The organism is Thermosporothrix hazakensis (genome assembly GCF_003253565.1).
GTDB classification, from domain to species: domain Bacteria; phylum Chloroflexota; class Ktedonobacteria; order Ktedonobacterales; family Ktedonobacteraceae; genus Thermosporothrix; species Thermosporothrix hazakensis.
Genome location: NZ_QKUF01000003.1, coordinates 230,685 through 288,355 on the forward strand (window position 1 = coordinate 230,685; position 57,671 = coordinate 288,355).

Here is a 57,671-nt window from a genome sequence, read left to right on the forward strand (position 1 = left end):
CTCCGCTGGCCCAGGTGCAGCCCTGCTTTACGACTCCCTCACATCATCTGATTGAGCGTTTGAGACATGCGACAACCCTTGCCTATGCACGTGAAACCTGCGTGCTGCCTCTGGCGTTAGAATGTAAGCCGATAGCAACGCTCTGTGCTCTCCATACGCTGCCGCTGGCCTGTACGGCGTTACGCATTGGTGAGGGTGAAGTAAGCAGCGCAGAGATGCAGGCTGCAATGAGGCAACTGGTGTATTTTATGGAGTCTCTTGTATAAAGCGATGAATCAGGTACGAAACCTGTAAGCGAGTACGGGCTGTTGCCTGTGAACGTGCTGGATGGGCCCTGTCTTCTCTTTTCTTGTGATAGTCCGGTAGAGAAGAGAGAATAGCTTCCAGCATTTCAAGAAGAGGTTGTCGCGCGCCGAGAGATTTTTACCGCAACAAAACAGGCTAATCGGGCCATTGATTATACAGTTGGGTGACTTCAGAGTATACTGAACAGTGTAGGAGAGATACTCGGGTCTGCTAATTCGTGCCCGATAACCGTGATATAAAGCGAGGTTGCTCGTATGCAGAGAGCCGCGGTCTGTGCGCATAGCGTTTTCTATCAGACGACAAGACTGGCGGCACTCAGTATGTTGTGTGCAGGGGGAGTGGTGCCCTCTGTGTTTCAGGTGAACATAGTGATGTGGAAGATGATACATACTGACAAGAAATGGAACGAGTTGTGACTTCGCTGAAGATAAAGCCGTTATATTGCCATAGGAGAAACTGTCAGTATGCATGTAGGGATCAACGCTCAGTTGTTATCGTTCGGGGAAGGGTATCGGAATGGGGGCGTGAGCCGCTATATCCGTTTCCTGCTCACTGAGCTTGCGAGGAAGCCAGGAGAACATACATACACAGTCTTTGTGAATGGACAACAGGTAATTGATCATTTAAAGAGTCTGAATATACAACATCCTCAAATAACCTTTGTGAGTGCTCCGTGGCCGGAAGAGAAACCGATACAACGGATTCTATGGGAACAGATGACATTACCCACGCTGGTGAAGCGGTTACAGATAGATGTATTACACTCTCCCGTTAATGTATTACCCGAGCGCTTGCCTCGGACCTGTGCGGGAGTGGTCACACTACATGATCTGGCGTTTCTGCGTTTCCCGGAGGTCCTGACACGGGCCAAGCGGATCTATCATCAAACGTTTACGCTTCGGAGCCTGCGTCGCGCGACCAGACTGATTTGTGTCTCAGAGAGTACAAGGCGTGATGCGCATGAGTTAGCCGGTATTCCGCTTGAGAAGAGTCACACGGTATATCCATGCATTGATGAGCGCTTTACTGCTGAGTATAACGAAGAGAAAATACAGGAATTTCGTCGTGCACATGGCCTGAACGATGGCTATATTTTGTATCTTGGAACACTGGAACCACGCAAGAATATCACCCGGGTGATCGAGGCATATGCACGCTTGCGTGAAACGGAACACAGAAAAGAAAAACTGGTGCTGGCAGGGGGGAAAGGGTGGCTGTATGATGCTATATTTGCAAAAATACGAGAACTAGGTCTGGAGGAGGATGTCCTGTTTCCGGGCTATGTGGCGGATGAGCAACAGGTATACTGGTATCAGGCAGCCTCAGTATTTGTTTTTCCATCTTTATATGAAGGATTTGGTATTCCTGTCGCCGAGGCGCTGGCCTGTGGCACGCCGGTCGTAACATCTAATGTTTCCAGCTTACCCGAGGCCGGGGCTGATCTGGCACTCTGCGTGGACCCGCAGGAGACTGAGGCGCTCTCCCGGGCGATTATGCAGGGATTAACCGATCAGGAGTTGCGCACGAAATGTCGCCAGCAGGCATCACAGATATATCAGCGTTTCTCGGCGCAGGTAATGGTAGAACGGACTCTTGCAGTATATGAAAAAGCAGTGCAACGCTCGCATAGTGTTTCTTTACAATAGAGAAAGAATATGGCACCGACCGTGAAAAGCAGTAAACTCACACCACAGACACCACAAGAGATGGCACATATGAATATTGAAAATGTACCCCCGACGTATGGCGGTTCGGATGGTGGGAGTGTAGGGCCGAGTGGGACAACCGGAGCCATCACAAAAGTCGTCACCAGACGCCGCACACATCGCAGGCAGTGGCGTATTTTTGAATGTATTGCAATGCTGATCCTGGATGGCTGGCTCATCTACACGGCCTTCCAGATGGCCTACATCCTGCGAGATGCTCTTGATTCACAAAATAGTTATCTGAGTGCTCTTCTGAAAAATGTTCGAAATAATCTCCTGGATAATGACCCCGGTTCCTATAGACTGGCACCGGTTGAGTCATTCTTGCTATTGGAGATCTCTATTGTTGTTGGCCTGCTGCTCATTTTTATGTTTAGAGGTCTGTATAGTTTGCGTCTGACAGGCACCTGGTTTCGGCAGGTCAAAATTATTGCCAGTTCAGCCACGATAGGGCTCTGTTTTCTGATCGCGTATTACTTCGCTTTTCAGCCGCTTGGCACATCGCGCTTGCTCTTCCTCTTTGTGTGGATTGTCTCAATTCTGGTACTCAGTCTCGGGCGTCTGCTCGTCTCAGGGGGAATGAGCCTGCTCTATCGTATGGGCCTGGGCGAGACGCGGTTACTGGTGGTTGGCTCGGGACGGCTTGGGAAAATGGTGCTACAGCATATTGCCGCCAATCCCAATCTTGGCTACTCTATTGTTGGTTTCCTGCATGACTTAAGCGATAATGCTACCGGAGATTTTGGCCGTTTCAAAATGCTTGGCACGATCGATGACATGGCAATGGTGATTCGGACGATGCAGATTGACGAGGTCATTATTGCCTTGCCCTCGGATATGCATCAACATGTGATTAAGACGGTCAAGCTGTGTGAACGGCTCGGAACCTCCTTTAAATTAATCCCTGACCTCTATGGAATGAGTCTGTCACGCATTGACATGGAGTCCATTGAGGGCATTCCGCTGATCGGTATTCGACCGCTTTCGCTCAACACCTTCCAGCGGATTGTGACGCGCCTGGTTGATATTATCGGGGCGGCGCTGGCGTTACTGATAGGTTCACCAATCTGGCTAGCGCTGGCGTTGATTATTAAGTGTACCTCTGAGGGACCGGTCATCTATAAGCAGACGCGTGTTGGCCTGAACGGAGAACATTTTCAGATGTACAAATTCCGGTCTATGTATAAGGATGCTGATCAGCGTCTGGCGCAGTTGCTCGCCCGGAACGAGGCTCAGGGACCGCTCTTTAAAATGAAAGATGATCCGCGTGTCACTCCGATTGGCAAGTTACTCCGTCAGACCAGTCTGGACGAGGTGCCACAGTTATTCAATGTATTGAAGGGTGAAATGAGCCTGGTGGGCCCGCGTCCACCGCTTCCACGTGAGGTTGCTCAATATGAGGAATGGCAGAAAGGGCGGCTGGCGATCAAGCCCGGGATGACGGGTCTGTGGCAGGTGCGCGGCAGGAGTAATCTGAGCTTTGATGAGGGAGTGCTGCTGGATCTGTACTACATCGAGAACTGGTCTATGCGGCTCTACTTCCAGATTCTGTTAAGCACTATCCCGGCTGTCTTATTGCGGCGTGGAGCCTACTAGAGAACACTGGTCGCCGTTTGTGGTAGTCCTGCTGCGAACGGCGAAGTTTTGCTATTGCATATATGACGACTAAAAAAGGGTATCTGGTAGCAACAAAATGGTCTGAAAAAGCGATATGTGAAAGGAGGCACGGCAGTTCTTAATTGTAAAGGAGAGCCATGCCGTATAGTATATGAAAGTAGCACTGGTTCACGATTACCTTAATCAGATGGGGGGAGCAGAGCGTGTGGTGCTGGCGTTACATGAGATCTTTCCTGACGCGCCGCTCTATACCTCGATCTATGATCCCGATAGGGTTGATCCTGCTTTCCGCAAGATGGATATTCGTACCTCGTTTATGCAGAAGCTGCCCTGGGTAACGAAACATCATCAGCCCTATTTGCCGCTGTATCCATTCGCAATGGAGAAGCTGGATTTACGCGGCTATGATCTTGTTCTGAGCAGCTCTAGTGCGTTCGGCAAGGGGGTGATTACGCGCCCGGAGACCATGCACATCTGTTATTGTCATACGCCTATGCGCTGGTGCTGGAATTATGATGAATATATCGAGCGCGAGCAGTTGGGAAAGGTGGCGCGTGGTGTGCTGCCCTTCCTGATTACAGGTCTGCGAATGTGGGATCAGACCAGTGCCATGCGCGTTGACCATTTTATTGCGAACTCGCCGACCATCGCGGAGCGTATTCGGAAATACTATCGGCGCGAGTCGGTGGTGATTCCGCCTCCGGTGGAGGCCAGTCGTTTTCCCTTTGATCCACAGACACAACCGGAATCGTATTTTCTTGTAGTCAGCCGCCTGGCTCCCTATAAACGGATCGATCTCGCGATTGAAGCCTGTAACCGCTTGCGCCTTCCCCTGATCATTATTGGTGGTGGACGTGATGAGGAGCGTTTGCGCCGGCTGGCTGGTCCCACCATTCATTTTCTTGGGCGCTTGCCAGATAGCGAGGTGATTCATTACTTCAGGCATTGTCGGGCGCTGCTCTTCCCGGGTGAGGAGGATTTTGGCATTACTCCACTAGAGGCGCAGGCCGCGGGGCGTCCGGTGATCGCGTATGGCGCCGGCGGGGCGCTGGCCTCAATTGTTGAGGGCGTGACAGGTCTCTTCTTCCGTGAGCAGACGGTTGAGAGTCTGGTTGAAGTCCTGGAACAGTTCGATGAGCGGCAATTCCAGCCAGAAGCGATCCGAAACCATGCGCTTGAGTTTGACACGCCTCGCTTTCAACGTCGCGTGCAGCAATTCATTGAAGCAAAAATACAGGCGGCGAAATCAGGGGAGTCATCTCGCTCCAGTAGCGATGTGCTCTAACAGAACAGGTCCAGAAAGGGAGGAGTGACGTGGAGTTACGTGCATATGGAGCCATTCTTATGCGGCGGCTCTGGATTATTCTGCTGGTGGTTGGACTGGCTGCCCTGTACGCTGGCTTTCAGTTCTATCACTTGATACAGACGCCTGGAGCGCTGAAAGCCTATCAATCCCAGATAACGGTTCGCATCGGTATTCAGGCCTCGACACAGCAAAATGGGGCAAGCTATGGCGATCTGATTACGGCGGCTGAAACGTTCGCTGATGAGCTGGCAAAAGGTCCGGTCATGACATCACCGGTTTTTGCCTCGCAGATCAAGCAGCAACTTGAAGCTGACAGACAACAGAAAGCGGTGGGAGGGCCGCCAGATGTGGGCGCGATTGCGCGTTCTATTACTGTCTCAAACTTTCATAGCGTTGTCACGGTCACTGTGAACTGGTCCTCTCCCGCGGGAGCCCAGGCGATTGCGCGTGCGGTCGGAGAAGTGATGCAACACCATATCGGTGATTATCTCGACTATGAAATCAGGGGCAATAATGCAGCTAATGCGAAGAACAAGCATGCACAGCCGTCCGCCCAGATTGTTAATGACGCCACTGAGCCTGTGCAGGTTGAGGGCTTCGCTGGTAATAAACCACTCTTGCTGGTTGCACTTGTGCTGGTCGCTTTGATCATCGGGGTTGCTCTGGCCTTCTTGATGGAGTATCTGGATGATCGCGTACGAAGCAAAGAAGAGGTTGAGCGCCTGCTTCAGCTTCCAGTGATCGCCGAGCTTCCGCGCATACCGGTACCGGGGAAAGAGAAGCGTTAGTCACCCATTTGGGAAAAGGGTAACCGACAGAGGTTTACTTTTGTTGACAGAGCACGTGGCGGCTTTTATAGTACAGAAAGTTTGTGGAACGGCGGAGAAGGATATACTGGCTCTCTCCGCTTCTTTATATCTCCTGAACGATTCGGTACAATGACACTGAGAAATGGTTCAGGATGGTAAGGAGCGAGTACGTGGGAACGTCTGACAAGGAAAAACTGGCGCTGCTTACTGATTTTGATAGCAGTTCAGCGTATAGCCGCGCTTTCCATACATTCTATACCAATCTTCGCTTGAGTTGGGATGTAGAACAGTTCAAACAGTATGTTATTCTCGTAGCTACACCCGTTTCTTCTCAAGGAAGAGTGTATACCTGTGCGAATCTTGCGATTGCGGCGGCACTTCATGGAACCACGACAGTGCTGGTTGATGCAGATGTGCAGGAACCAAAATTGCACACTTATTTCGGGATAAACAGCGTGAATGGTCTCAGCGATCTCCTGGCTGAGGAGGAAGCGATTGAAAACAGGGTGGCAACAATGTGCAATGAGACCTTTGTCTCCGGCCTCTCATTACTCACTGCCGGCATGACGAAGTTAACGGAACTGGATGTGCAGCGCCTTTTGCTCAAGCATAGTGCCTCTCTGGTGGCAGGTTTACGCTCGTACCTCTCATGGAAAACAGCGGAACCGGGGCTTATTATCTTCAACTGTGCTCCGATTCTGATGAATGTCAATGCATCAATTGTGAGCGCTGTTGTCGATCAGACGTTCCTGCTTATTGAGAATGGTCGGACCTCGTATGCTCAGGCAAAACAGGCTCAAGAGCAACTTCTTCGCGCCCACGCAAGGATTGCAGGTGTTATTATGATGGACGGGTAGAAATGTTGAATGGGACAATGAATTGATTCGACACACCACAATTGCACACTGATGAGGAGGGCTTCGTATGCAAGGACGACAAGGACGAGAGGGAGAGTCTCGGGAAACGCCTCTAGGGAGGAAGGCGGCCTCGGTCAATGGGTCAGGACGGCAACCAACTATACCGCAGCGTCCTCCCGGTATGACTCGGGTCTCTAAACCTCCTGCGACTCGGAAGGTGGAACGCCCAAAGCGGGAGAATAATCCCCAGGGGGCACGGAAGAGGGCGCTCATTTTACTCGGGGTTCTGGTCCTGTGCGCTGCTGTCTCGCTGGCCGGCGGGTACGGGTTATTTAATCTGGTAAAAGGTATTCAAGCAAGTGCCGGGCCTTCTCAGACTATCTCTTCATTTCTGGTTGCTCTCGATAAACAGGACTACCAGAACGCGTATACCTATCTGGGTGCAGGCATTACTCTACAGCAGTCTCAGGAGCAGTTTGCCAATCAGGCAAAACAGCTCGATGCCTGTTATGGGAAGGTGATTGACTACTCGCAGCAAGAGGGATCTGCTGTCTATGAGGAGAATGGGAACATCCAGAAATATAGCTATACAATCAAACGGGAACATATGGAGAAACCCTACACGCTTGTGTTAACGGTGCAGCAAGAGCAGGATACCGGGGACTGGAAGATTTCTGATTATGGAACGCTCGGCCCTGATAAGAAGAGCGCTCCAGCCTGCGCGACAAAGTAGCGAAATAAGAACCTCCCGGCAATCGCGGGAGGTTTTCTTTTGTCCGGAAGGTTGTCGAAAAAGGATGATATAGGCTATACTGCAAGAAAAAGCGGTACCATGTTTCATAAGGGAAGGCTATGAAAAAGGCACTTTTTTTCGGGCTGCTTCTGTTGCTGGTTGTCGGGGGCATTCTGGCATATAACGTCAGGCAAGGGAGTGGTCAGGCTGCGCCCGAGGCCTATAGTAGTAAACCTGCTCCCTGGCAACCCGCCCGGTTACAGATCCCTCGTTTACAGATTGATGCACCAGTGCTGGGAGTTGGCGCTACTGCGTCGGGCAAGATGGATGCGCCCACCTCGCAGGCGATAAATTCTCCCTACTGGACCAGCGTCTTCTGGTACACGCTTGGCGTCTCTCCCGGGCAACAGGGAAACGCTGTGATTGCCGGTCATGTGGATAAAACAGGCGGCGATCCGGCAATTTTCTGGAATCTGAAAGTATTACAGCCGGGAGATGAGCTGCAAGTGCAATTAGGAGATGCAAGCATTGTACGCTTTGTGGTAGAGCGGCTGGAAAGCTATCCGGCGGAAACGACTGATGCCGAGGTAATGAAGCAGGTGTTTGGCCCCACTACAGAGCGTCGTTTGAACCTGATTACCTGTAGTGGAGCCTGGACTGAACATGGCTACGATCAACGCCTTGTGGCTTTTACCCGCCTGGCATCAGCGTAGCTCAGGCGAAAGCATCAAGTCCCGTGATGGCCTGCCCGATAATCAGGGTGTGAATATCGTCGGTTCCTTCATACGTGAAGACCGATTCCAGGTTATTCATATGCCGGATAATCGGGTATTCCAGCGTGATGCCGTTCGCTCCCAGAATGGTGCGGGCCTCGCGGGCAATATTGAGGGCCTCGCGGCAATTGTTGCTTTTCGCCACTGAGATCTGAACCGGGTGTAGCAGATCTTCATCTTTCAGGCGACCAAGCTGAAGGGCCAATAACTGGGCTTTGACCAGCTCGGTCGCAATAAGCGCCAGTTTGCGCTGGACAAGCTGGAAACTGGCGATAGGCTTCTTAAACTGGATACGTGTTTTTGCATAGTCCAGTGCTGTCTCGAAACAGGTACGGGCGGCTCCAAGAACCCCCCAGGCGATTCCATATCGCGCTTCATTCAGACAGGAGAGAGGGCCACGCATCCCCTTGACATTGGGAAGCATGTTTTCAACAGGGATGCGGCAATCCTCAAAGTGCAGCTCTGAGGTCACGGAGGCGCGGAGTGAGAGCTTTTGATGGATGTCGCTGGTGGTAAATCCTGGGGTGCCACGTTCAACTAGGAACCCACGAATGCCGTCATCGGTTCTGGCCCAGACAACTGCCAGATCAGCTATGCCGCCGTTGGTAATCCACATCTTGGTTCCATTCAAAATATAGTGGTTTCCATCTCGACGCGCTGTTGTGCGCATACCAGCGGCTTCGCTGCCGAAATCAGGTTCAGTCAGGCCAAAACAGCCGATCACTTCACCCCGGGCCATACGAGGAAGCCAGCGCTGCTTTTGCTCCTCAGAACCAAAGGCATAGATGGGGAACATTGCCAGTGAGCCTTGCACCGAAACAAAGGAACGCAGGCCACTATCGCCGGCCTCAAGTTCCTGGCAGGCAAGTCCGTAACAGACGGCGTTTAGGCCCGCGCAATCGTAGCCATCAAGATGCATGCCAAGCAGCCCCATTTCGGCCACTTCCGGGATCAACTCACGGGGAAAGGTACCCGCTTCAAAGTGCTGATCGATGCCTGGAAGGACGCGCTCGCGCACAAATTTGCGTACGGTATCGCGTACCATACGCTCCTCGTCAGAAAGCATATGGTCAATATTATACAGGTCGGTGGCTGATGGTACTTGCGCCAGGCGTTCAGACGTAATGAGTGTCATAGAAATCTCTATTCCCCTTTTGTAATAAACCTGATCGAAGAGTATGCTCTTCGTTGAGCATATGTAGCCCTTCAGCTATTATATACTCCAATTGGTGGAGAGTGGTAGGGAGGAATTGGCTTCGGGAGAGAAGTATTTAGGAAAAAATAGGGGGAGAAGGGCTATTTCTCCCGAAATCTTAAACTTGCCTCCCTTTCTTTCGTATAATCTGGAGAACAGAGCGATGTGGCGCTATAGATGGTAAGAGGTGTGATACCGTATAAAAAGAATCTGAAATGTGAAGAAGAGCGTTATGCAAGGAATGAATATGCAAACACCAAAGTTCACCGGGGATAAGATCTATCCATTTCCTCCCGGAACTCCTCTCCCTTCACCGCGAAAAAAGTCGAGCGGGAAAACGTGCCTGTTTCTGGCACTCGGTACGCTTGTTGCTGGCTTGTTGCTGTCCTGTATTGGCGGGATAGCCTTTGTATCCTGGGGACTTCCTCTGCTTCATCGTCAGGAGGAGCCAATAGTTCAGGATATGCCATATGTAGAGACTGTTCAGGGGACACCGAAAGACAAGGTCTATGAGGTAATGGGGTCGCCGACTATTTCAGTCGAGATGATCAATAAGGTGTTGGAGCGGAATAACTCGCCTGCGAAAGGGAAGGGGAAAGCGCTCTATGACTATGGCGTGCAGTACGGGGTCGATCCCGCATATGCGCTGGCTTTTTTCTTTCATGAGAGCAATTTTGGCACGCAGGGTATGGCTGTTGAAACGCTATCCCTGGGCAATATTCGTTCTCGCCCAAATGAGCCGGAATATAAGGGGTATCGCAAGTATGCGACCTGGGAAGAAGGCTTTGAGGACTGGTATAAGTTGATTGCGGAAACCTATGTGAAGGACTGGCAACTCCGCACTGTGGATCAGATTATTCCAGTCTATGCCCCAAAGGAAGATAACAACGATGAGGCAGCTTATATCCTGACTGTCAAACTGGCTGTGGATAAATGGCGTGCGGAATCGAAAGCATTACATGTCACTCCCACGCCGAAAACTCGCTGATCGTTTCAGGGGCTGCTGTTGGAAAGGAGCGTGCCGCATAGGTTGGCTGTGCCGTTCTGACTGTAGAGAGGTATCACAATAGACCATTTGCTCGATGGTAGTGCTTCCACTGCCGGGATAATCGTTTGAGCGGTTGCCCTCCCGTATACGTCGGTTCGGAGCGCACGCAGGGGGTAGAGTGGAACTCCATTATCATAACAGTGCCCACGTTCAAGGGCGGCTTGATAGATGGTGTTTGGTTTGAGCCGTTCGACAATGAGTGTCACACTGAGTTGTCTATGTTGCAGGAGCAGCGACGCAGTACCAGAAGGTGCGTTCCTGTTCCTCTGTTCCTGAAGGGGAACTGTGATATCCTGCTGCTCGTTGAAGCTCGACCCCGAGACCTCACTACAGATGAGGTGCTGGCTGATGCCTGTGCGGTAGACCCCGAGGAACCATCCGGCACGCGGTATGCCATTTCGTCCGCCGGGCACATCGATAGAAGTCGAGAGCCTGCCCCGCCTATCACTGAGCAGGCGTCCGATAGAATACAGCCGTTTCCCACCAGATGCACAATGCTGACGATACAGGCTGATGGTGTAGCGGCTGTTTCGCTGGAGACCGCCAATCCAGATGGCGATATGAACAGTGCGAGTGGCGGGTTGCCAGGAGAGACTGGCCAGTCCATTCACTCCTGTTGTCAGTGTCGTGTATGCCTCCACAGGCTCCTCAGGAGAGTCGAGGGTAACGGCCTCTTCAGTCTGGCATGAGGTGGTGATGAGTTGCAGAAGCAGGGCCACATAAACGAATGCAGAAAAACGAAGGCGCGGCAAATGCATACTCCACTCCTTTCCCACTGAGAACACCCAATTCTCGATATGCGTTTCTGCCACAAGAACAGTATAGCCTCTTAAATGCCTGCTTGCAAGCTTCGCTGGTGTTGAAACCTTGCATCGCTGAGTGCGGATAATGAGACATCAATCATGAGTTGACGTTTTTTGTATATTGATGCTACTATACAACTCTAGGTACCGGATTGATGTTTTCAACTCGTAGTTGGAGAAGTGGCTGTGCAAGATGCGCAAAATTGGCGTGAGCTCCTCGGGCGTATTATTAAAGATCCGCAGGAGAAAAGACGCATTGCAAATGCATTGGGTGTGAGTACTGTAACGTTAGGGCGATGGGTAAGTGGTGAGTCGAATCCACGTCGCCAGAACGTACGGCATTTACTGCATGCGATACCTGAGTATCGGAAACAGTTTTTAGATGTCATGCAGAAAACAACCGGTCGTTTTTTTACTGATGTTGTAGATGAGGAGCATGGGGAGGCGGAAATTCCCTCGAATGTGTATGAACATATCCTTAATGTTCACTGCAATATGCCGAAAGCGCTTCATTTCAATACATTATGTGATGTGATCCTTCGTCATGCTGTTGAACAGCTTGATCCTCACCGCCTGGGGATTGAGATAACAATAATGCAATGTATGCGGCCCCCTGAAGGCCAGAAGGAAGTTCGGAGCCTGCGAGAGATCATGGCACGGGGCACTCCTCCCTGGGATCGCGGGCTTGGACGACGGACAGCCTTTCTGGGGTCTGAATCGCTGGCTGGCTATGTGGTTCATACAGGAAGATCGCTGGCAATCCCGAACAGGAATACATCTCATTTCTTCCCGGCTACCTGGGTCGAGGGTGAGGAGAGCGCTATTGCTTATCCCATCATGCAGTCGGCTCGGGTTGCGGGCTGTTTGCTTTGTTCCAGTTCTCAGCCTGACTTCTTTCAGGCGGGCTTTCGACAGGGGATTGTCCAGAGGTATGCGGAACTTCTGTCAATCGCGTTTGCGGAAGATGAGTTCTACGAACTGGATGCGATTGAGTTGGGGAGGATGCCGCTGCCACAGATACAACAGGACTATCTGGTTGATTTTCGGGCCCGAGTCACAAAGGCAATGGTGAAGTATAAAGTCAATGTGACAGAGGCTGAACAGATTGTCTGGCGGGAACTTGAGGCGGAATTGTTGGAAATGCAGTGCGCGCAGAGAGAGAGCCTATAGAGAGAAAGTCTTTGTTATTCCGTTCGCTCTTGACCTGTTTTCGTGCAGTCTCTATACTAAGCTTTGACGTTTCCCTGCTTGTTTAGGGATTACTTTTCAGGCGAAAAGAGAAACAGTAGAGGAAGATCAAGAGAAAAATGACGGCAAAAATAGTGCGTCACTGGCGTGTACTGGTATTTGTGACTCTGGGAATTGTTGCCTTTCTTTTAAGGATCTATGGTCTCAACTGGGATCAAGGCAACGGCTTTCATCCGGATGAGCGACAGATTCTCTTTCGAGTAATGGAGCTTCATTGGCCGTCCAGTTTCGCTGAGTTTCTAGATGTGCAGCGTTCACCGCTCAATCCGCACTTTTTTGCCTATGGCTCTTTCCCGCTCTATGTGCTGGCTTCGGTTGGGTTTGTGCTGGATCATCTGTCTCCTGGAGCGGGTACATTTTCAAATCTGGCGCTGGTGGGCCGGGTGCTTTCCGCGTTGCTGGATAGTGGGACTGTTATCTTAACGGGCTGGCTGGCATTGCTCGTGACCCGGGAGATTGTGCCAGGGCGTGGGGCAGCCTGGGATGTGGCATTACTGGCAGCCGCCTTTGTTGCCTTCACGCCGTTGCAGCTTCAACTGTCCCACTTCTATACAGTAGACACAATGCTGCTCTTTCTGGTCCTGTTGACCATTATTGCCTGTGTGGGCCTGGTGGAGGCGCGGAGGCTGGAAGGTTGGGCTATCCTGCTTGGGGTGAGCTACGGGTTGGCGATGGCAACCAAGTTTAGCGCCGCACCGCTGGCTGTGCCCATTCTGGTTGCGCTGGCGCTCCGCTGGTATCGCAGGCGAGATTGGGCGGAGGCGCTCGTCTTTGCCATGCTGATTTTTGCGCTGGCCGGAGTTGCCTGTATTGTGGCACAGCCCTACGCGCTTCTCGATTCTGCGAACTTTATCGCACAGGTATCGGAGCAGGGCAGTATGGCTCGGGGAGCGCTTGATTTTCCCTATGTGCGTCAGTTTGCCGGGACGATCCCCTATCTCTATCAGCTTTCCAATATGGTGCTCTGGGGTTTGGGCCTGACAGTTGGTGTGCTTTCCTGTCTGGCGCTGCTCTGGCTGTGTGTGCGTATGGTCCAGCGCAAAACAGGAACCTGGACGATCGTGCTGGTCTGGGTGCTGGTATATGGCCTGATAACTGGCAGCTTCTACGTCAAATTTATGCGCTATATGTTGCCGGTATACCCCTTCCTGGCCCTGATGGGAGCAACTGCCCTGATCGCTATCGGCCACTGGCTTGGTAAAGCGCGGCTCAAGTGGCGCTCGCGCCTTCAGCTCACCGGGACTATCGGCTATGGGGCGCTGGTTGTTGTGGCGCTTCTGGGGGTGGTCTTTCAAGGGCTGGCTCTGCTAAGTGTTTACAGTCAACCCAATACGCGTATTCAGGCCTCTCGCTGGATGTATCAGCATCTCAAGCCGGGTAGTGTGCTGACCTATGAACAGTGGGATGATCCGCTTCCCGTTGCGCTTGGGAGACAAACGCCGTCTCAGTTCGTGCAATATACCTATCAGACAAAGGATGGCAACTATGCGCAGGGGCTTGATCTTTACGGAGAGGACACGCCAGAAAAAGCACGGCAACTGGCAACTATTTTGAGCTCAGTACAGGTGGTGACGATGGCCACCGATCGGCTTGATCTCTCTATTCCGCGTCTGCCTGACCGATATCCGATGACCATTCACTACTATGATTTGCTCTTTAGCGGAAAACTCGGGTTTCATCTGGCGGCCCGGTTTGAGGTGCGCCCTCAGCTTTTGGGAATTACGCTTGATGATAGTCATGCAGATGAAAGCTATTCTGTGTTCGACCATCCGCGTGTGCGCATTTTTGTGCGCGACGAGCCATACCCCTATACTGCTGAGCAATTGTACCAGAAGCTTGTAGAAGGCGTTTCATTTCAGCATTCATAACTCGTTTTTGCTTCTCTGGTTGCCATACGGGAAACGGGAACCGAGAGCGGCCCGTGTATGTTTCCTGATACAGGCAGAGATTGCCAGGAAAATGTATCTCCGAATAACCAGATCTTGAGGGAAGTCACTATGATTGAACTGTTTCAGATGTGGGCGCTGGTGGAAGTGCTGGGGATAATTTGTCTGCCACTAGCAGTAACGGTATTTCATAATCTGCCAGACCGGGGCCTGGCCTTTAGCAAGGCACTGGGCGTTGTGTTATTTGCCTTCTGTGTCTGGCTCCCACTCATGGTTCTGCGCTTCCTTCCTTTCAGCCGGGTCTTTACCGTCAGTATTGTGCTGCTATTGCTGGTAGTAAACGGGGGGGCACTATTACGAGTCCGAGTACGCCAGACGATTGCGAAGACAGCACGGCGGAATATTGTGTATATCGTGCTGATAGAAGTGCTCTTCCTTGCTCTTGTCTGCCTGCTTGGCTGGCTGCGCTCTCTGGACCCGCGTATTCGCTCGTTTGAGACCTTTATGGATGAGGGATTGCTGTCCTCCATTATGCGAAGCTCGCATTTTCCCCCGCACGATATGTGGTATGCCGGTCAGCCAATTAACTATTACTATTACGCGCACTATTGCGTGGCTGTGCTGGCGAAATTGGCGGGCGTTCCGGCTTCCATTGCGTTTAATGCGGGTATTAGCATTCTCTTTGGTCTGACCGGGATTAACCTGTTTGGGGTTTCATCCAATATTGTGAGTTGGGCGCGCTATCTACGTGCCAGAAAAGCCGAGGACGCGGACCTGCTTGAAGAAGATCCATCAACTGTCTATCCGCCGCTGTTGGGTGGTGTGCTATTTGGCCTGCTCACGGTTTTGTTCTGCATTATTCTGGGCAATCTGGCTTCAACTCAGATCTGGTGGGCCAATCATAACGCGATCGGAACCTCTTTTGAGGCGGCGTACAACTTCTGGTTTGGTTCAACACGCGTGGTTGAGAAGACGATTAATGAGTTTCCTGCTTTTAGTTTCCTGCTTTCGGATTTCCACGCGCATGTGCTGGCGCTGGCCTTTACGATTCTGGCAATAGGCTTGATCTTCAATCTCTTCCTGGAAAAAGATGGGCTCGGCCTGAACGTCTATGGCAAGGGTTTCCAGATGGTGGTGACGCTGGTGGTGACGGCGATTGTACTTGGCGGTCTCTTTGTAATGAACGGGTGGGATTACCCTACCTACGTTGGTCTGGCTGTGGTCTGTATCGCGGTACAACAATGGCTGGCCTATCGTCTGCGTTTTTGCTGGCCGCTGTTGCTGGATATTGTCGTTGCTGCGGTAGCACTGATCGCTCTCTCGTTTCTCTGCTATTTGCCCTTTTTCCTGGATTTTGTTTCGCCGGCGCAGGGAATCGGCCTGGTAGACCCGCAGAACCGCTCGGCAATCAGTCAGGAAATCCTGATTTATGGCACCTTTGCGTTTCTCTTTGTGTCGCTGATGATTGCGACGCTGATGAAGAATCCCTTGATTATGTTCTGGCAGCGGATGCGAGGGGAGGCCGAAGCGGAGGGTCAGAACTCTTTCCTCTGGCGCACGAACTGGAAGCGGGTTGGGATAGTTGGGCTGGGAGTTCTGGCGGTTGCTATACTGATTGTACTGCTACTGGCCAGGAATAGTGCCACATTGGTGATTGCGGGAACCTTTGCCATTGCCGCTGTCTGTGTCGCGTTCTATGTTCTGGGGAATCGGGCGCATGTGTATGTGCTGCTGCTTGGAGCGCTGGCGTTTGCGCTTGTCGCTGTCTGTGAGATCGTCTTTTTGCGCGATGTGTTTGCAGATAGCTTGCCGCGCATGAATACGGTCTTCAAATTCTACTTTCAGGCGTGGGCGCTGCTATCAATTGCCTGTGGAGCCGGATTGTATTTCATTGTTCAGGGATTCAAGCCGGTGCGGCTGGGGGGTGGTGACCTGTTTCTGCTTCAGGTAGTTGGTAACGGTTTCTGGTATATGGCTTTTCTGGTGCTGTTGATTGCCGGTCTGCTCTTCCCGGTTTTTGCCCCGGCGGCGCGTTTTGGTACAGGCGATCCTCTGGGGGCGAATCCAAAGTTGGCGGGTGTATCCAGTCTGGATGGTATGGCATATCTCAAGGTTGACCCAACCTACCAGGGCGACTATGAGGCGATTCGCTGGCTCAATGAGCATGTTTCTGATGATGCCGTCATTATCGAGGCCCTGGGCAACTCGTACACGGAATATGGGCGGGTTTCGGTGTTCACAGGTCTTGCGACGCCGATAAACTGGCCCGGCCATGAGATTCAGTGGCGGGTCAAGTGGCAGGGAACGGCGGCACGTTCTGCTGATTTTAACCAGCGCATCGCCGATATGGACGAGATTTATCGGAATCCCGACAAGGAGGCGGTGCTGAATATCATGAAGCGTTATCAGGCTCAATACATCTATGTGGGTCCGCTGGAACTGCGCAAGTTCCCGACAGATAACTTACAGCGTTTTGCCTCGTTTATGCAGGTTGTCTATAGCGCAAATGGCGTCACTATCTATAAGGTCAGGTAAAGGCGTGCGGCAGTGATGGTTTGCTGCTCGTGTTGATGCAAGGAGGAACGGACTATTGAAGAGTTATGATACACATTCCCGGGATGGAGTGCAGGAAAACACTCCTGAACAGGAGGTCTCTCTAGATCGGGTGGAGGAGAACCGAGAACCTGATATTGGAGAGGAAAGCCTGATACAGGATGAAGAACAGGTTGCGGTGCCGGAAGCTGACATCCCTGTTCGGCCCGCACGGGGAGGAAGTATCTTTCGCCCTACGCGGGAACAATTGCTGAACTGGCTGCCATTCTGGGGCCTCATTTTGCTTGGCGCAATTCTGCGTTTCTGGGGGCTGGGTGACAAGCCTCTCCATCATGATGAAAGTCTGCATGCCTACTACTCGTTGCAGCTCATGCATAATATGGAGAACTGGGCTGCCTGTTTAGATCCGCATGCAGGATGTTATCAATATAACCCGTTGTTGCATGGCCCGTTCCAGTTTCATGCGATCGCGCTGGTGTATAAGATCAGCCAGTTGCTTCAGGCCCCGGATAACGGGGTGAACACGTTTACGGTCAGAATCGCTGCGGCTGTCCTCGGTTCGGTGATTATCGGACTGCCGTACTTTCTGCGTGACTATCTTGGGAAAACAGGCGCGTTGTTGGCGTCGTTTCTCCTGGCTGTTTCTCCAAGCATGGTCTACTTCTCACGCTTTGCTCGTGAAGATATCTACATGGCCTGCTTTACCTTCCTGCTGATTGTCTCGCTTGCGCGGTATGTGCGAGACCGTCAGGGGCAATGGCTGATTCTGGCCGCTGTCGCGTTTGCGCTCTCCTATGCGACGAAGGAAGCGACCTTCCTGACCGTCGCAATCTTCGGCAGCTTTTTCGCGTTGCTGGTAGTCTGGGAGCTGGGGGTGCGTTTCCCCCTGCGTGTCCGTGCGAATGCAGACTCCTCGGCGTCACGCTTCTTGCCCGGGACCTGGGGACCACTTGCGGTCGCGCTGCTGGTGGTGATTGCCGCGCCGCTGGCAAAGGTCTTCTTCTCGGTTCTGCATGAGCTGGCAATCTATACAACTGACAAGAAAACACAACCGATAGCGGACGCGTTCGTCAGAAATCTGAAGAGTGGCACGGTGATGGCAGTGCCCATCATTGGCTTTGCGCTTGGGGTGCTGGTGCTGACTATCCTGGTCCTGGAAACAAAAGGCAAGATCCCCATCAGTGGACGGTGGGGGCTGGCCAGGCGTATTGACCCGCGCAAGCAGCCCGTGCTCGACACTATCCTGACGGCCCCGTGGACGCACTGGTTCTTTGCGCTGCTGGCGGGCTGGCTGGTCTTTCTGGTCCTGTTCACGGTATTATTTACCAATATTGCGGGCGGGATCGGAGATGGTATCTGGCAGGGACTCTACTACTGGCTGCAACAGCAGCAGGTGGCGCGTGGTGAGCAGCCCTGGTACTACTATATATTGCTGATCCCGTTGTATGAACAGATCGGGGTGGTGTTTGGGCTGGTTGGCCTGGTGCGCTGCCTGCTGCGCCCGAATCGCTTCCGCCTCTTTCTGGTGTACTGGTTCCTGGGGAGCTTCTTTATCTACTCGTGGGCGGCGGAAAAGATGCCCTGGCTGATGATTCATATGACAATGCCGTTGATGGTGCTGGCCGCGATCGGGTTGGAGCCTGCTGTCTCGGCTGTTGTGCACATGATTCGGGGCCTCCTGCGCAGTCAGGATGAGGCGACTGCTGTTGCGACTCCTCCGTTGGCCGCTGCTGGTATGATGCCGCGCCTCCTTTCCATTGGGGTGGTGGCACTGGCGATCCTGACTTTGATCCCGACGCTACAAAACATGTATCAGGTGACATATATTCACTACGCCGACGCTCCTCACGAGATGATGATCTATGTCCAGACCGATAAAGATATCAATACCGTGATGGAGAAGCTCGATCAGATCAACCAGAAGCTCTATCCCGGCAAACTGGAAAATAACAAGCGCAAGCTCCCGGTTGCTGTGGTTTATGATGCCATGTGGCCGTTCGCCTGGTATTTGCGCGATTTCCCCGACCTGAAATACTATCCTTCGGAAGGGTGTCCGCAAATCAACACGGATGCGCCAGTGATTATTGTCGGTGGTGATTGTCTCTATTCGGCGCAGATGCAGTATCAGGGTAAGTATAAATTCCATCGCTATCATCTGCGGACGTGGTGGGATGAAGGGTATAAACCACCTCCCTGTATCCCGAGTGCGGCCGAGAAGTGTGAGGGAAAGCCAACCTGGGGTGGAGTTGGTCCGCTGCTCTGGCTGAGTTATGGCGACAATCCTCCACCGGGAGCAACCTTTGATCTGGGGCGGGCAGTGAATAACGTCTGGCAATGGTGGTGGTATCGAAAGCCGATAGGCAGTACCAATGGCTCTTATGATATGGGTCTGTTTATTCGGAACGATATCTCTGTTGCCCCCTGATCTACCATGAAGAAAAGAGTGCATCTACTGGAGTACCATGTGTCTCCAGTAGATGTTTTTGTGAGAGATGCATTATGGCTCAGATACGCAATAGAAGCAGCGCAGGGAAGGTGTATGGCTGGCTGCGTTTTCTCTGGCCATCGAAGCAGCGAGGAATGTGTCGGGTCGCTTTTGGCGTTGTGCTCTTGCTGGCGGCACTTCTCCGCTTCTGGGGTTTGGGTGAGAGGCCGCTGCATCATGATGAGGCGCAGCATGCCTATTTCTCCTGGATTTTTATGCATAATATTCTGGGTAGCTGGCCCTTTTGCTTTCTGGCACAGGGCAGTAATGGGGCATGTTATCGCTATGACCCGTTACTACACGGGCCTTTTCAATTCCATGTGATTGCATTGGTCTATCGCCTGTGCTCTCTTGTCGGGATACCGATTGAGGGGGCGAATAATGTTACGGCTCGTATTCCCGCTGCCCTGCTTGGAACCGCGCTCGTTGGCCTCCCATATTTTTTACGTGACCGTCTGGGCACATGGGGGGGCTGGCTGGCAAGCTTCCTGCTGGCTATTTCACCAGGTATGGTTTATTTCTCGCGCTTTACCCGCGAAGATATCTACATGGCCTTTTTTACCCTGCTTTTGATCGTGGCGATCGCACGCTATATCCGGGCGCGTGATAGGCGCTGGCTGATCTGGGCTGCGGTCGCTCTAACCCTCTCGTATGCGACAAAAGAGGCAACCTTTTTTACCATTGCGCTTCTTGGAAGCTTTGCGGGAGCAGTGATTGTTTGGGAGCTCGGTTCGGGCAGGGTGATTCGGAAGAAGGGTGCCTGGCTGCCCGAAACACTGGCGTTCCCGGCGTTGTTCCTGTATTTGCTGGTGTTTGGCAGCGTGGCACTCTGTTTTTTTGGCTGGCTCAAAGGGCTGGCTCGCTCTTTAAGTAATGTAGAGCATGTCGCACAGGCAGATGCCGTTCTGGCTGTCGTGAAGGACTGGACGACAGTGTTGCTGCTTCTGGGATTTATTGGGCTCTGTGCCTTCATGCTGTTTAAAAGGAGTCAGGGGGACAGCCAGCAAGCTCGAGTGACGCGCTTTGACCCGATTAAACAGCCCCTCTTACGGATGCTGACAACGCTGCCATGGCGTCACTGGACGGTTGCTGTTCTGACAGCCTGGATTGTCTTTGCGGTGTTATTTACCGTTCTGTTTACTAATCTGCGTACCGGGATCGGAGATGGGGTCTGGCAGGGGCTTTACTACTGGTTAAAGCAACAGGAGGTTGCACGAGGTGGACAGCCCTGGTACTACTATTTGTTGCTGATCCCATTATATGAGCAGATAGGGGTAGTGTTTGGCCTTGTGGGGCTGATCTATTGCTTGTGCCGTCCAACGCGTTTCCGGCTCTTTCTGGCATACTGGTTTGTTGGCAGCGTCTGTATCTATTCCTGGGCTGGCGAGAAGATGCCCTGGCTGATGATTCATATGGTTTTGCCGCTGTTGTTGCTGGCTGCGCTGGCAATTGCGCCGCTGGTGCGTGCGCTGGTCGGGCTCTTGCACCAGAGGAAGAAGCCGTGTGGGCGGCATATTAGCGCTTTTGGGGGGCTTGTCCTGGCCTGTATGGCGCTCATCGTGACGCTACAGAATATGTTCCAGGTGAACTATGTCCATGCTGAAGATGCGCCTCATGAGATGATGATTTATGTTCAGACAACAACTGATGTCAACGCTGTAATGAAGCAGATTGAGGCGCTGGATCGAGAATACTATCATGGGAAACATGAGATCTCGATTGCGGTGACGCGCGATGCAACCTGGCCGTTTGCCTGGTATCTGCGAAACTATAGCAATGTGGCCTTTCAGAATAGCGATGTCCATATGTGTGTGCTGCCTCGCGAGAATGCTGATGTGATGATTGCTGGCGGTCACTGTATTGGTGGGGTGCTGGCGAAGGGGAAGGGGACCTATCAGGCGCTCCGCTACTCGATGCGCCGGCAATGGGATCAGGGCTATATGCCTCCACGCTGTGTGCCGCAACAGGGAAAGACATGTGAGGAACAGCCCTATATCGGGGTTGGCCCGCTGCTCTGGTTGAGTTATGGGGACAATCCACCGCCGGGGGCGCAGTTTGATCCGATGCGTGCCGCCTGCACTATCTGGTACTGGTGGTGGGATCGTCGGGCGATCGGGAGCACTAATGGCTCATTTGATATGGTGATTCTGCTGCGAAATGATCTGGTGCAGCCGGAACGCCGGGAAGCGCGTTAGAAAAAAGCAGGGACAGGAAACGACTCCTGTCCCTTTGTGTTTGTGATAGGAGAGAAGCTTCAGGATGTATGCACTAACTGGGAGCGTTTTGCAATCATGATGGATTGCTCCAGAATAATGCTGATGGCGGGCATCAAGCGTGGTGGTGGTGACTGCTGAAAATAGAGAGAGATAGCAAGGACCAGCGGCATTGGGGCTTTATCCCGGGTGCTTGCGTTTCTGGGAGGAGGAAGGAGGGCGCTATTGCTGAGAAAATAACAGGCCCAGTGGCTCAGCCCATATTGTTCTAAGAGCGAAGCGGCGTACGGTGAAAAAAGGTCCGAGGCGGATTGCGGCATAATCCCTTTGCGCTGATGCAGGACCTGCATAACCTGTTTCTGTATTTCCTGATTGGTCAGGGCCTCGGGAAGGATAGAGGGGATGTTAGTATAGAGCGCGCGGAGCTGAAGCCGGAGGTGCTGTGGTGAGGATGTGTATGCTGACCAGAATTGAACCGCGGCAACTTCTGCGAAGTTTTGTGTGCAAGCCTGTGCTACCCACTGTAGCAGATCATCAATGTGGAAGAGATGATCCACAACCTGTTGTAGCTGTGTGACGATGGCACGCTGAATTCGGGGAATTGCAACGTGCTGAGTCTGTCCTGGAAAGATGTCGTTCATGGTTATGTACAGACCTTTCTTCGGCAATACAGCCGGTGTAAATACAGATATCTTCCCCATGTGCTTGCAGGTGTTCTTGAAGGGATGAAAGAACTGTGGAATTACTATAACATGGAATGTTCCCTTTCCACATAAAAATTTCGTTAAAAGTTCTATGAGGGGTGACAGATTGTTGTTGCAGGAGAAGTGGTAAAAGGAGAATGAAGGGGAGAGTGCAAGGGCTCACCCTCCCCTATGCTGGTTTCTTGCTCTTAACGTACCAGCTCGGCCAGACGCTTGATACCGGTTGTGATCTGCTCAGGTGTTAAGGCGCAGAATGGAAGCCGGACAAAGCGCTCGCTGGCCGAATCAGCGCCCTCGTGGAGTGGACTGGCAAAGAACGCACTCCCGTCGGTGAGTGTCAGACCTTGCTCTTTCGCACGTATGAGCAGGTTATGATAGTTGCTGTTTTCTGGCAGTGTGACACTGACAAAGAAACCGCCCTCTGGTTCCGCGAACGCCACATTCGGGAAGGAAGCCTTGAGTGCGTCAATCATCGCGGCAAGACGTGGGGCGTAGAGCCGCTTGAGATACTCAAGGTTGGTCTCAAAGTGACCGCGTTTATGGAACTCGTAGACGGCGGCCTGTGAAGGCAAAACCGGAGCCAGAATGGTATCTTCGGCCAGGGCGGTAAGCTGCTTGATAAAATCCAGGGGCCCGATTACATATCCAACGCGGAGACCCGGGCTAATCAGTTTGCTGTAGGAACTGATGGTTAGCGTTCGTTCAGGTACGAGTTCGCGCAGAAGTGGCGCTGACGAGCCCGAATAGCGGAGCTGGCGATAAGGAATATCCTCAAGTAACCAGAAGCCGTAGCGCTGTGCCAGTTCGGCCAACTTTTGCCGTTTTTCCGCCGAAGTAGTCACGCCTGCCGGGTTCTGAAAATCGGGAACCAGATAGAGAAAGCGGGGTGTGTAGCGGGTCAGGGCCTCCTCTAATTGCGTGGTGTCGATGCCGTCAAGTTCAAGTGGAATGCCGATGACTTTTGCACCGCGCCGACGAAAGGTTTTAATGGCGCGATCATAGCTCGGCTGCTCGGTAAAAACAATGTCTCCGGGTTGGATCAACAGGGCTGAGATCAAATCCTGTAGGTGCAACGAGCCATTACCGATAAGGACCTGATCTGGAGAAACGCCGTATTGCTCACCGAGAAGCTGGCGCAGAGGAAGATAGCCGCCATTGTGCCCATATTGCAGCACAGTTTTGCCCGCGGGGCTTTCCAGGACGGCCTGCATACACTCGCTGAGGAGTTCTGTCGGCAGGGCCTCGGTGGCAGGAACGCCGCGAGTAAATAGGATGTGGTCGCTGACGGTTGGTTGCATTGAGATCGAAACTCCTTAACTGAATGTCCTTACAAAGGAGAAAGGGAAGAGGCAATGTGCTCTTTCCCTCTCAAATAATACGATTCAGGAGTGAAGCAAGACAAGCTTTCCCTGTATCTTGCCCGAGGCCAGGACACGGTGCGCCTCGGCTGCCTGCTCGATCGGGAAGGTGCGGGCAATACAGGGATTGATCGCTTTCCTGGCGATAAGCTGAAGCACATGTTCTTCATTCGCGGGGGCTGTATGAACCTGACTGCCACCGATGACCGTAACCCGCTTGAGTCGCCAGGATTGCGTATCAACGGTGCATTGCTGGCCGCCCAGGTTGCCGATAAGAACGACGCGCCCATCGAGTGCACAGGCGTCCAGGCTAGTCTGAAGCGTTGCACCTACCAACTCTATCACGAGATGGACGCCCCCTGCTTTTTGCAGCGTGGCGGCAACGTCCTGCTCATGATAGTTGATTACCAGATCGGCTCCGAGTTGCTGTATCTTCTCCGCTCGCTCGGCTGAACTGGATGTCGTTGCGACCCAGGCGCCCGCGTTTTTGGCAAGCTGAATGGCGATTGTACCGACGCCGCTGGAACCTGCCCAGATCAGCACACGTTCACCTTGCTGTAATTTACCCAGATCAAAGAGTGCTCCCCAGGCGGTTGAGGCTGCCAGCCCGGCTGCTGCTGCCTGCTCAAAGCTGACTCCCTCAGGAATGCGCACCAGATCCGTGGCCGGTACGGCAAGCTTGCTTGCATAGCCGCCACCGCCTTTCGCCTGCGATGCGCGGGTTGTCAGGACGCGTTCGCCCGCACGGAAGCCGTTCGCGTCCTGAAGCACGATGCCCGCCGCTTCCAGACCGGGAGTGAAGGGAAGCTGAGGCACCGGACGGCTGCCCGCGCGCTGGAAGAGGTCCAGTCGGTTGACTGTGCTTGCTTTCACTTCTACAAGGACATCATCAGGGCCGGGAACGGGATCGGGTACCTCCACAAGGTGAAGGACATCGGGATCTCCGTATTGAGTAAAGAGTGCTGCTTTCATAAGCAGAAAGAACCACCTTTCCACTGAGTACCTGAAGAGTTTGTTTTGAGTGTAGAATAAGCGAATTTGTATTATTGTACATCATCAGCTGAATCGTTTTCTCATCGCTTTGCCCCTTCTTGAGTGGCTGTATTCGCTTCTAGCCAGCGCAGGAAATCACTGGTACTGGTAAAGCTGGTCTGGGCATTTTCAGGCTTGATTGTATGTGTTGTGGCCCAACAAGCACCAACTGGAAGCACACCCGCCGCCTGGGCCTCAAGCATATCATAATCCGCATCACCCACATAGATAGCGTCTTCCGGGGCGAGCTGCCATTTCTGTAAGATCTCTTCAATCGCTCGCATTTTAACGACACCCTCAGGCTTTCCAACCTCAATCACGTCAAAGTAGTGGGTGATCCCGAGATAATCGAGTGAATAGGCTGCTGAATGTGGGCCCTTGCCTGTTACCAGGGCCATCGGAATGCCGCGCTGCTGAAGTAGTTGTAGCGCCTGAGGAATACCGGCAAACGGCTGCGGGCAGGCATCATGATGCTTTCGATACGCTTTGAGAAAAATCTGTAAAGCCTCTTCCCAGTGAGCGGGCATAGCACGCTGAAAAATGCCTTCTTCGCTTGGTCCAAACATCGCCACCACCTCATCATCAGTCGGGACATGCGCGTTCATCGCGCGAAATGTATCTTGAAATGCCAGCACACAGACCGGAATGGTGTTGGCAATAGTTCCATCAAAGTCGAAAAGGACACCTTTAATGCTCATCATTCTACTCCCGAAAATAGATTTATATGCTTCAAATATTATAAAATGTCGTACTCTCCTGTGAGGAGCAGACGCATCCTTCTGCATTGTTAAGGGGGATATGTCTGTGATTATAACACACCTCGGCGGCACCAATTTTTAAAATTAGAACATATGTTCTATAGAAGAACTGGTGGGCAATTGGAATAGAAGGACAGGAGAACATGGAGTTTGTTCGCATAGCTATCCAGGGTTATGGGCTTATGAAACTGGCAACACGATTATCGATGGTGGCAATCCTGGTAAACGACCAGGATGAAGCGCTAAGATTTTATACCGAGAAGTTAGGTTTGGAGAAGTGTCTTGATGTGACGTACGCGCCGGGTATGCGCTTGCTGACGGTGGTATCACGCGGGCATGTGAGGCCTCAAATCGCGCTGGCAAGACCGGAAGTAACATTACATGGCTCAGAGCGTGTTCGTCAGGTGATGCAGCAGGTAGGAAGAGGCGTTCCCTGGGTGTTCGCAACAGGTGATTGTCACAGGATGTACGATACCCTGCGCGAGCGGGGAGTTGCGTTTTTGCATGAGCCTGTGCGTTTGCTCTATGGTGTTGAAGCCGTGTTCGTGGATCCGTTCGGGAATATCTTTTCTCTGCTTGAGCCCGCGCCAGAGGCTCAGGCATTATGTGAGAGTCGTTGTATAGGTCTGGCTGCATAGGAGTTTGTGGAGGGCTGTAATTGTATGGCACATATGATAGAGATTCCTCAAAGGAGACGAGGAAGACAGATTGCTGAAGAGCTGCACAGAAGCACCATTGAACAGGTCATTCTCACGATGAAGAATCGCTTACATGAGCCGCTCTCGCTGGATGAAATGGCTGATATGGCCTGTCTAAGTCCATACTATTTTAATCGGCTGTTTCATCGGCATATCGGCGTGCCCCCGATTGAGTTCCTGGCAGCCTGGCGACTGGAGCAGGCAAAACGCCTCTTACTGACAACAGATCTTTCTGTGACTGATATCTGCTTTGAGGTTGGTTATGTTGGGCTTGGCTCATTTATTACACGCTTTACGCAGGCAGTTGGCGTCTCACCCGGGAACTTACGCAAGATCATGCAGGCCGAAAAATTTGCGCGGCCTGAGATCCCGGACGAAGAGGGGAGGCGTATCACGTTGCCAGGGCTGCATGGCACCATTCTGGCTCCTGATACTCAGAAGCGTATCACTCACGTCGGCTTATTTACCAAACCGATTCCCCAGGCAAGGCCGGTTCGTTGTACTGTTGCCGATGCCTATGGCTCCTTTTTGATCGATGATATTCCGCCGGGAACCTATTATGTGCTGGCTGCCTCTTTGCCTGAGACCGCCAATCCCGCGTATTTTGTCTTGCCGGGTGAACAGTTGCTGGTTGGTATGGCTGGCCCGATTACGGTGAGGCCGGGTGAGCTGGTACAGGGGATTTCATTGTTCCTTCGTGCAACACAGGTAACGGACCCGCCATTGCTGTTGGCATTGCCCGTTATGCGAGCATAGAACCGAGGCTTTTCTCTATGACTTTTGGGTGACAGGATCGAATCGCTATGGTCTGGCTGTTTCCCTTTATGAACAATCTGGCTATGTGACTGAATATGAAACGCAATGACATGGAAGGGTGTGGAAAAAAGAGAAGCTTTTCCGCACCGCTTTTTTTTGCTGTGATGGAGTAGTTGTGGATAGTCCTACCCCGAGAATAAGACATTTAGGTACCGCGTTACCTTGAGCCATAATAGACCGTCTAGCATTCGTGAACAGAACATCCTGTGCAACAAAAATTATAGAAAAATTGGAGAAGAGTATGTCATTGAGTCAATTGGAGGAAGTCCCTGTAGCGTCACTTGCTGTAGAGGAAGAAGCCTCAATCGCTGCTCCTGTTCGTCAACCCAGTTATCAGCCATATAAGTGGCAATTTCTCAATCGTGTTCTTGATATTGTGGATGGTATTACTCGGGGGAAGGCAGGTCTTCTTCAGCGTCTGACGACATTTCTTTTCATTGGTGGTCTGGGAGCCCTGGTCAATCTTGCTGTCTACTATCTTGTGTTTAATGTAATCGGTTGGCCTGCACAGGAATTTGTCCGTATGGTTCTGGCCTGGGCGCTGGCAACCGAGATTTCTTTGATGGCGAACTTTATCGCGAACGATCTTGTCACATTCCGTAATCTGCCGGGCCATGAACGAGCGTGGTGGCAGCGCTGCGTCCGTTTCCATGTAACCTCTCTGAGTGGGAGTGTCCTGACCTTTCTCATCCAGAGTTCACTCAGTACATTTGCACACATCACACCAATCGTTGCACAGGCGATTGCTCTGGTTATTGTCACATTCTATAATTTCTCTATACACCACATCTTTACCTATCGCGAGGCAAAATTAAAGCCAGCCAAATAGAACAGCGAAAATGCTTTAAGCCCAATAGAATGCAGAGGTATAAGCCGAAAGAAGCAAAACACCTGATATAGAGGAGATGGAAGAGGGGCAGTATTTTCAAGAACTGGATAACCCTGATGAAGTCAGGTGGTTGTATCAACCGGATACATCAAGACACCTGGAAAGAGAACGAAAGACGACGGAATCACTGCCAGTGGTTTCTGTCGTTCTTTCATTTGAAACAGGTGCGAGCGTCTCTTGTTGGTGAATGGTATAATGGTCAGTACCGTCGCGTCTTGTGGAGGTAGAGCCTGGCCTTTTTTGGCGATCCGTTTATTGTCGATGGTATGCAGCAAGTGGTAATATGCTTACAGTAACACGCTTTGCAGCAGAAGAAACAGGCAAGAAAGGAAGCCCAAGAGGCTGTTTGTAATGGTGACCGGACAGTTGCAGAAGGAAACATTGACATACATCAGCAAGAGCGCTGAAGAGACACAGCGATCAGGTGAGCGGTTGGGGACGTTGTTGCAAGGGGGCGAACTGATCCTGTTTGAGGGAACGTTAGGGACTGGTAAGACGACGTTTACCCAGGGGATTGCCCGGGGATTAGGGATCACAACCAATATCAGTAGCCCGACCTTTACCTTGCTCAAAGAGTATCCCGGTCAGCCGCGGGAAGCCTCTGGCGGAAAAAAAGGTCCCGCCCTCTATCACTTTGATCTCTACCGCCTTGACGATCCAGAAGAGATATTTGATCTTGGCTTTGACGACTACTTTTACGGCTCGGGTGTCTGTGTCGTAGAGTGGGCAGGGAACGCGCAAGGACACTGGCCTACAGAGTGTTTGTATATTCGACTAAGTGTATTAGGTGAAACGGAGCGCGAGCTAGCGTTCACTGCTATCGGCGAACGTTATCGCGAATTACTTCAACAATTCAAGAAAAGCATTTGATCTATGCTATTACTCGCTTTTGATACATCAACACGCCAATCCAGCATTGCTCTCTGTTCCGACGATACTGTTTTCTATGAGTATACCTGGAACACCGGGGGCAATCACAGCGTAGAGTTGTTAGAGAACATGCAGCGGCTGCTTACCGCATGTGGCAGATCATTTCAGGAGTTGGATGGCATCGCGGTTGCGACCGGACCGGGCTCCTTTAATGGCGCTCGGGTGGCCGTCGCAACAGCAAAGGCGCTGGCCTTCTCATTACAGAAGCCATTGATTGGTGTGGGCACGCTTGATCTGCTTGCGTTTCAGCAGCAACAGTGGCGTGGGGTCATTTGTGCTGTCCTGGAAGCAGGCCGTACCGAGCTCTATAGCGCCTGTTTTCGCGCAGCATGGGTGCAGGATGAACAGGGAAACCTCATTCCGCAGCTTGAGCGGATAAGCGATTATTTCCTTCTGCCTGTCGACGAACTGGGACAGCGGGTCCAGGAACTCCTTGCAGAGAACGAGGTGCTCGCTCCTGCGTTGTTCTGTGGAGAGATCAAGTCTGCAACGCGTCAACGCCTGTATGCTCAGTTGCAGGAAAAAGCCGTTTTTCTTCCCGCCCTGCGGACGACGCGGCATGCCTCGGCTCTGGCTGCTCTGGCGTTGCCTCGATTGCTGGCGGGAAAGATTGAAGATCCTCTGACGCTCGAACCTTTTTATATGCGGCGTCCGTCTATTACAAAGAGTACCCGCAAACGCCCGTTACTTGGCGGGTTAGAAGTGGCAGAGAGCGAACAGCAACAGAGAGATACTCAGCAAACAGAAAGGGAAGAGGGTGCGTTACGTCATTGATCGCATGACGATGCCGGATGTACCTCGTGTCATCGAGATAGAGCGTCTGGCCTATCCGTCAACATGGCCGCCCAGTGCCTACCGTAAGGAATTACAGGACAATCGATGGGCACATTATATCGTGCTGCGTGATACGCAGATTCTTACTGAGATGCGTCTTGCCGGGGAACAGCAAGAGCAAGAAAAGCCGCGTAAAAACCGTCTCTTTCCCCTTTCGCTCCTGACAAGTCGCCCCTCGGTCTCACAGCTCTCACCAGAGCTTGCCTCAATTGTTGGTTTTGCCGGGCTCTGGTTGATGGTTGATGAGGCTCATGTCACCACGATTGCCATGCATCCCGATTATCGTCGGCGGGGCCTGGGCGAACTCCTCCTTGTGAGCCTGATCGATATTGCGTATGAGATTGGCGCACGCTGGGTAACATTGGAGGTTCGGGTCTCGAATTATCCCGCCCAGAGTCTGTACCGCAAGTATGGTTTCCGCGAGGCCGGGGTTCGGCATCGCTACTACAGCGATAATCAGGAAGATGCGCTGATTATGTGGACAGATGAAATTCATTCTCCTGAATATAAACAGAAATATACCGCTTTAAGGACTGCGCTGATGCAAAAGCTGGAGGCTCAGGGCTAAAAGAGCGCAGCAGGAAGCCTGATATAAAGACAGTGGAAAAGAAGCGTATGCTGGTACTTGGAATTGAAAGCTCTTGTGATGAGACCGGGGCCGCAATCATTCAGGATGGACGGTATTTACGCTCCAATGTGGTTGCCTCTCAAATTGAGATCCACAACCGCTACGGAGGCGTCGTGCCTGAGGTGGCCTCGCGTCAGCAACTGGCGTCGATTATTCCTGTCATTGAGACGGCAATGGAGCAGGCCGGGTGTGACTGGAAAGATATTAGCGCAGTTGCCGCGACGTATGGACCGGGCCTGGCCGGTTCGCTGCTTGTTGGCCTGACGGTCGGAAAAACCCTCGCGCTGGCTCAAGATCTTCCTTTTCTTGGTGTCAATCACCTCGAAGCGCACATTTATGCCAACTGGTTGCGCAAAGGAGAGGAGCCGCAGCCAGTTGCGGATTGGCGCTATCAGCCCGGTGATCCGGTTTTCCCGCTCCTCTGCTTGATTATCTCGGGAGCACATAGCGAACTGGTATTGGTGCGTGAGCATGGACATTATGAGCTTCTTGGACAGACTCGTGATGATGCTGCCGGTGAAGCCTTTGACAAGGTAGCCCGCATCCTCGGCCTGGGATATCCTGGAGGCCCCGCCATTCAGAAGGCGGCGGAACAGGCTGAAGAGGAGATGCGTCGTCAGAACAGACCGATTCGTGATGCTCGCAAGGCGTATCGCATGCCGCGGGCCTGGCTTCGGGGCACCTATGATTTCAGCTTTAGCGGCTTAAAAACGGCCATGTTGCATCTTGCGGAAGGTGTCACTAATACGCCGCCCGAGACGCGACCCAGTGTCACCACAAAGCAGATCAGTCGCTATGCGCGCATGGGAGCGCATGCCGCACAACAGGGGGCTCCTGACGTGGGACTCCTGGCAGCAGGTTTTCAGGAGGCGGTGGTTGATGTGTTGGCAGTCAAAACGCGCTGGGCCGCTGAAGAGTACCAGGTCAAGCAGGTTGTGCTGGCTGGAGGTGTTGCTGCGAATACTCGTCTGCGAGAGAGACTCAGCGAAGAGCTTACGCCGCTTCAGCTTCCGCTGAGCTATCCGCCGATCGAGTTCTGTACAGATAACGCAGCAATGATTGCAAGTGCGGCATATTTTCATCTTTGCCGGGGAGAGCGGCATCAGCTTGATATCGATGTGGTGCCCGGTTTAAGTCTACCTTTTGTTGAGAAGTGAGAACAATCATGGCGAAACAGAAAGCATTTGCTCTGGGTATTGACCTGGGAGGGACAAAAACACTGGCGGCAGTCATCGATGTGATGACCGGCAATGTGATTGCCTCGGCGCGTAAGCGTACACGTGCTGAACGCGGAGCCGATTTTGTGGTACAGAGGGTGGGGGAACTGGCTGGTGCGGCTCTGGAAGAGGCAGGTATTGGTAGTTCGCAGAAGCTGGTCGCGATCGGCGTGGGCGCTGCCGGAACTATTGACCGCAAGGCTGGCAAGATCATCAACGCACCAAATCTAGGTGTGCGTGATCTGGCGATTGGCAATGTGCTGGCAAAGAAGTTCAATGTCCCCGTTTCGGTTGGCAATGATGTCGAAGTGGCAGCTCTTGGTGAGTATCTCTATGGCGCGGGTAAAGGCTATGACAACTTTGTGTGCGTCTTTATCGGGACCGGTATTGGCTCGGGCATTGTGCGCGAGGGCAAAATGTATACTGGAGCTACCGGGACCGCCGGAGAGGTTGGTCATATGGTGGTAGATGCCTTCGGGCGTATCTGTGGTTGTGGGGCTCGGGGCTGCCTGGAAGCCTATGCCTCGCGAACCGCGATTACCCGGGCTATCATGGCCGAAATTCATCATGGACGCTCTTCTGTGCTGGCTGAAGATGCTCAAAAACAACTCAAGCAGGGTGATACCATTATCCGTTCTGGTATTCTGGCGGATGCCATTCAGAAGAAGGATGAGCTGACCATTGAGATTGTCAAAGAGGCGGGTGAGTATCTGGGGATAGCGCTCGGCGGGGTGATGAACTTCTATAACCCGGAGTGTATTGTGCTTGGAGGAGGTGTTATTGAAGCGATCGATCTGCTGTATAACACGGCTGTGCGACGCGCGTATATCTCCGCTCTACCGGGCCCGGTACGTAAAACGCCGATTCATAAGGCCAAGCTTGGAGATTTCTCCGGCGTGGTTGGTGCGGCCTGTCTGGCTGCTCAGGCTGCTGGCTATACCATTCCCTGAAAGTGTCCGGTATCTGAAAAGAAGAAAGCGGGGCGAGTCCTATGGACGAAGGAACTCCACTCATTGAGGTGAGGTCTATAAGTGTCGAAGATGCTTCAGCCCTGTATCAACTGGACTACGATTATGAAACGGATCGAGTCTATACCTTGCGGGTAAAAAACAGGCTTGAGCACGAGGCTGATGAGAACGGGGTGACTAATGGCATTGCTTTTGCCTTTGAGCTGCAGGAAACGCCGGTTGATCCCCCGATTTATCGCGACTTGAGCCAGCGCAGTTTTTTATATGGCGATCCGGTGGCGAAGTTGCGCTCTATCGAGGGTGGCTATGTTGCCCTGGCCAATGGAAAAGTCGCGGGTGGCGTGCTGCTGAACGTCGAAGAGACACGCTCGATTGTTCGCATTGTGGAGCTGATTGTCGGACGGCAATACAGGCGCTATGGCATCGGGTCCCTGTTGCTCCGCTGTGCCGCTGATTGGGCGCGGAAGCGTGATTGTTGGGCTGTTGTGCTGGAAACTCAGAATACCAATTTTCCAGCGATTCAGTTCTATTTACGGAATGGACTGGAAATATGGGGGATGCATCAGCACTTTTATCCACCTGGCTCCTGTGCACACGAGATTGCTCTTTTTATGGGAATGCGTATTTCTGCCCCTTCTGAGTAATACTGGAAATCAGAGAAAGCGATAACCACTGAGTGGTTATCGCCTTTGCTTTTTTGGGAACAGAATATATGGGTAATGAGTCGTATTTACTGATCGGGAAATAGCATGAGTAATCATATTATTGGAGGGGATTCAAGAAAAAGTATTTTTTATAAAAAAAGGAAAAATCAACCAAAGGCTTTGATGGCAAATGTCGGGGGAAACGCGTGCTCGGTGGCGCTGAAAGAAGAGAATGAAGATTTTATAGAGGTAATTAGGGTAGCTATCAGAGAAAACTCAGGTGTTTTGCATGCAAAATAGATTTATGTTAATATAAAATCGTGGTTCTCAGAGAGTGTAAAAGCCTGGTGGGTTTCTTCACAGTGTTGGCTTCACACTATATTTAGTCAGACTAATTGTGAAAAATAGAAGAGAGAACTTCTATTGTCTGACATGGCTTATTGCGGAAGCAATTCTGCAAATGAGCCATTCTTTTTTCTTTGCACAAAGAGGAGGTTCGCGTGAATAGCCAAAGGCGCTTGTTCACGCCATCAAGAGTAATTTTGATGGCGGTTGTGTTACTACCGCTTCTGCTATCCGCCTGTAGTAATCGAGGTGCTAATCCGCATGAAGTCGTGTATTGGAATATTTTCAATGATGATGTTTCAGGTAAGGCGGTACAGGCCGTAGTTGATAGCTTTAACAAACAGAACCCTGACTTACATGTCAAAATGGTTCCTGTTCCCCCCAATATATCCAACTCGAATGTGACCACACTGATCACGGCGGTTCGTGGTGGAACCGGGCCGGATGTGTATTTCCTCGATCGCTTTACTGTGAACCAATATGCGTCGATTGGTTTGCTGGAAGATCTGAACCCCTGGGTCTCCAAAGAGAAAGAGAAGCTTGCCGATCAATTCCAGCCCTTCGCATGGAATGAAGTGCTAATGCAAGGGCATCCGTATGCATTGCCGCTGAATGCTGATGCGCGTGCTCTCTTCTATAACAAGTCGGTGTTGCGTGATGCTGGCATTGATCCCGAGATCCTGGACCCCAAGAATGGCCCGATTACGATTGATGAATTGAAGGCGCTGGCAACGAAGATCAATAAGGTGGGACCGGATGGGAACTATGAGCGTTTGGGCATGGTTCCGTATATTGGTGAGGCCTCCCATACCACCTGGGGGATGATCTATGGCGCGAAATTCTTTGATGATCGGTCATGTAAAATCACTCCGACTGAGCCCGCGATGCTGAATGCCATGAATATGGTTTACGACTGGGTGAAGGAACTTAATCCCTCGAAAGTGGCTACTTTTGTGGATAGCTATGTCTCGAACCCGAGTATGACCCCGGCTCAAGACCCCTTTATGAACGGGAAGCTTGGCTTCAAGATTGACGGCGACTGGGCTCTTGCCAGCATTGCCAAATACAAGCCCAATCTGGATTATGGTGTGACCTATCTGCCGGTTCCTGACAAGTCAAAGGCTCCTGCTACATGGTCTGGTGGGTTCTCACTGGTCATCCCGAAAAACGCAAAGAACCCGGATGGCGCGTATCGTTTTATGCGCTACTTTACCGGTCCTGAGGGTCAGAAGATTTTCGCCCAGGGCTTTGGAAGCATGCCTACACTCAAGTCTCTGATGAATGACAAGACGCTCTTCAGTGGGAAGCGTGCATTCTTCAGCGAACTGCTCAAATACTCTCATAGCCGCGTGCCTCTGCCAGTTAGCGCCACTCTGTGGGATGAGCTGACCTCGGCTCAGGAAAAGGTGCAATACAACATCGGTACCCCTGAAGAGGCTCTGCAAAGTGTCTATCGGCGTGTACAGCCGCAGCTCGAACAGTATTGTCCCTTGAAGTAAGCATGGCGATCGCTCGCATTCTGCAAACCAAGATGCGTGCGTGTGAAGGAGAGATGAGGAATGGTTACAGCGAAAGATGCGAATGAGGTAACCGGTACAAAACGTGCTGCGACGAAGCGGCCTGCATTGTCCCGTCAGGATCGAAAGAATCTGATAAAGGGCATCCTCTTTATCAGCCCGTGGGTTATCGGTTTTCTGGTCTTTACCCTCTGGCCCTCGATCTATGTTCTGATTCTGAGCTTTACCCGGTATTCCGGGCTAGGCGCCCCGGTCTGGCTTGGGTTACAGAACTATCAGCGCTTGCTTGTCGATGATCTGTTCTGGAAATCACTTGGAAATACCTTCTTTTACTGTTTACTGGCGGTGCCTATCGGTGCGGTTGTCGCTATTGTGATGGCGCTTGCCATGAATCGCAGCGTTCGTGAGATAGCGGTGTATCGCGCGATTTTCTATCTGCCGTCGATCCTGCCTGCCTTCGCGATGTCGTTTATCGTGATGGCCCTGATCAGTCCGCAGTATGGCCTTGTAAGCTGGGTGCTCTCGCTCTTTGGTGTGCCTAAGACCAGCTATTTGAGCGATCCCTGGGGTGCGAAAATCGTGATTGTGGCGATGGCGCAGCTTGGAGCAGGGAACGCGGCCCTGATCTTCCTGGCTGGCTTGAAAGGTATTCCTGAGACGCTCTATGAGGCTGCCCGACTTGATGGGGCGGGACCGGTGCGTCGTTTCTTCAATATTACATTACCGCTGATTTCACCTATTGTCCTGTTTAACTTAATCACCGGTATTAGCTCAGGCCTTCAGGTCTTCACACAGGCGTATATCATGACCAATGGCGGACCAAACAACGAGACGCTTTTCTATATGCTCTATCTCTATAAAAATGCCTTCTCGTATGCGCAGTTCGGGTATGCCTCCGCGCTCTCGATCGTACTGTTTGTTATCGGTCTGATCATGGCTCTTATTACGTATGTCGTCTCAAAGCGCTTTGTGACCTATGATCTGGTGAGTTAAGCATGAGCGAGATGAAAACGGAAGAAACCGGAAAGATGAGTAGACGAAATGCTGCTGCGAAGGCAGTTGATATGGAAGCGAAGGAGGCTCAACGATGAGCGCTGTGCTATCTGAGGCTCCCCGGGTTGGAGCGAGCAAACGGCGTGTAACGTTTAAGAAGGTGCTGGACAACGTCGGAGTACGTATTCTCCTGATCGTTATGTCCATTCTGTTCCTGATCCCACTGTACTGGACCGTGGTCACGGCGCTGAAACAAGATCAGGAACTGGCGGTCTATCCGCCGACACTGATACCCCATGTCTGGGCATGGGAAAACTTCAGTAAAGCGCTGGATATTATGCCCTATGGCACCTATTTCATGAACTCGGTGCTTATCACCAGTCTGAATATTATCGGGGCGCTGATCTCTGGTATGCTTGTGGCGTATGGCTTTGCCTGTATCAACTGGCCAGGTCGCGATAAGGTGTTTTATGTTGTGCTGGCGACTATCTTTTTGCCGACGCCTATTACCCTGATCCCGTTGTTTGATATGTTTGCTTCATTGGGATGGGTCAATACCTATCTGCCGCTGGTGGTCCCGGCCTTCTTCGGCAGCTCATTTAACGTGTTTCTGCTGCGTCAGTTCCTGTTGCAGATCCCGCGGGAGATGATGGAAGCGGCTCGCATTGATGGAGCGAACGAGCTCCAGATCCTTTTCAGAGTAGTTTTCCCGATGGCGCGTCCTGCGTTGGCGGTGGTGGCTATTCTGGTCGGTATCGGGGTCTGGAACGACTTTATGGGACCATTGATCTACATTCAGGATGATTCACTGCGCCCGCTGGCAATCGGACTTCAGTTCTTCCAGTCGGCCCACGATATCCAGTATAACCTGTTGATGGCGGCCTCTCTGATGGTGCTTGTGCCAGTGATTATCTTCTTCCTGTTCTTCCAGCGTCACTTTATTAAGGGCGTGGTTGTTGGCAGTATCAAATAAACCGGCCAAAAAAGATCGGAGCCTCGCAAAGAGGCTCCTTTTTTCTGCCATTCTTTATTGTGCGGGTTCTTCCAGCTTGGGGAAGAGCGGTGTCGGTTTGGGCAGCGTACTCCCTGCGGGAACCTGACGCAGTTCCCAACGCTCTTTGCTGGCCTCTCCCTCGAAGCCGAGAAGTTCATGAAGCTTCTGAGAAGAGAACGGAAGGTACGGGCTGAAGAGCGTATGCAGTCCGCTGAGCACTTGAAGCATCACATAGATCGTGGTGCCAGCGGCCTCACGATCGACCTTGATCTGTTTCCAGGGGGCCTGCTCGTCGAGATAGCGGTTAGCTTCGCGAGCAACCGCCATCGCGGCGTTAATACCGTCTTTGAAGTGGCACTGCTCAATCGCGCTGGCAACCTGAGCGAAGCCCTGCTCAACTTTTTCCAGAATAGCCTTATCGGCCTCTCGGAGCGGCAGCGGTTCGGGAACCACGCCGCCAAAGCGGCTTTGCAAGAAGGTCAAGGTGCGATGTGCCACATTGCCATAGGCCGCGACCAGTTCATCATTGTTGCGACGAATCATTTCCTGGAAGGTGAAATCAGTATCGCGGTTCTCGGGAGCCGTGACAGAGAGATAGTAGCGCAGGGTATCGGCGCTATACTGATCCAGTACATCGCGGGTCCAGATGACGTTACCACGACTGGTTGAGGCTTTTTCGCCGCTCATGGTCATAAACTCGTTGGCCGGGACATCGTAGGGGAGGTTCCGGTTGCCGTAGCCGATGAGCATGGCGGGCCAGATCAGAGCGTGAAACGGAATGTTATCTTTGCCGATAAAGTAGTAGGATTTGACCGCTGGCTCTGTTTTGCCGGGCACCCACCATGTTTCCCAGGTATCGGGGGTTCCGTGTTTCTGGGCCCATTCAACAGTCGCCGAGAAGTAGCCAATCACCGCGTCAAACCAGACATAGATGCGCTTATCTTCGTATCCTTCCAGAGGAATGGGAACGCCCCAATCAAGGTCGCGGGTAATTGCGCGTGCTCGCAGGCCCTCTTTCAACCAGTTATTGACGAAGGCTACAGTATTCTGACGCCAGTGCTCTTTGTCGTGAGAAAGCCATTGTTGAAGCGGCTCTTGTAGCTTGGGGAGGTCCAGGAAGAAGTGCTCGGTCTTGCGCATTTCCAGCTTGCTGGTCTTGCTGCCACAGAGGCGGCAATGCGGGTTCACCAGGTCGATAGGATCAAGCGTCTTGCCGCAGTTATCGCACTGGTCGCCGCGGGCCGAATCATAGCCGCAGTGAGGACAGGTGCCCTCAATGTAGCGGTCGGGCAGAAAGCGGCGATCGGTCGGACAGTAGGGGGACTCCATTGTGTCCTTGAAGATATAGCCGTTTTTTTGCAGGGTTAAAAAGAAGTCCTGAACGATGCGGTAATGATTTTCCGTCGTGGTCTCCGTAAAGATGTCCCAGGACATGCCCAGACGGTCCCAGACCTCACAGATCTGTGCATGGTAATCAGCAACAAACTCAAGGGGCGTGATACCGCGTTTTTCGGCCTCGACGAGAATCGGGGTGCCATGTTCATCGCTGCCAGAGACCATCAGGACATGGTTCCCAGCCATGCGGTGGTAGCGTGCGAACGTGTCAGCCGGGAGGTATGCGCCGACGATTTGTCCTACATGGGTAGAACTTTTGGCATACGGCCACGCGACACAGACTAGAATGTGTTCGTTCATGAGCGTTGATTTTTCTCCCTTAAAATGATCTTTTGCTTTAGAGGCATGTGGGGAAGGTGGTGCAGGATAGAACCAGACTTTTAGCGCATACTCCAGCAACAGTAGAAACAGGTCCGAGGTTTGATAGATGTATTATAGCAAGTGATAGCGCCCCGTACAAGTTTCACATACCAATGTAACGTGCATAGAGCGTGCGGGCTACATGCTCGTCCGCTGTTCCTTTGATGATCGCACGTGCATCAGGAAAAATGGTCAGGTCGTAGCCATCCACCTGAAAGCGGAGCAGGTAGCTGTTATAATTGACAGTGCCAAGCGGTTGAAGCCGCTGCGCGAGCTCTGCGAAGTTGAGCGTTACGCCTCCACGCTGCCCGGTATGGCCTCGTACCTGAACGGCGTTACGCCCACAGAGGGTTGTTGCGCTGCCACTGTTGAGTGTATCTAAGAACTCAAAGTGATGCTGACCGCAGGCCGGACAATCCGGCTGGCGTGGAAGTTCCAGCCGCTCAGATGTATTTTCCCACAGGTCAATACAGGTGAGGGCATGACTGACCTTCTCGCTTCCTAACAGGATTTTCAAGGCTTCGGTAGAGGCGATGCCGCAGATTGTTCCTACGATACCGTTTAATACCCCTGCTGTGTCACAGGTTGGCGTGGTTCCGGGAAGAGGCATTTCCGGAAAGACACAGCGAAGACAGGGGGTAGAACCCGGCAGAATGTTCATGGTCACGCCATAGGATGCAATCACTCCGCTGTAGATCCAGGGGCGTTGTAGCTTGATACAGACATCATTCAGGAGATAGCGCGTCTCAAAATTATCTGTGGCATCGAGAAGCAAATCAGATGTGCGTACAAGATCTTCAATACCATCAGCGTTGATATCCTCGACCAGGGCTTCAATCTGCACATCGCTATTCACGCGGCGCAATTTCTCTGTTGCGGCAATGGCCTTTGGCAGGCGCTTCTTTACGTCTTCTTCATCAAAGAGAATCTGTCGTTGCAGGTTGTTCAGTTCAACAAAGTCACGATCTGCGATAATCAGTTTGCCTATGCCTGCGCGACAGAGATTGTTCGCAAGCACGGTACCAAGCGCGCCACAGCCAATCAGGGTTACGGTCGCGGCGCGTAGACGCTCCTGCCCGGCTTGACCGATAGGCTGAAACAATATCTGTCGTGAATAGCGATCGAGCATACTTTTCCCCTTTTATTCTGCCTGGAGAGTTTCCCTTCATGCCTTTTGATATTCTAGCATATCTTCTGAAACAAGGCTACGGCGTTACCTTCTTTTCTGCTGACGCTGGATTGGCATATGTCTATCTCTCTATTATATTGACTGGCTAGTATGCAAATAGGAGATATGGAAAGCAGTGATACTCACTGCTTGTTTCGTTCATAGAAAGGATAGAGTACAGAATGTCGTCTAAAGTCGAAATGCCTTTTCGCACCGAAGATGCCCAGGAACAGTATTTTCAGGTCACCGATGCGGTGCCTGCACAGGTCTGGTACTGGGCGGCGGTAAGTTCTATTGTTGCTTCTGCCATGATGTTTCTGATGAATAAGAAGGATTGGGCCATTTTCGTAGGACAATGGCCTCCTGCCTTTCTGCTGTTTGCGATCTTCCATAAGATCTTGAGGCCCTCTTCTCGGTAGCCACTCAGAGCTGTCTTGTAGAGATCCAGTCTCTATGGGGCAGCTTTTTTGTTTTTGGGGCTGACTGCTTGGTTTTGGTGATCCAGGAAAAAACATGTGTGAGAAGAATCGATCTGGACAGGTATATACTAAGGAAAGAACGGGTTTTTTGTTGAAACGATGAGATAAGGTGTTTGTTGTTTCCTGTATTTTGGATGGAAGAAAGAATATACAGGAACTCGTCCTCTTCTCAAGAAACTATAGAAACTTGCAGCCAGGTGCGCTACTATAGAATAGGAATTGATTTCCAGATAAGAGATACAACGGTTCAGAGAATGGAAGAGCTTGAGCAATTTCGTAGTACGAAGAGAATCATGAGTTGGCAGTGAAACTGAACTGTGTTACAATGCAAAAGAGGGTGATGCACCTTCTAAAGCCCGTAACCAGTACAGTATATAGCTCTTTGAAAGAGGCAAACCCTATGGATAGCGGGAACGCCGTGAAAAAAGTATTGGTTATTGATGATAACCCGACCATCGTCGAACTGATAAAATACGCGGTCAGTCTTCATGGTAGCTATCAGGTGAGCGTTGCATATGACGGGGTGCAGGGGCTTGAGCGGGTCTATGCCGAACAACCTGATTGTGTCATTATTGATGTGAAAATGCCGCGTATGGGGGGCTATCAGTTAGTTCGTTGTCTGCGTGGCGATCCTCGTACCGCCGATACCCCGCTGATTATTCTCAGCGCGATGACACGAGAAGAGGATCAGATGGCAGGACTGCTGTCAGGTGCGGATGAGTACCTGACCAAGCCGTTTAAACCAACCGCGCTGAATGAAGCAATTGAACGTGTGTTGCGCTTGACCCCCGATGAACGCCAGAGCCGAACCGAGTATCTTGTGCGCACTCAGTCTGAGCGCGAATAATATCTGCTTGCTGGTGAAGAAGAGACACTTTTCTTTGCCACCGGAAAAACTGTAAAAGAATATGTGGGTCACAAGGCATTGCGTAGGTTAACTATTCTGTTTATAGATAGTGATAAAAATGCCCATGAAAAGTTACAGCAAGCTCTGGGAGAGGGGTTTGTTGTCCAGGGGGTAGTATCTATAGCAGAGGCCAAACGGGTCTTGAGTATAAAGGTGCCTGATGTCTTGATCAGTGAGGTATGGGTTGGTGAGGAAAGTGGCTTAGAGCTTTGCCGTTATGTGCGCGGCAAAGCTGCTTTTAAATGTCTTCCATTTATGTTTCTGACATCCCTTTCTACCCTTCAGGATAAAGTGGCTGGCTTTGAAGCCGGAACCGATGATTATGTCGTCAAGCCGTTTGATGCTCGACATTTACAGGCGCGAATCCGCTTGCTTGTTCGTATCAAACGGCTTGAGCAGCATGCCGGTGTCTAAGCCGGTATTGCAATACAGCGTGTTCAAGTGCTGGCTTAGTCTTTGGAGCGAGGATCAAAGGCGTCCCGTAGACCATCGCCCAGAAAGGAGAAGGCCAGCACGATAACTGCGAGCATACCAGTTGGAAGCAACGCTTCCCAGGGATGGATGGCGAGCAGCGTTTGTGCTGCCGAGATCATCAGGCCGATGCTGGACCCCGGATCCTGAACCCCCAGACCCAGGAGACTAATACCTGCCTCATTAATAATCGTGTTGGAAATGTTCAGGGTTGCCGCAATGATGACGATGCTGAACAGGTTCGGGACGATGTGCTTTGTGATGATCTTTAGATCGGTTGTTCCCGCCGCTTTTGCCGCCTCAATAAATTGTTGCTGTTTGAGCTGCATTGTTTGTCCTCGGACATAGCGGGCCATCAACGGCCATGAGGTAATAGAGAGGGCTAATACAACCAGGAGCAGGCGGGCATTGCCTCCACTGAGCAGTGGCGTGTTTGCGAACATGACATCGACCTGTGGCCCGAAAATGCCGGTCAGCAGGATCACGAAAAGCAGGCCGGGGAAGGCGAACATCAGGTCGGTAAACCGTGCCAGCAGGGTATCAACCCAACCCCCATAATAGCCCGCCAGGACGCCGATCACAACCCCGAGCAGAATGTCAATGATCTCCACCAGCACCGCGACCACAATAGAGACCAGAATACCTTGCATCAAACGGGCCAGCATATCGCGTCCAACCCGATCGGTTCCAAGCCAGTTCAGCCCGTTAGGACCCTCGTCAAGATGATCAAGATTCTGGAAACTGTGGCTATGGTACTGCGTCGGTCCGATCTTTTGCGCGTCCGCTGTTTCGATCGTGCCCCCGATATGCTGATAGATTGGAGGACCAATCAGGGAGATCAGCACCAGAAACGCGATCACACACATACTGACCAGTGCCCGTCGATCACGCATCAGGCGCCTGAGGGATTGTTGAAATGGTGTCGGCGACTTCTGAACTTTTCCTTCAATCACCGCTTGGACCTGGTTCTCAGTCACTTCAGGAGGCCGGGCTTCTGGCTGTTCTATAGATGGGTTTTGATCTCGTGTTTCCATGATACGCACCTCTTATTCAGCTTTGATGCGGGGATCGACCAGCGAATACAGAATATCCGAGATCAGGTTCCCCAGGACGATGCACAGCGCGAGAAGTGCCGTCGTTGCCTGAAGGACAGGGTAATCCAGGGAGTCAATCGAGATGAGCGTCAGGTTCGCGATTCCGGGCAGATTGAAAATACGCTCGGTGAAGAATCCTCCGGTTACCAGAAAACCAATCGAGACACCGAAGACCGTTACCAGAGGGATCAGAGCGTTGCGGAAGGCGTGACGATAGACTACGCTCTGTTCGCGGAGCCCTTTCGCTCGGGCCGTGCGGACATAGTCCTGTTTGAGCACTTCAAGCATACTCGTTCGGGCCAGACGAGCATAGTAGGCGATTCCGGCTGTTGCATATACCAGGATAGGAAGTATCTTGTATTGGATATCGGTCCAGGTATATCGCCAGGGATATCCCCATTGAGTGACAGGCCAGGAGACACCTGTCTGTTTGCTGACCCAGATGACAAGCAGTTGAAGCAGAACGCCGGTAATAAACACCGGGAAGGCGTAGAGAACCAGGGCTATACTCATATTGAGCGTGTCAACCCAGGTGTTGGCTTTTAGCGCCGAGATGATCCCTAGCGGGATACCGATAAAGATTTGCAGCAGCAAGCCCCAGAAGGCCAACTCCAGAGAGACGGGAAGCCCATCTTTCAGAATATCCCAGACCGGCCGTCCTTGCAGACGGAAGGACATGCCGAGGTTGAAACGTGCCAGATTGACCAGATAGTTTCCATATTGTTGATACCAGGGCAGGTCCAGGCCATACAGGTGCTTCATTTGCGCGACAGTCTCTGGGGTTGCGCGTTCACCGAGCATGGCGGTTATAGGATCGCCCGGGGCAAAGTATCCCATAATAAAGGTGATAAAGGTGACTCCAAAGATTACAAAGAGTAATCCCAGAATCCTCTTGATCAGAAACTGAATCATGCTGCGCTCCTTGCTCTTGTTGTGTGAGAAGTGATAAGCGCCTCAATCAAGCTCTCTCAGCGTGCTCGTCTTGTCGCGGTTGTGTTATTTGATAGGGCAACCGTCCGCAGTAAGGACTACTGCGGACGGAGACTGGAAGGCTCTCCTTGAGAGCGTAGTGTTCAATTTGTGCTGAAGACGTGCAGGACATGCCTTTATTGCGTGATGTAGATGTCACTCCAGTCTTCGGGCGGGATCAACTGCTGACTGTTCAGTTCAAGACCGTGGACATTTGGTTTGACCAGGTATTGAACCTTCTCCTGCCAGAGTGAGAGCCAGCCAACATGCTCGACGACCTTCTGTTCGATCTGGTTGTACAGAGCCATACGCTTGGTCTTATCTGGCTCTTTGTCAGCCTGGACAAGCATATCCTGAACGTCCTTCATCTCCTTCAGCTCTTTGATGTTCCCCAGTCCATAGTTGAACTGGTTATAGTCCTGCCCTTTGCCGAAGAAGAGGGTCAGCCAGTCCTGTGGGTCAGGATAGTCAGCGTTCCAGCCGGCCTGCCACATTTGCAGGTTGCCGTTACCTTTTGTGCCAGTTGTAAGGTCGAGCAGTTTCGGGCGCGTAACAACAGAGACCTGTACATTGACACCAAGCACATTCTTCCAGCGCTGCACAATGATGTTAATGGCGTCTCTGAAGTTCTGGTTTCGTGGGTAGTAGGTCAGCGTGATGGGGGGCAGATTCGAGACACCGTTATAACCGGCCTCTTTCATTCCTTCCTCAAGCAGTTGTTTCGCCTTTTCGGGATCGCCTTTGGTGGAGGCGCCTTGTGGTCCTGTCAGCTTCTCGTTGTAACCGACCATACCATTAGGGACGATGTGGTTTGTGGGCGTGAACGAGTTCTTCATTGCGCTCTTCACTACCTGATCTTTGTCGATTGCCAGCGCGAAGGCCTGTCTGATCTTGAGGTTATCAAACGGCTTGACCAGATAGTTCATGGCGATATAACGTACGGTCAGGATTGGCGTATCCTTGAAGCCCGGGGAGGTGCGTTCCTGCTCAAGACTTGCGGTGGGAACCGGTGAGAACTCAAGCTGGTTGGCCTGATACGCACGATACATAGCCTCTTGATCCTTATAGAAGAGGACCTGAAGCTTCTTCAACTGCGGCTTTTTGCCGTAGTAATTCTCGTTGACGACCAGATCGATGCCCTGGTTGTGTGTGTACTTCTCAACCTTGAACGGGCCCGCGCCGCCGCCTTCTTCCGCATGATCCGTCCACTTGTCGCCATACTTCTCAATCAGCTTTTTGTTGACGACATAAGAGGTCGGATAGGTCAGGGACTGCAAGAAATAGGCTGCGGGGTATTCAATCTGGATAACGACTGTCTGTGGATCTTTCGCGATCAAGCTTTTGCCGATCAGGGTATCTGTTTTGCCCCCGTGGAGATCGGCGAACCCCTTGACGAGCTGTAGATAACCAGCAACATCAGATGCTGTCTTCTTGTCAATCGCACGATTGATACTGTAGACTACATCCTCGGCGGTGAGTGGATCACCGTTGCTGAATTTCAGACCGTCTCTGAGCTTGAAGGTGTAGGTCGTGCCATCATCAGAGACCTGGATATCCTTCGCAAGCTGCGGCACTACTTCCAGTTTCTTGTTCAGCGTTACCAATCCGGTATACACTGCCTGAATCGGGAAGTTTGAGTCAGTATCTGAAACATAGGCAGGGTCAAAGGTATGGATATCGGGGTCACCTACAACCGAGTAGCGCAAGATCTGCTTGTCGTCTCCGGCTTTTGACCCATTTCCCGGAGTCGTTCCACCCTCTCCCCCACAGGCGGACACGAGTATTGCTACCAGGCAGAGGAGCGATGACAGAAACAGAGTTAGTTTCTTGCCAGCTTTCATACCACTTCTTCTCCTTCATAATGAAGACATACGAACAGGCGAAGAGTAATGAAGATAGGAAATCGGCACCAGGCACCTTTCTAACGGGTACATACATTATCAGGTGTGGCTGGCTTCGCCTTTACCTCAGCAAAAATATCTCCCCAGAATGTAGAAAGAGATACTGTAAGGAACACTATCTTATTACGTTCTGTTAGCCCGAAATCTCTCATCACTGGTGATGAAAAAAGAAAGCTGCTTGAAGGATAGAGAAGATATTTCAAAGGGATGACAGAAAAGGCACAGAATAGTAGGTGGAAGCAGAAGGGATAAGTAAACGACCTGTAGAGAGTTGTGAGCGGGAAAGCAAGTAGGCAGAAAAACAAAAAGAAAAACGGCCATGCCCGAGGAGGAACATAGCCGTTTTGCGTTTTTGCTTGCTAGCCAGGGAAGTGACAGGCTGCGTAGTGGTTTGGTTGCTTCTCTTCGAGAGGCGGAATTTGTTCGCGACAGATTGCCTGAGCCTTCCAGCAGCGAGGATGGAAGTTACAGCCGCTGGGCGGGTTTACCGGGCTTGGAACGTCACCTTCAAGAATGATACGCTTGCGACGGCTCTCAATCTCTGGATTCGGCACGGGAACTGCCGAGAGAAGGGCCTGCGTGTATGGATGCAGTGGTGCCTCATACAGCGCTTCACTCTTTGCCAGCTCAACAACGCGTCCCAGGTACATAACCGCAACGCGGTCGCTGATGTGTTTCACCACAGAGAGGTTGTGGGCGACGAACAGATAGGTCAGGCCGAACTGTGCCTGTAGATCTTGCAGCAGGTTGAGCACCTGGGCCTGAATCGAGACGTCGAGTGCGGAAACTGGCTCGTCTGCCACCACAAAGGATGGGCGCAGTGCCAGAGCACGAGCGATACCGATACGCTGGCGTTGACCACCACTGAACTCGTGGGCATAGCGGTTTACGTAGAGCGGGTTAATACCTACAGTTTCCAGCAGGTGCGCGACCTCTTCGCGGATTGCCCGGCTATTGCCTCGTCTGAAGTTCTCCAACGGCTCGGAGACGATCTGACCGATGGTGTAGCGCGGGTCGAGAGAGCCAAAGGGGTCCTGGAAGATAAGCTGCATTTCGGAGCGTTTCTGCCGGATCTGGCTGGGGGGCAGCTTGGTCAGCTCAACGCCATCAAGCTTGACGCTCCCGGCGCTCGGCTTGATAAGCTGTAGGATGGCGCGACCGGTGGTGCTTTTACCACAGCCACTTTCGCCCACCAGACCAAGGGTCTCGCCACGACGGATAAAGAGATCAACCCCGTCGACTGCCTTCACCGAAGCGACAGTACGATTCAGGAGACCGCCTTTAATCGGGAAGTGGACCTTGAGCCCCTTGACCTCGACCAGGGTGGTTCCTGCTTTTTGTTTCTGTGTTTCAACTTGTTGTACCATTACTCACACTTCCTCTTAGTCTGGATAGAAACATGCTGCGACTTGCTCGCCACGGCCAACCGGTTGCAATTTGGGCTCTTCCTGACGACAGCGCGGCTGGACTTTGGGGCAGCGGTCCGCATAGCGGCAGCCAACAGGAGGATTCACAAGATCGGGTGGCTGACCTTTGATCGGGGTCAGACGCTCACCACGGGTGCCGTCAAGGCGTGGCACGGAATTAAGCAGACCAATGGTGTAAGGGTGAGCAGGTGTGTCAAAGATTTGCTTGACGGGTGCCGATTCAACGATTTTACCGGCATACATCACGTTCACGTGCTGGCAGGTTCCAGCAACAACGCCGAGATCGTGGGTGATCAGCATCACAGCGGTGCCGAACTCGTGCGAGAGGCCTTTCATCAACTCCAACACCTGCGCCTGAATGGTCACGTCAAGCGCGGTGGTTGGCTCGTCAGCGATCAGCAACTGTGGGTTACAGGCAAGCGCGATAGCGATCATCACGCGCTGGCGCATACCGCCACTGAACTCATGAGGATAGTTTTTCGCGCGGCGCTTGGCATCGGGGATGCGTACAAGGTCGAGCATTTCAATGGCACGCTTCCAGGCCTGGTCGTTGGTGACATCTTTGCGGTGGCGCTTCACGGTCTCCGCGATCTGATAGCCAACGGTGAAGACGGGATTCAGCGATGTCATCGGGTCCTGGAAGATCATCGAAATCTTACTACCACGCAGGTCCGTCAGCTCATCCTTGCTTTTATCCAGGATGTTTTCACCGTTAAAGAGGATCTCCCCGCTGACAATTTTACCGGGAGGGGTTGCAACCAGACGCATGATTGAGAGCGCTGTGACACTTTTGCCGCAGCCACTCTCACCCACAACGCCCAACGTCTGGCTTGGTTTCATGGAGAAGGTGACATCGTCGACCGACTTGACGACGCCTCCTCGTGTGAAAAAGTATGTTTTTAAATTATTTACTTCAAGCAGATTGCCTGTCATTCTTGATATCTCCGCTAACTAGTCTTTTGAGCGTGGGTCAAATGCGTCGCGTAAGCCGTCTCCCAGGAAGGAGAACGCCAGCACGATAATAGTAAGGACAATGGAGGGAAGTAGAACCTCCCAGGGATGGGTATCGACCAGATTCTGTGCGTCAGAGATCATCAGACCGATGCTGGAACCAGGAGGCTGCACACCAAGACCCAGGAAGCTCAGGCCTGCTTCACCAATGATGATACCGCCGAGGTCAAGCGAGACCTGCACGATAATGATTGCGATCAGGTTGGGAATGATGTGGCGTTTGATGATCTGGAAGTTGGTTGTACCGGTGGAGCGGGCCGCTTCAACAAACTGCTGTTCACGGAGCTGGAGGGCCTGACCTCGAACCAGACGGGCAATGAACGGCCACTGGACAAGTGCAAGCGCGATAGAGACAAGGACCAGACGTGCGTTACCATTTTGACCGATGAGCGGTATACTGCTGAAGGTTGTGTCAGCGGACGAACCAAAGATACCGGTCAGCAGGATGGCGAACAACAGGCCAGGGAATGCGAACATAATGTCGGTAAACCTGGCTAATATCTGGTCTATCCAGCCTCCAAAGTATCCCGCCATAACACCGAAGAAAATACCCAGGAAAACGGTGACAATTTCTACGACGATTGCCACAACGAGCGAGATAAGCATACCCTGCATCAGGCGCGAGAACAGGTCGCGACCAATACTATCTGTACCAAGCCAGTAGTATGCGGATGGTCCCTGGTCCTGGTTATCGAGCTCCTGGTGAAATGGATCACGGTATACCTGTGAGGTGACATGGTCTCCCATGCTGGTCACCATTTCAGGGCCGATGTTGCGGTAAATCGGTGGTCCAACTATTGGCAAGATAATGAAGAAGAGCAGGAAGCCAATACTGACCATTGCGCGGACATCTCGACGCAGGCGGCGCAATGATTCCTGAAATGGGGTTCCCGATTTCTTTGGCTGCTTGCCATCTGCGGGTATAGCGCTACCCTCTGCGGGCTGTGCAACCCCCGCGCCCTCCACTGGCATGGTAGCCGAATCAGATGCGGCAAGGCCCGGGGAGGCGTGCTCGCTGTTTTTGTCTTTTGTATCCATTCGTCTGTCTCCTACTCGGCGTTAATTCGTGGATCGACAAAGGAAGTGTCGAAGATATCCGAGAACACATAGCTCGGTGTACATGCTGGACAATCGCGGCCAGTCGATGTACGGTCGATAGCGCAAGGCACTGCAATGATGCCGGGATTGCGAGATGTCTGGATACCAACGCTGCCGATCCCTGGTAGGGTGCGATGCTGCCGGAATAATGCCGTGCAGATCATCATAAGTATACCAAGGGCCAGACCAGAGCAGGTCTGTCTGAATATGAAGGCTTTGCGTTGTGTGTGCTTGTCGGGTCGATAAAGCTTACGCAAACCTGTGATATGTAGATCACTATCGGTCGGTTGCGTCCGGTCCAGCTTGTCGCTGACTGGCTGGATGGTGCGCTGCGGTATACCAATAGCGAAGGAGCTCGCTGCGAACGCGATAGGGATCGGAGTAAGCCGGATATCTTCCCTTGTAAACCGCCAGGGTGTTTCCCTGGGAGCAACCGGATGGGGGGTGCCTGTGGCTCCTGTTGTAAGCCTGATGTGAACGTACCCGGCCAGAACGACGGCGACACTTGCAGAACAGGTGTTGTCCTGCAATCGAGTTCCCGGGCGCGTTTTGTCGATCCAGTATATGGCCTTGAGGGCAAGCAAAATACCTGGAGATACCTCGTTCATGATCGTTATTCCTCTCCATCTGCCCCTTGCGGACAGATGTGGGTTCTCCACTCCATTCAACTGCGGCTTCTGGATGGCGTCAGCATGTTCCCTGTTCCAGAAATGCGCATGCCCGAGGTGTGAATACCTGCTGGTATGCTGAAGTTGATAGGAGAGGCGTTGTCCCTGGTGTTGGCTTTGGTTTTGCGTGATTTCAAACCTACGTCCGAGCACAGCCCCGAGCACAACCCTGATGTCATCTTTGGTGGCACGATCCCCTACGCGAACGTTGAGATGTGTAACCGCCAGAAGTGTCTCGTTGAAGCGAATCAGGTGTTTGACGAGGAACCCGATCATGCAATGTACCCCTTAAACTCCCTCTGAAGGTTTTTAATACGAAAAAGACCCAAGGGGTCAGATAGAAATTCGCTCGATTGTTCGTAGCTCATCGTGAGCTCGCTGGATAACGGCACCCATCCATAGACAATCACCGATTAACGCTTGCTATCCATTCAAGATAGTTTCCGTTTATTGTAAGTGAGGCAAGCGCAACTGTCAAGGTAACGTATTGTTTCTTTCTGGCTTCTTGTTTTCTTGTCTTTCCCTCTTTTTCGCCATTCTATCAGGCTCTTTCGGGTGCCTCGCCTCCTGTTTCTGGTACCTCCTTTCGCGAATCTAACCTTTGTTTCTCCTTTTCTCTTTCTCTATGCCGGTAGCACATGAGCTGAAATGCAAATGGGCTATTGCTTTTTCCTGTTTCCCTGGTCGGTATATATTTATACGTCGGTCTGTCTGGTGAATCTCTCACAGGTCTTCTTCTGGAGTCACTCCTTTATTTATAAGTACATTTATTATAATAAAAGTGACAAATAGTGAATCTCTATGTGTGAATACTATGAGGTTGGTTGCTCTCTTTCATGCTACAATAGGGTAGCATTTTTACTACAACCTGTATCTCACTTGTTTTGACGAAGACGCTCCCTCGCTTTTTATTGATCGGCTTTTTTCTCCCAAAATGGAGGGAAGAGGAGCAAAAAAGATCTGAGTTAGCCCAAAAAGGCTAACCCAGATCCGTGGAGAAGGATATGTTTGTCTAGCGATATTTTGCTGCATCGACACAGGGCGATTCGTTGGAGATGTAGATTCTGCTCCAGTGATCCGGGGCTGGTAGGCCCTGAGCCGTCGGGGAGTAGCCTTTTACGCAGGGTTTGACGACGGTCGGATCTGTTGTCTGATACATGGGAATCCAGGCAACGTCATTGACCAGACGTTGTTCTGCTTGCTGATAGAGTTTCAGGCGCTCCTGCTGATTGGTGTCTTCGTCGGCTTTCTCCATGAGCTTGACGGTCTCAAGCTGGTCTTGATAGTTTGGCATCTTGTCATTCTGGGCGTAGTTATAGGAGTTGTAGGTTGAGTCCTTATGGAAGAGCAACGAGATCCAGTTCTGCGGATCTGGATAATCAGAGCCCCAGCCGTAGAACCACATCTGTAGCCCTTTGGGGTTCTTGTAAGTCTGGTCTACCAGATCGCCTAGCTTAACACGCTCAACGGTTTCCAGTTTGACATCAATACCAAGCACGCTTTTCCAGGCTTCCTGAGAGGCAATGATCATATCATGTGCATCTTTAGGCACATTGGAGGCGTAGGTCAGCGTGATTTGAGGGAAGGTGGCGCGAGTATAGCCACTCTCCTTCATGCCTTCCTCAAGCAGCGTTTTGGCTTTTGCCGGATCTCCGCTCGTGCTCTGCACGCCGGTCGGGCCGGTCAGGTCTGGATTGTGTCCGGGGATCTTGGTTGGCACAATATAGTTAGCCGGGAGCACGGTATCTTTCCAGATTGCCGAGGCGTATTTCTTTTTGTCGAGCGCCAGAGCGAAAGCTTGCCTGATTTTGAGGTTGTCAAATGGCTTGCTCAGATAGTTCATGGTGTAGTACCAGACGGTCGACTGAGGCACCGCCCGGAACTGGCCATCTGGAAGCTGTTTTGCCTGACTGACTTTGATCGATGGCACCCGCGCCCAACTGACCTGATTGGTCTCATATGCTCTATAAATGGTGTCGATGTTCTGATAGAAAGGGAAGATCACCTTTTTCACTTTGGGCTTTTCACCGTAGAAGTGGGGGTTAGGCACGAACTCAATGTATTGGCCCTTGATATATTTGGTCACGATGAATGGGCCTGCCCCGGCTCCCTCGTCCAGATGGTCCATCCAGTGATCTCCATATTTTTCGATCACCTTCTTGTTGACGACAAAGGAAGAGACGTAGGAAAGCGTATAGAGGAAGTAGGCTGCCTTTTTCCCGAGGACAATCTTCAGGGTATCTGGTTTCTCCGGGATAAGGCTGTAGTTGAGCAGGGTGTTGCGCTTCCCGCTGTTGCGCTCCTTCGCTCCTTTAATCAGATCCAAATAAATAGGAGCGGTAACGGATTTTGTGGCGGGGGCCAGCGCTCGATCAATACTGTAGGCGACATCCTCTGCTGTGAGTGGATCGCCGTTGTTGAACTTCAGGTTGGGTTTCAGCTTGAATGTCCAGGTGACCCCGTCGGAAGCGACGTTGTACGACTCTGCAAGCTGTTTGCTCAGCTTCTGCTCTTCATCAATCTGCACCAGTCCAGTAAAAACCATAGCTACGGCAGAAGTTGCTGCTGCATCTTCTGCAACAGCAGGATCGAACGTCGAGATGTCCTTATTATTGATGGGGTAGACGAAGATCTGTTTGTCATCAGGGGCTTTTTCATTGCCGGTGGATTGGTTGGTATTTGTGCCTCCGCAGGCAGCCAGCAAGAGCACACAAACGCTCAATAGCAGGGGTAGCGTATAACGAACCGAATAGTGCTTCTCTCGCATGCGATACTCTCCCTTTTCTGTTTCGCTTCCGTCCGAAGCAGATCTAGCTGATAGCTCGCTCTCAATGCTCTTCCATGAGTCCGGGGATGTGAGAGAGATGTTCAATATGTTTATATATATACGTTTCCTCTTTATAGAATCTCTCAGTATTCAGGTACATAGCAAAAATAGAAGGTTAATCTAAAGTATAAACGTATTGATATATAAGTAAAAGAAGCAATAGTATCAGGATAAAGAAGAAAAAGGGAGAAAGGACTGAAAGGCCTCTCTCCCTGTGCTGTCTAGGCGGGCTCGACGCGATAGATGTTGGACCAGCTATCAGGGGGAATGATCCCGGAGGGCGTATCGGGCATGCCAACGATATAAGGTGTGCGCAGGAACGTTGAGGTGAATTGTTCCATTGGAATCCAGGCAACGTCGTTTACCAGTTGTTGTTCGGCCTGCTTATATGTCTGCATGCGGGACTCCGGGTTGCTCTCTTTGTCCGCCTGAGCCAGCTTCTGTTGTAGCTCTTTCTGTTGCGGAGTAACGCCGTAATTCATGTTATTGTTGAACGCTTTTGTTCCGAACTGGTAGGTAAGCCAGTTCTGTGGGGAGGCATATTCTCCCACCCATGAAAGGCCCCAGATCTGGAGTCCCTGGCTATTGTGAGTCGTGGCTGTAATTCTATCCAGCAGCGTGTTATAGTCGAGTCCCTCAGCCTTCACGGTAACATTAAGCACGCTTTGCCATTGCTTGACTATCTCCTGCGCTTCCTGCTCTAGCTGCTTGTTCCCGGTGGCATATGAGAGGGTTACCGGCTCCAGCCTGGAAAGCTGTTCTTCCTTCAAGCCCTGCTGCAAGAGCTCTTTGGCTTTTTGGGCGTTGCCGCTGAGATTCTGGGTGCCATCCGGGCCAAGCAGGTCTGGATTATAGCCGGGCATCCCTTCAGGGATAATATGGTTTGTTGGGATCACGCTGCCCTGCCAGATCTGATCGGCAATGGCCTTTTTATCAAGCGCCAGAGCGAAGGCCTGCCGAATCCTGATGTTTTGAAAGGGCTTGGCCAGATAGTTCATCGTATAATAGTTCGTCCACAGTTGCTTGACCTGATGGAAGTCTTCCCGTCCCTTATCCTGTGTGTAGCGCGAAAAGGGAAGAGGTGCTATATCAACGGACTTTTTGAGGTACGCGTTATAGGCTTCTTCTGGACTGTGATAGATGGAAAAGACGACTTTTTGCAGTTGTGGTTTTGTATTGTAATAGTGCTGGTTAGGCACAAAGGTGATAGATTGACCGCGAACATATTTTGAGACGACGAAGGGTCCTGCGCCCGCTCCCTCTGCCAGATGGTCGACAAATTTTGCGCCATACTTGTCAATCAACTCTTTGTTGACAACGGAGGCGCTGGGGAGTGTCAGGCGATCCAGGAAATAAGCTGCGGGCTCTTTTGCGATGAGTACAATGGTTCCATCGTCAGGTGTCTTAATACTATCATCGAGAAGCGTATCAATCGTTCCGGCAAGAAGTTTGTCTGAGTCTTTTAAAAGATCAAGGTAGAGTGGCGCAACAGTTGATTGGGTTTCAGGTTTTAAAGCGCGTTCAAGACTATAGGCGACATCTTTGGAGGTTAGAGGCTTCCCATTGCTAAAAGTGAGATTTTTTTTCAATTGAAAGGTCCAGGTGACGCCATCGCTTTCCTGCTTCCAGGATTGCGCGAGTTGCGGCACGATTTCCATTTTATCATTATATTGAACTAAACCGGTGTAGAGCATTTGTACGGCCCGTATAGAGGCATCATCATGGGCCAGTGCGGGATCAAGGGTATCAAAATCTGTAATCCCGGTTTGTGGAAGTGTCAGCACCTGCTTATCGGCGGGCGCTTTGACCAGTCTCTCCCAGGGACTGCACGCGCTTAGCATAAGCAAAGGACCGATCAGGCAAAAAAGCGCTACAAGAGGGCCTGTATGATAGGTTTTCCTCTTTCCATGCATCAGGGCAATCTCCTTTACAGCCAGAGGGTCTCTTCAGGAGAGCGAGAAAACGCCCTCCCGGTCAACCATTATAAAACAAAAGGAGAGACACAACTAGCATTTTGTGCCTCTCCATCTTGTCTTTGCCAGACGGGTATCACAGGTGTGCAGATGTGCCTTTACAGGCCCGCGAGGCTGGAATCGCGAGGACCAAATGCGGCGGCACGTAGCGCAGCCTGAATGAAGCTGTCGCGGTCAGTTTCCTGAAGCTGTCGCGGCCAGCCAACGAACTCTTCTGCGGCGGCCTGAACGATTTGCAGAGTATGGCCCTGATCGGCATTTGCATCGGTGTAGCCTGCGGCGATACCAACTGCGGCGAAGAGAGCGCGAGGATCATGCCCGATCTTAAGATAGCGGCGGGCGGTAGTCAGCGCTCCGCTGTAATCTCCCTCGACGAGCTGCTTTTGCAGAGTTTCAAGCTGTGAGCCCGCGATGAAGCCGCCACCGACGATTTTCGCGGCTGCCTCTTTGGGTGCTGCGGGTTGTGCCTGCGGTGCCAGCTCTTTGTGCAGTGCATTGATGTAGGCCGCGGAGAGATAGACCAGCTTCATCGCCTCAACGTCCTGGACGCGGGTAAAGATCTGGCGGACGGCAGCGGCAAGGAGCAGACCGTGCGCGGCTCGGATGAAGAGAGCGCGGTCCTCGTCGCCAATTGTGTTCAGCAGATCCGCGGCGGCCAGTGCGATCACCGAAGCGGTTGCACGGGGACTGGCGCCACCCTTTATGATCGCCTCATTGACGGCGCGGCACACTTGAATAGTATCGACGTCGCTGCGGAGCGTCTGGCGAAGGGCAAGGGCGCTCTCCTCTTTGGGGGGTGCGAGCCGAGTGCGGACGGCTGCCAGGCTATTTTCTGGTTTATTGGCGAAATCACGAACCTGCTTTGCCCACTCTGGCTCGTCGTTCTGGGGCTTGAGTGGCAAATGCGGAGCAAGCCAGTGGAGTACGTTTGGCGCACGGTCTCCCCACTCAACTGCATCGAGAAGCTGGAAGCCACGTAGAGCAAACTGCTGTTGATGGCCGTTGTTCTGGAAGGTGTCGGCGATACCCTCATAGGCACGTACCTCCATCGTGCGATAGTCAGCACCGGAGCCATAGAGGCCGAAAAGCAAGCGCTCGGCAAGCTGAGTATCGTCACTGTGGACGGCTTTGTGCATCATTGTATTGACCGTTTCACCCTCGGGCAGCTCACTCGGGAAGAACGGCTCGGGATACTGCGGCTGGACATCGTTACCCGCACGGACAGCCGCTGCCGCTTGACGGACTGCCTGAACGAAGAGAGGCAGTACCCGTTCGCGTGCCGGAACATTTGAATCCACCGGTGCGGGCATAAAGCGGGCCCAACGGCTCAGCATTGCGGCAGCGGCCAGGGTAATCGATGGATGGCCTTCGTGGTCGCCCCGGACGGCAATCATGCCAATACGACCGAGTAGAGTATCCGGGTTATCCGTATTTTGGAGCTGCTCCCGTGAAGCAGCAATAATCTCATCAGGATTGTTCGCAATAAGTGCATTGACAAGTCGTGAGAGGTCCACTCTCATTTCTACTTGTGCCATAAAATAAGCTCCTAAGAAATACGTGATAATTGAGGATCAGGCTTGTTCTTTTAGCTCACGAATAGAGCGTTCGATAGCGGGTATATCTGCATATTCCTCATCGAGTAGCTTATAGGCTCGTTTGAGATAGAGTTCGGCCAGTTTTGCCCCGCGTTCGTCGGGATCAATTGCGGCTGCAACCAGATCTGAACCGCGATATTTGTCTGCAAGCAGGTGTACTATGCGCTGCATTTTGCGCCTGGTATCCTGAAGCAAGGCGCTATCGTGTCCCTCGATCGCATATCTGGCAGTCCCTATGAGTTTACCAAGCTCGGCAAGCTTCTGACGATCAGGCATAGTCTGGAAGAACAGCTCTTCCGGGTCGATCTCATTGAGGGTCAGCGGTTCAGAGACAGGCTCGGCTTTTTCAGGCTGTACTCGGGCAATAAAGTCCATATACAGGCTGGTATATTCCTGGCTACCCGCTATTGCCATCTGCATTCGGGTCATGTCATCCCTGGAACTGATAGAGCCAATATCACACAGGTCATCGTCGCGATGTTCTGCCAGCGCCTTAATATACTCGAAATTATCGACTTCCTCCAGAATAGGAGGAATGGGCATTCCTTCCGCCGAAACCTCGGTGTCCTGAAGCTGCTCTGCTGGAAGCTGTGCAGCCAGAAAAGGCGGAATGAACTTCGCAATCGATGACATAGGGATAGGCGGTACGACACAATAGGTGCAATAGGTTGCACCGGCAAATCCCATGCTGCGAGCAACAAGGATCGCATGCCCCTTTGGTGTTTGCGGATTTCCGCGCAAAAACTGGATAGCCATAATGCTGTATTTCCTCCGCTGCAAGGCCAACGCCAATCTTGAACAAGATGCGTGCCTGGTATATCCCAATCCTGGTTTGTGTCTTTATTTCCTGGTTCGGTCTTTCTTTTTTTAGCCCTCAGCAGCCTCGGAGGCCACTGCAAGACTCATCCTCAAGAGGAGAGCGAGAGGTGTACTGGCTCATTCCTCTCTCTACAGGGGTGTGAGCGACCCCGAACTGCACGTTCCATGAAAGCGCGTGGTGTCGCTGCTGAAACCTCCTGTTGCATTCCCTTGAACAGGTGTATCCTGGAATAGTTTCTCAAGAATGCGCCTCTACATTCTCTCAGATCAACCCGGTGTTTACAATCCCCTGCACTCTCCTAACCCTGAAGCGCGGCCTTCATTGCTTCGATACGCCTGAGGAGTTCCTGATTCGCTTGTAGCTCTTCTTCGGTGAACTCTTCGCCGCTGGTCGGGATATCATCTTCGTAGAGTTGGATCCGCTGGATGATTTCCTGAGGGCCAGCGATGCGCGCGAAGTTTTGAAGCAGGGTTTTGGCCTGTTCATCCTGTCCGCGTCGAATATCTGTAATGGCGGTCTGGGCATAGAGATCAGCATACTGGCGAAGGAACAGTGTCCAGTGCTGAGGATTGCTGATGGTGTTCATGACGTTCTCTACCTGTGTGATAGATTTCGTCTGCTCGTCGCGCGCTCTGTCCAGATCAC

At 52.0% G+C, this 57,671-nt stretch carries 50 protein-coding genes (2 of these 50 cut by a window edge); 30 read left to right on the top strand and 20 right to left on the bottom strand.

The window, feature by feature from the left end:
• The 8 genes from EI42_RS07725 to EI42_RS07760 form a co-directional block, all read left to right on the top strand.
• Positions 1 to 266 carry the 3' portion of a peptidase dimerization domain-containing protein gene (locus EI42_RS07725; protein ID WP_211326071.1) on the top strand. The gene continues 970 nt to the left of window position 1, outside the view, so only the last 266 of its 1,236 coding nucleotides appear in the window; its start codon lies off the left edge, out of view; the stop codon is at positions 264 to 266.
• A 504-nt stretch (positions 267 to 770) separates the two neighbouring features.
• Positions 771 to 1,952 (top strand): glycosyltransferase family 4 protein, encoded by a 1,182-nt coding sequence (locus tag EI42_RS07730; protein WP_111320549.1) that lies wholly within the window; start codon positions 771 to 773, stop codon positions 1,950 to 1,952.
• Positions 1,953 to 1,961: 9 nt separating this feature from the next.
• The gene (locus tag EI42_RS07735) at positions 1,962 to 3,608 is read left to right on the top strand and encodes a sugar transferase (protein ID WP_111320551.1); all 1,647 of its coding nucleotides are present in this window, start codon (positions 1,962 to 1,964) and stop codon (positions 3,606 to 3,608) included.
• Between the two features lie 172 nt (positions 3,609 to 3,780).
• Positions 3,781 to 4,914, top strand: a complete 1,134-nt coding sequence (locus EI42_RS07740) for a glycosyltransferase (RefSeq protein WP_111320553.1) — start codon at positions 3,781 to 3,783, stop codon at positions 4,912 to 4,914.
• A gap of 29 nt (positions 4,915 to 4,943) precedes the next feature.
• Positions 4,944 to 5,723 carry a YveK family protein gene (locus EI42_RS07745; RefSeq protein WP_137686205.1) on the top strand — a complete coding sequence of 260 codons (780 nt, stop codon included), beginning with the start codon at positions 4,944 to 4,946 and terminating at the stop codon, positions 5,721 to 5,723.
• Between the two features lie 191 nt (positions 5,724 to 5,914).
• Entirely contained in the window at positions 5,915 to 6,601 is a 687-nt protein-coding gene (locus tag EI42_RS07750) for a CpsD/CapB family tyrosine-protein kinase (RefSeq protein WP_111320557.1), read from the top strand.
• Positions 6,602 to 6,668: 67 nt separating this feature from the next.
• Positions 6,669 to 7,334, top strand: a complete 666-nt coding sequence (locus tag EI42_RS07755; protein ID WP_111320559.1) for a hypothetical protein — start codon at positions 6,669 to 6,671, stop codon at positions 7,332 to 7,334.
• A 119-nt stretch (positions 7,335 to 7,453) separates the two neighbouring features.
• A complete protein-coding gene (locus tag EI42_RS07760; RefSeq protein ID WP_111320561.1) occupies positions 7,454 to 8,047 on the top strand; it encodes a class F sortase in 594 nt (197 codons plus the stop codon).
• A 1-nt stretch (position 8,048) separates the two neighbouring features.
• On the opposite strand, the gene EI42_RS07765 is transcribed toward EI42_RS07760, so the two are convergent.
• On the bottom strand, positions 8,049 to 9,242 hold the full coding sequence (locus EI42_RS07765; RefSeq protein ID WP_111320563.1) for an acyl-CoA dehydrogenase family protein: 1,194 nt from the start codon (positions 9,240 to 9,242) through the stop codon (positions 8,049 to 8,051).
• Between the two features lie 307 nt (positions 9,243 to 9,549).
• Here EI42_RS07765 and EI42_RS07770 point away from each other — a divergent pair, with 307 nt between their 5' ends.
• Positions 9,550 to 10,290 carry a glucosaminidase domain-containing protein gene (locus EI42_RS07770; RefSeq protein ID WP_170142443.1) on the top strand — a complete coding sequence of 247 codons (741 nt, stop codon included), beginning with the start codon at positions 9,550 to 9,552 and terminating at the stop codon, positions 10,288 to 10,290.
• 5 nt (positions 10,291 to 10,295) lie between these two features.
• Here EI42_RS07770 and EI42_RS07775 read toward each other — a convergent pair whose 3' ends face one another.
• Positions 10,296 to 11,108 carry a hypothetical protein gene (locus tag EI42_RS07775; RefSeq protein WP_111320567.1) on the bottom strand — a complete coding sequence of 271 codons (813 nt, stop codon included), beginning with the start codon at positions 11,106 to 11,108 and terminating at the stop codon, positions 10,296 to 10,298.
• A 231-nt stretch (positions 11,109 to 11,339) separates the two neighbouring features.
• On the opposite strand from EI42_RS07775, the gene EI42_RS07780 reads away from it, so the two are divergent.
• From EI42_RS07780 to EI42_RS07800, 5 genes are all read left to right on the top strand, one after another.
• Positions 11,340 to 12,323: a GAF domain-containing protein gene (locus EI42_RS07780; RefSeq protein ID WP_111320569.1), complete on the top strand. Its 984-nt coding sequence runs from the start codon at positions 11,340 to 11,342 to the stop codon at positions 12,321 to 12,323.
• 137 nt (positions 12,324 to 12,460) lie between these two features.
• On the top strand, positions 12,461 to 14,269 hold the full coding sequence (locus EI42_RS07785) for a glycosyltransferase family 39 protein (protein ID WP_111320571.1): 1,809 nt from the start codon (positions 12,461 to 12,463) through the stop codon (positions 14,267 to 14,269).
• Between the two features lie 129 nt (positions 14,270 to 14,398).
• On the top strand, positions 14,399 to 16,822 hold the full coding sequence (locus tag EI42_RS07790; RefSeq protein WP_170142444.1) for a DUF2298 domain-containing protein: 2,424 nt from the start codon (positions 14,399 to 14,401) through the stop codon (positions 16,820 to 16,822).
• Between the two features lie 55 nt (positions 16,823 to 16,877).
• Complete coding sequence (locus EI42_RS07795; protein ID WP_111320575.1) at positions 16,878 to 19,265, top strand: flippase activity-associated protein Agl23; 2,388 nt, start codon at positions 16,878 to 16,880, stop codon at positions 19,263 to 19,265.
• A 74-nt stretch (positions 19,266 to 19,339) separates the two neighbouring features.
• The gene (locus EI42_RS07800; RefSeq protein WP_111320577.1) at positions 19,340 to 21,520 is read left to right on the top strand and encodes a flippase activity-associated protein Agl23; all 2,181 of its coding nucleotides are present in this window, start codon (positions 19,340 to 19,342) and stop codon (positions 21,518 to 21,520) included.
• Between the two features lie 59 nt (positions 21,521 to 21,579).
• On the opposite strand, the gene EI42_RS07805 is transcribed toward EI42_RS07800, so the two are convergent.
• The 4 genes from EI42_RS07805 to EI42_RS07820 form a co-directional block, all read right to left on the bottom strand.
• A complete protein-coding gene (locus tag EI42_RS07805) occupies positions 21,580 to 22,179 on the bottom strand; it encodes a hypothetical protein (protein WP_111320579.1) in 600 nt (199 codons plus the stop codon).
• A 251-nt stretch (positions 22,180 to 22,430) separates the two neighbouring features.
• Entirely contained in the window at positions 22,431 to 23,540 is a 1,110-nt protein-coding gene (locus tag EI42_RS07810; protein WP_111320581.1) for an aminotransferase-like domain-containing protein, read from the bottom strand.
• Between the two features lie 84 nt (positions 23,541 to 23,624).
• Entirely contained in the window at positions 23,625 to 24,572 is a 948-nt protein-coding gene (locus tag EI42_RS07815; protein WP_111320582.1) for a quinone oxidoreductase family protein, read from the bottom strand.
• A gap of 101 nt (positions 24,573 to 24,673) precedes the next feature.
• Positions 24,674 to 25,333, bottom strand: a complete 660-nt coding sequence (locus EI42_RS07820; protein WP_170142445.1) for an HAD family hydrolase — start codon at positions 25,331 to 25,333, stop codon at positions 24,674 to 24,676.
• 200 nt (positions 25,334 to 25,533) lie between these two features.
• Between EI42_RS07820 and EI42_RS07825 the strand changes: the two genes are divergently transcribed.
• The 13 genes from EI42_RS07825 to EI42_RS07885 all read left to right on the top strand — a co-directional run bounded on the left by EI42_RS07825 (position 25,534) and on the right by EI42_RS07885 (position 36,842).
• The gene (locus EI42_RS07825) at positions 25,534 to 26,028 is read left to right on the top strand and encodes a VOC family protein (RefSeq protein ID WP_111320586.1); all 495 of its coding nucleotides are present in this window, start codon (positions 25,534 to 25,536) and stop codon (positions 26,026 to 26,028) included.
• 24 nt (positions 26,029 to 26,052) lie between these two features.
• Positions 26,053 to 26,844, top strand: a complete 792-nt coding sequence (locus EI42_RS07830; protein ID WP_111320588.1) for a helix-turn-helix domain-containing protein — start codon at positions 26,053 to 26,055, stop codon at positions 26,842 to 26,844.
• Between the two features lie 301 nt (positions 26,845 to 27,145).
• A complete protein-coding gene (locus EI42_RS07835) occupies positions 27,146 to 27,733 on the top strand; it encodes a GtrA family protein (protein WP_111320590.1) in 588 nt (195 codons plus the stop codon).
• A 411-nt stretch (positions 27,734 to 28,144) separates the two neighbouring features.
• Entirely contained in the window at positions 28,145 to 28,663 is a 519-nt protein-coding gene (gene tsaE, locus EI42_RS07840) for a tRNA (adenosine(37)-N6)-threonylcarbamoyltransferase complex ATPase subunit type 1 TsaE (protein ID WP_111320592.1), read from the top strand.
• Positions 28,664 to 28,666: 3 nt separating this feature from the next.
• On the top strand, positions 28,667 to 29,497 hold the full coding sequence (gene tsaB / locus EI42_RS07845) for a tRNA (adenosine(37)-N6)-threonylcarbamoyltransferase complex dimerization subunit type 1 TsaB (protein ID WP_111320594.1): 831 nt from the start codon (positions 28,667 to 28,669) through the stop codon (positions 29,495 to 29,497).
• Positions 29,481 to 30,125, top strand: coding sequence for a ribosomal protein S18-alanine N-acetyltransferase (gene rimI, locus EI42_RS07850; RefSeq protein WP_211326072.1), 645 nt, complete (start codon positions 29,481 to 29,483; stop codon positions 30,123 to 30,125). Before tsaB ends, rimI begins: the two co-directional genes overlap by 17 nt.
• Positions 30,126 to 30,172: 47 nt before the next feature.
• The gene (gene tsaD / locus EI42_RS07855; protein ID WP_111320598.1) at positions 30,173 to 31,342 is read left to right on the top strand and encodes a tRNA (adenosine(37)-N6)-threonylcarbamoyltransferase complex transferase subunit TsaD; all 1,170 of its coding nucleotides are present in this window, start codon (positions 30,173 to 30,175) and stop codon (positions 31,340 to 31,342) included.
• 8 nt (positions 31,343 to 31,350) lie between these two features.
• Positions 31,351 to 32,352, top strand: a complete 1,002-nt coding sequence (locus tag EI42_RS07860) for an ROK family protein (RefSeq protein WP_111320600.1) — start codon at positions 31,351 to 31,353, stop codon at positions 32,350 to 32,352.
• A 41-nt stretch (positions 32,353 to 32,393) separates the two neighbouring features.
• Positions 32,394 to 33,014: a GNAT family N-acetyltransferase gene (locus tag EI42_RS07865; RefSeq protein ID WP_111320602.1), complete on the top strand. Its 621-nt coding sequence runs from the start codon at positions 32,394 to 32,396 to the stop codon at positions 33,012 to 33,014.
• Positions 33,015 to 33,119: 105 nt separating this feature from the next.
• Positions 33,120 to 33,314: a hypothetical protein gene (locus EI42_RS07870; RefSeq protein WP_111320604.1), complete on the top strand. Its 195-nt coding sequence runs from the start codon at positions 33,120 to 33,122 to the stop codon at positions 33,312 to 33,314.
• 245 nt (positions 33,315 to 33,559) lie between these two features.
• On the top strand, positions 33,560 to 34,858 hold the full coding sequence (locus tag EI42_RS07875; RefSeq protein ID WP_111320606.1) for an ABC transporter substrate-binding protein: 1,299 nt from the start codon (positions 33,560 to 33,562) through the stop codon (positions 34,856 to 34,858).
• A 60-nt stretch (positions 34,859 to 34,918) separates the two neighbouring features.
• A complete protein-coding gene (locus EI42_RS07880; protein ID WP_111320608.1) occupies positions 34,919 to 35,869 on the top strand; it encodes a carbohydrate ABC transporter permease in 951 nt (316 codons plus the stop codon).
• Positions 35,870 to 35,963: 94 nt separating this feature from the next.
• Positions 35,964 to 36,842: a carbohydrate ABC transporter permease gene (locus EI42_RS07885; RefSeq protein ID WP_111320610.1), complete on the top strand. Its 879-nt coding sequence runs from the start codon at positions 35,964 to 35,966 to the stop codon at positions 36,840 to 36,842.
• Between the two features lie 54 nt (positions 36,843 to 36,896).
• Here the strand turns inward: EI42_RS07885 and metG are convergent, their stop codons facing one another.
• Together metG and EI42_RS07895 are read right to left on the bottom strand one after the other, a co-directional pair.
• Complete coding sequence (metG, locus tag EI42_RS07890; RefSeq protein ID WP_281278967.1) at positions 36,897 to 38,657, bottom strand: methionine--tRNA ligase; 1,761 nt, start codon at positions 38,655 to 38,657, stop codon at positions 36,897 to 36,899.
• Positions 38,658 to 38,721: 64 nt separating this feature from the next.
• Positions 38,722 to 39,747, bottom strand: a complete 1,026-nt coding sequence (locus EI42_RS07895) for a ThiF family adenylyltransferase (RefSeq protein ID WP_111320614.1) — start codon at positions 39,745 to 39,747, stop codon at positions 38,722 to 38,724.
• A 221-nt stretch (positions 39,748 to 39,968) separates the two neighbouring features.
• On the opposite strand from EI42_RS07895, the gene EI42_RS07900 reads away from it, so the two are divergent.
• From EI42_RS07900 to EI42_RS07910, 3 genes are all read left to right on the top strand, one after another.
• Positions 39,969 to 40,205 carry a hypothetical protein gene (locus EI42_RS07900; RefSeq protein ID WP_137686206.1) on the top strand — a complete coding sequence of 79 codons (237 nt, stop codon included), beginning with the start codon at positions 39,969 to 39,971 and terminating at the stop codon, positions 40,203 to 40,205.
• Between the two features lie 460 nt (positions 40,206 to 40,665).
• Entirely contained in the window at positions 40,666 to 41,112 is a 447-nt protein-coding gene (locus EI42_RS07905) for a response regulator transcription factor (RefSeq protein ID WP_170142446.1), read from the top strand.
• Between the two features lie 78 nt (positions 41,113 to 41,190).
• Positions 41,191 to 41,586: a response regulator transcription factor gene (locus EI42_RS07910; protein WP_170142447.1), complete on the top strand. Its 396-nt coding sequence runs from the start codon at positions 41,191 to 41,193 to the stop codon at positions 41,584 to 41,586.
• A 35-nt stretch (positions 41,587 to 41,621) separates the two neighbouring features.
• Here the strand turns inward: EI42_RS07910 and EI42_RS07915 are convergent, their stop codons facing one another.
• The 12 genes from EI42_RS07915 to EI42_RS07970 all read right to left on the bottom strand — a co-directional run.
• The gene (locus EI42_RS07915; RefSeq protein ID WP_111320622.1) at positions 41,622 to 42,677 is read right to left on the bottom strand and encodes an ABC transporter permease; all 1,056 of its coding nucleotides are present in this window, start codon (positions 42,675 to 42,677) and stop codon (positions 41,622 to 41,624) included.
• Between the two features lie 12 nt (positions 42,678 to 42,689).
• Positions 42,690 to 43,649 (bottom strand): ABC transporter permease, encoded by a 960-nt coding sequence (locus EI42_RS07920; protein ID WP_111320624.1) that lies wholly within the window; start codon positions 43,647 to 43,649, stop codon positions 42,690 to 42,692.
• A gap of 194 nt (positions 43,650 to 43,843) precedes the next feature.
• A complete protein-coding gene (locus tag EI42_RS07925; RefSeq protein ID WP_111320626.1) occupies positions 43,844 to 45,547 on the bottom strand; it encodes a peptide ABC transporter substrate-binding protein in 1,704 nt (567 codons plus the stop codon).
• Between the two features lie 419 nt (positions 45,548 to 45,966).
• Positions 45,967 to 46,974, bottom strand: a complete 1,008-nt coding sequence (locus EI42_RS07930; RefSeq protein WP_111320628.1) for an ABC transporter ATP-binding protein — start codon at positions 46,972 to 46,974, stop codon at positions 45,967 to 45,969.
• Between the two features lie 15 nt (positions 46,975 to 46,989).
• Positions 46,990 to 47,967, bottom strand: coding sequence for an ABC transporter ATP-binding protein (locus EI42_RS07935; RefSeq protein WP_111320630.1), 978 nt, complete (start codon positions 47,965 to 47,967; stop codon positions 46,990 to 46,992).
• 18 nt (positions 47,968 to 47,985) lie between these two features.
• Entirely contained in the window at positions 47,986 to 49,083 is a 1,098-nt protein-coding gene (locus EI42_RS07940) for an ABC transporter permease (protein ID WP_111320632.1), read from the bottom strand.
• An 11-nt stretch (positions 49,084 to 49,094) separates the two neighbouring features.
• Positions 49,095 to 50,087, bottom strand: a complete 993-nt coding sequence (locus EI42_RS07945) for a hypothetical protein (protein WP_111320634.1) — start codon at positions 50,085 to 50,087, stop codon at positions 49,095 to 49,097.
• A 736-nt stretch (positions 50,088 to 50,823) separates the two neighbouring features.
• Positions 50,824 to 52,578, bottom strand: a complete 1,755-nt coding sequence (locus EI42_RS07950) for a peptide ABC transporter substrate-binding protein (RefSeq protein WP_111320636.1) — start codon at positions 52,576 to 52,578, stop codon at positions 50,824 to 50,826.
• 281 nt (positions 52,579 to 52,859) lie between these two features.
• Positions 52,860 to 54,551 carry a peptide ABC transporter substrate-binding protein gene (locus EI42_RS07955; protein ID WP_111320638.1) on the bottom strand — a complete coding sequence of 564 codons (1,692 nt, stop codon included), beginning with the start codon at positions 54,549 to 54,551 and terminating at the stop codon, positions 52,860 to 52,862.
• Between the two features lie 158 nt (positions 54,552 to 54,709).
• Positions 54,710 to 56,146, bottom strand: coding sequence for a hypothetical protein (locus tag EI42_RS07960; RefSeq protein WP_111320640.1), 1,437 nt, complete (start codon positions 56,144 to 56,146; stop codon positions 54,710 to 54,712).
• 36 nt (positions 56,147 to 56,182) lie between these two features.
• On the bottom strand, positions 56,183 to 56,962 hold the full coding sequence (locus EI42_RS07965; protein WP_111320642.1) for a hypothetical protein: 780 nt from the start codon (positions 56,960 to 56,962) through the stop codon (positions 56,183 to 56,185).
• A 362-nt stretch (positions 56,963 to 57,324) separates the two neighbouring features.
• On the bottom strand, positions 57,325 to 57,671 hold the 3' portion of the coding sequence (locus EI42_RS07970) for a tetratricopeptide repeat protein (protein WP_111320644.1). Its footprint extends 1,900 nt past the window's final position; 347 of the gene's 2,247 nt are visible here — the last part of the coding sequence; its start codon lies off the right edge, out of view; the stop codon is at positions 57,325 to 57,327.

Excerpts from the sequence above, each read along its gene's own strand:
- EI42_RS07730 (WP_111320549.1), top strand. The coding sequence starts at position 771 with ATGCATGTAGGGATCAACGCTCAGTTGTTATCGTTCGGGGAAGGGTAT.
- EI42_RS07735 (WP_111320551.1), top strand. The coding sequence starts at position 1,962 with ATGGCACCGACCGTGAAAAGCAGTAAACTCACACCACAGACACCACAA.
- EI42_RS07740 (WP_111320553.1), top strand. The coding sequence starts at position 3,781 with ATGAAAGTAGCACTGGTTCACGATTACCTTAATCAGATGGGGGGAGCA.
- EI42_RS07755 (WP_111320559.1), top strand. The coding sequence starts at position 6,669 with ATGCAAGGACGACAAGGACGAGAGGGAGAGTCTCGGGAAACGCCTCTA.
- EI42_RS07760 (WP_111320561.1), top strand. The coding sequence starts at position 7,454 with ATGAAAAAGGCACTTTTTTTCGGGCTGCTTCTGTTGCTGGTTGTCGGG.
- EI42_RS07765 (WP_111320563.1), bottom strand. The coding sequence starts at position 9,242 with ATGACACTCATTACGTCTGAACGCCTGGCGCAAGTACCATCAGCCACC.
- EI42_RS07770 (WP_170142443.1), top strand. The coding sequence starts at position 9,550 with ATGCAAACACCAAAGTTCACCGGGGATAAGATCTATCCATTTCCTCCC.
- EI42_RS07775 (WP_111320567.1), bottom strand. The coding sequence starts at position 11,108 with ATGCATTTGCCGCGCCTTCGTTTTTCTGCATTCGTTTATGTGGCCCTG.
- EI42_RS07785 (WP_111320571.1), top strand. The coding sequence starts at position 12,461 with ATGACGGCAAAAATAGTGCGTCACTGGCGTGTACTGGTATTTGTGACT.
- EI42_RS07790 (WP_170142444.1), top strand. The coding sequence starts at position 14,399 with ATGATTGAACTGTTTCAGATGTGGGCGCTGGTGGAAGTGCTGGGGATA.
- EI42_RS07800 (WP_111320577.1), top strand. The coding sequence starts at position 19,340 with ATGGCTCAGATACGCAATAGAAGCAGCGCAGGGAAGGTGTATGGCTGG.
- EI42_RS07805 (WP_111320579.1), bottom strand. The coding sequence starts at position 22,179 with ATGAACGACATCTTTCCAGGACAGACTCAGCACGTTGCAATTCCCCGA.
- EI42_RS07810 (WP_111320581.1), bottom strand. The coding sequence starts at position 23,540 with ATGCAACCAACCGTCAGCGACCACATCCTATTTACTCGCGGCGTTCCT.
- EI42_RS07815 (WP_111320582.1), bottom strand. The coding sequence starts at position 24,572 with ATGAAAGCAGCACTCTTTACTCAATACGGAGATCCCGATGTCCTTCAC.
- EI42_RS07820 (WP_170142445.1), bottom strand. The coding sequence starts at position 25,333 with ATGATGAGCATTAAAGGTGTCCTTTTCGACTTTGATGGAACTATTGCC.
- EI42_RS07825 (WP_111320586.1), top strand. The coding sequence starts at position 25,534 with ATGGAGTTTGTTCGCATAGCTATCCAGGGTTATGGGCTTATGAAACTG.
- EI42_RS07830 (WP_111320588.1), top strand. The coding sequence starts at position 26,053 with ATGGCACATATGATAGAGATTCCTCAAAGGAGACGAGGAAGACAGATT.
- EI42_RS07835 (WP_111320590.1), top strand. The coding sequence starts at position 27,146 with ATGTCATTGAGTCAATTGGAGGAAGTCCCTGTAGCGTCACTTGCTGTA.
- tsaE (WP_111320592.1), top strand. The coding sequence starts at position 28,145 with ATGGTGACCGGACAGTTGCAGAAGGAAACATTGACATACATCAGCAAG.
- tsaB (WP_111320594.1), top strand. The coding sequence starts at position 28,667 with ATGCTATTACTCGCTTTTGATACATCAACACGCCAATCCAGCATTGCT.
- tsaD (WP_111320598.1), top strand. The coding sequence starts at position 30,173 with ATGCTGGTACTTGGAATTGAAAGCTCTTGTGATGAGACCGGGGCCGCA.
- EI42_RS07860 (WP_111320600.1), top strand. The coding sequence starts at position 31,351 with ATGGCGAAACAGAAAGCATTTGCTCTGGGTATTGACCTGGGAGGGACA.
- EI42_RS07865 (WP_111320602.1), top strand. The coding sequence starts at position 32,394 with ATGGACGAAGGAACTCCACTCATTGAGGTGAGGTCTATAAGTGTCGAA.
- EI42_RS07870 (WP_111320604.1), top strand. The coding sequence starts at position 33,120 with ATGAGTAATCATATTATTGGAGGGGATTCAAGAAAAAGTATTTTTTAT.
- EI42_RS07875 (WP_111320606.1), top strand. The coding sequence starts at position 33,560 with ATGGCGGTTGTGTTACTACCGCTTCTGCTATCCGCCTGTAGTAATCGA.
- EI42_RS07880 (WP_111320608.1), top strand. The coding sequence starts at position 34,919 with ATGGTTACAGCGAAAGATGCGAATGAGGTAACCGGTACAAAACGTGCT.
- EI42_RS07885 (WP_111320610.1), top strand. The coding sequence starts at position 35,964 with ATGAGCGCTGTGCTATCTGAGGCTCCCCGGGTTGGAGCGAGCAAACGG.
- EI42_RS07895 (WP_111320614.1), bottom strand. The coding sequence starts at position 39,747 with ATGCTCGATCGCTATTCACGACAGATATTGTTTCAGCCTATCGGTCAA.
- EI42_RS07900 (WP_137686206.1), top strand. The coding sequence starts at position 39,969 with ATGTCGTCTAAAGTCGAAATGCCTTTTCGCACCGAAGATGCCCAGGAA.
- EI42_RS07905 (WP_170142446.1), top strand. The coding sequence starts at position 40,666 with ATGGATAGCGGGAACGCCGTGAAAAAAGTATTGGTTATTGATGATAAC.
- EI42_RS07915 (WP_111320622.1), bottom strand. The coding sequence starts at position 42,677 with ATGGAAACACGAGATCAAAACCCATCTATAGAACAGCCAGAAGCCCGG.
- EI42_RS07920 (WP_111320624.1), bottom strand. The coding sequence starts at position 43,649 with ATGATTCAGTTTCTGATCAAGAGGATTCTGGGATTACTCTTTGTAATC.
- EI42_RS07925 (WP_111320626.1), bottom strand. The coding sequence starts at position 45,547 with ATGAAAGCTGGCAAGAAACTAACTCTGTTTCTGTCATCGCTCCTCTGC.
- EI42_RS07930 (WP_111320628.1), bottom strand. The coding sequence starts at position 46,974 with ATGGTACAACAAGTTGAAACACAGAAACAAAAAGCAGGAACCACCCTG.
- EI42_RS07935 (WP_111320630.1), bottom strand. The coding sequence starts at position 47,967 with ATGACAGGCAATCTGCTTGAAGTAAATAATTTAAAAACATACTTTTTC.
- EI42_RS07940 (WP_111320632.1), bottom strand. The coding sequence starts at position 49,083 with ATGGATACAAAAGACAAAAACAGCGAGCACGCCTCCCCGGGCCTTGCC.
- EI42_RS07945 (WP_111320634.1), bottom strand. The coding sequence starts at position 50,087 with ATGATCGGGTTCCTCGTCAAACACCTGATTCGCTTCAACGAGACACTT.
- EI42_RS07950 (WP_111320636.1), bottom strand. The coding sequence starts at position 52,578 with ATGCGAGAGAAGCACTATTCGGTTCGTTATACGCTACCCCTGCTATTG.
- EI42_RS07955 (WP_111320638.1), bottom strand. The coding sequence starts at position 54,551 with ATGCATGGAAAGAGGAAAACCTATCATACAGGCCCTCTTGTAGCGCTT.
- EI42_RS07960 (WP_111320640.1), bottom strand. The coding sequence starts at position 56,146 with ATGGCACAAGTAGAAATGAGAGTGGACCTCTCACGACTTGTCAATGCA.
- EI42_RS07965 (WP_111320642.1), bottom strand. The coding sequence starts at position 56,962 with ATGGCTATCCAGTTTTTGCGCGGAAATCCGCAAACACCAAAGGGGCAT.